The sequence below is a fragment of the Luteolibacter sp. Y139 genome, from assembly GCF_038066715.1.
Classification (GTDB): Bacteria; Verrucomicrobiota; Verrucomicrobiia; order Verrucomicrobiales; family Akkermansiaceae; genus Haloferula; species Haloferula soli.
Genome location: NZ_JBBUKT010000001.1, coordinates 1,031,060 through 1,087,175, shown reverse-complemented (window position 1 = coordinate 1,087,175; position 56,116 = coordinate 1,031,060). Strand labels below are relative to the sequence as shown.

Here is a 56,116-nt window from a genome sequence, read left to right as displayed (position 1 = left end):
ATGAGGATCTCGTGACGGATCCGGCTGCGGAGCTGACGCGCCTCGGTGCTTATCTTGGCTGGGAGAATCTCGCCGCTGTGCTGGGGGAAGATCTGGTCACCTCGACGGGTGGCACCCTGGGCGATCCGACGGGAGTGAAGCGCTACAACAAGATTTCGCCGGACAGCCGCGACGCGTGGAAGAAGGAGCTCTCGAACTGGTATCGCCGCGCCTGGGCGCGGGAATACGTTTCGGGCGAACGGGCGCGGCGGATGAAGCTGCTCGGCTACGAGCTGCCGGACGGCATTGCCCATGGCGGGTCGCTCGGGCTGTGGGCGGGCATCGCGGATTGGTTTGAGGCGCGGCGGCGGATTTCACGGCGCCTGCGGAGGCCGACGTGGCTGCCGCGGTTTTTGAAGAAGTTCCGCAAGGAGCGGGGATACGAGGTGTCGTTCCGGTAATTGGATTGTTGTCACCAACGCGCCCACGGAATGTGAGGTTTTGGTCGCAATGAAAAAGGGAGCGCGGACGGATCCGCACTCCCTTGAATCTTCCGGGCGGGATGAATCCCGCGCTCCCGGTGGCTTACGGTTCGCTCGGGATGGAGTAGTAGATCTGCTCCAGCGACATCACGGTGTAGGCGGTGACGAGGATGGGATTCGACTCCATCCAGCGGGCGTTTTCGTTCGTCCACGAGCCATCCGCACCCTGCTTGCTGAGGATGGCGTTGGCGAGATCGTTGCGCCAGTCGGCCTTCTTGCCGTCGGCGAGTTCCAGCTTGTCGATGTTCGCGGCGGACAGGGCCTTCGACATGGTCTGATAGTAATAATAGAGGCCCTGCGAGCCCATGCCGGGGTTCTCGGTGAGGGTGTAGTTCTTGCCGAGCCACTCCTTCACGGCCTTCACGCGCGGATCATCCGGGCCGAGCTTGGCGTAGATGAGCGAGAGCAGGCCGGCGTAGGTGATCGATCCATGGGAGCGAAGAGCGGTGCGGCCGTCGGGCAGCTTGTCTTCGCCGGCCTTCGACTCGGTCGGGGCGTAGCGGAAGCCGCCCTTGTTCTGGTCCGACTGGGCGCTTTCCGGCAAGGCGGTCGGGCTGTCGATGGCCTGGCAACGCGACAGGAAAACCAGCGCGGCCTTCCAGTCGAGATCGGGCTGGTCGCCGTGCTTGCCGTCTTCGACGACTTTCTTTGAAAGCGCGAGCGCTTCGATCGCGAGATAGGTGTTCGAGAGGTCGGTGTGGTCGTTCTTCGAACCGTAGCCGATGCCGCCGTCGTTCAGGTTGTCGGTCTCCTTCTTCTGGCCGATGTCCCACTGCTGGTCGATCAGGTGCTTGCGGCCCTTCACGATTGCAGGCTCGAATTCCTCGAGGCCGCCCGCGGTCAGCGCGGTCACAGAGGTGGCGGTATTATAGACCGAGAGGCCCTTGTTGTAGATGCCGCCGTCTTCCTTCTGCTGCTTGAGCAGCCACTGGAAGCCCTTGGCGATATTCGGCGGCAGCTCGGTCTGCGACGGGCGACCCGGGTCACGGGCGCCGGCGGTCAGGGCGAGCGCGGTGAAAGCGGGCAGATCCGCCTGGTCCCAGTGGCCGTCTTCCTGCTGCTGCTTGGCGAGGAAGGCATTGCCGCGGGCGATGGCCTGCTTGATTTCGACCTGCAGGGACAGGTAAGGGTTACTCTTCTTCTCCTGCGCTGGCGCGAGCGCGATGGTGGAGGCGAAGGCGAGACAAACGGCGGACTTCATTTTTTGGCGGCAGGTTTCTGCTGTTGGGGTGTGATGATGACGGTGACTTTGGTGCCCTCCGGTGGCACGCGCTTGGGAAAGGGCAACCACACCTCGTCGGAATTGTTGTCCTTGCCGGAGAAATTGATCAGCGCGGCATTGCTGAGGTAGATCGCGATGTAGTCGCCGGTGACGTCCGGGACGAACTTGCCATCGCGGACGCGGGAGCCGCCATAGACCCATGGATCGGCAGCGGGCATTTGCTCACCGGTGGTGCCGTGGGCGATCCAGTCGTTGATGCTGGCGGTGCGCTTCTTGCCGGCGTCTTCCCATTCGACGCTGATCTTGAGACGGGCTCCGGCTTTCACGTCGTCCGCCACTTTCGGGAACTCGTTCGACATGGTGCCGTCCTTCTCGATGATCGCGTAGAGTTCTTCCGAGGCAGGATAGCGCAGCAGCTTGAAGGCGAGATTGATGGGGGTGGCGGACACGTCCGTGACCAGCAGCGACTCGTGGACCTTGCCATTGGTGTGGACCAGCGCGAACTCCAGCAGTTCACCGCCGGCCATATTCACGGCGGCGGGAAAGCGGATTTCGCGGGTCTTCTTGTTCAGGATCACCTCACCGATCTGCACGCGATCGGCGTCCAGTTCCTTGATCGCCGGCTCGGCGGGAGCGACCGGTTGGTCGGGGGCGGGCAGGGTGCCCGGCTCGACAGGGGACACGGGCTCGGCGGACTCGTCAGGGCCGAATGCGCCGCCTTTCTTGCCGGGCTCCGCCGGTGCCGGATCGGCACAGAGCAGCGGGCTCGCGGCGAGCATCAGAAGGAGGGAACGGATCATCTGGCGAAGCTTCCCCGGAGAAACGGGTGCGTCCAGTGTTCTCTTAGGGCCGATCCGTCGCCTGCAGCGATTTTCCGAACTCCGACCAACCCAGTCGCGTGATCCGCGCCGACAGGGCGGGAACCGGATCATCGGTATCGGAGAGGGGGTCGGGCGGATTGAAGTCGGTGCTCGCTGCGATCTGCGAAGCCGCCAAGCGGTAAATCCCGCGCAGGATTTCGCGCCGCAGTTCGGTCGGATCTTCCGGCAGCGCGAGTTCGACCATGCCGGTCGATTTCACGGTATCGCCATCCGTCAGGATTTGCAGGGAAAGGGGAGGCGGCGGAGGCGGTGGTGGAGCAGGCGGTGCCGGTGGCTCGGCAGGTTCGGCGGCTTTGTCCTTTTCCTTGCCCTTCGGCTTGGGTTTTGGCTTCGGCTTGGGCTTCGGTTTTTCCTTCTTCTTCTGGTCCGGAGTGTCCGGCAAATCCACGCGGGGGACGAATTTCACCAGACCCGCGGACGAGCTCGCGGCGATCCGTGAGGCCTCCTCCAGCAGGGCGTCCAGCGCAGGATGGGGAGTTCCCTGGCCCACGACCGCCTCCAGCACCAGTGGCTTGGCAAGGGGATCGGCGGCCCACGGCGCCACCGACGGACGCAGACGCTGGATGCCGGCGAGGGCCGCGGCGCGCTGGGAATCGTCCGGCTTGCACGAGTCGATTACCCGTTCCCACGCCAGCAAGGCGCGGGCATTTCCGCCCTGCTCCTCCAAATACACTGCCAGCTGGATCAGCGCCTGGGCGCCCTTGTCGGTGTTCTCACGGAAGGCATCGAGCGCAGCCGGGGCATGGGGATCGCCGGGGTCGATCACCGGCGGCGGCTTGATCGGAGACTGCACGTCGCGCTGTTGTACCTCCTCGGCCGTATTCGAAGGCTTGTCGCGCTTCGGTTTGGAAAGCGCGGCCGCGGTGTCGGCGCGAATCCGGCGGAGCTGGAAATCGCTCGGCGGCTTGGTGAAATCCATGTCCTTCGTCCATGCCCACCACGGCACGGCGATCACCCCGATGGTCAGGGGAATCACGGCAAGGATGGGGACGCGGCGCACGAGAGGGAGCATTGGTCATCCGCCCGCCACCGCCAAGGGGCAAGTGTTCCACTCTCTATCCCGGAATGAAAAAAACGCGCCGCGGATGAACCGTGGCGCGTTTTGGAAAGGGGAATCCCGAGATGGATCAAGCCTTGTCGGCGGCCTTGACCTGCATGGCCTTCTTGCCGACGCGGTTGCGGAGGTAGTGAAGCTTGGCGCGGCGGACCTTGCCCTTGCTGACCACTTCGATCTTGGAGATACGCGGGGTGTGGAGCGGGAACACACGCTCGACGCCTTCGCCGTAGGAAATCTTACGGACGGTGAAGGAGGCATTCACGCTGGTGCCGCGGCGGGCGATCACGATGCCTGCGAAGATCTGGACGCGCTCCTTGCCGCCTTCGACGACCCGGGTGTGGACCTTCACGGTGTCACCCACGTTGAAGTCGGCGATGTCGGTCTTAAGCTGCTCCTGCTCGATCTTTTTGATGATGTCCATGGCGGTCCTCCTTACTTGAAAATGGCTGTTCCCGGCACCCGGAGGCGCGAGGGGCGGGAGAACTAGGGGAACGGTCCGGCGATTGCAACCGCGAAATTTGCGAATTTCCGGCCCTTTTTCCCAAGTTCATTGCTCGTTTTTGAAGGCAAGCAGGGCTCCGCCCTCGGGGTTGCGTCCGGCGACCTTGCGGTAGAAGCAGTCATTCCGGCCGGTGTGGCAGCAGCCGCCGCCGGTTTGCTCGACGTAAACGACGAGGGCGTCCTGGTCGCAATCGGTGCGGATTTCGACGACTTTCTGGATCTGTCCGGAGGTCTTGCCCTTGTGCCAGATTTCCTTCCGGCTACGGGACCAGTAGACGGCTTCGCCGAGCTCCAAGGTGAGCGCCAGCGACTCGGCATTCATGTAGGCGAGCATCAGCGGCTCCTTGGTGGTGGCGTCGATCGCCATCGCCGGGACCAGGCCATCGGCATCGAACTTCGGGGTGAACACCAGGCCTTCTTCGAGCGCCTTCTTGTCACCGGGCGGCGGGAACGAGTTCATGCGGGCGGCTGTAAACGCGACGGGGCGAGGGGGCAAGAGCGGGTTGCGGGGCGGGCGGGTTTCGGAATAGCCTGCCTGAAATGACCCGCCGGAGATCCAAGTCCGAGGCCAGACGGACCACCGTTTTCCGGGAGGGACGGATCGCGAAGCTGCTGGAACGGGGCTGGATCAAGCAGGCTTCCGAGATTCCCGCCGACGCGATTCCGGTCGATCCCGACTTGGTGAACTTCGGCGGTTCTTGGTGTCGTCCGCCGTCGTTCTTCAGGGCCCTGTCCTTCCTCTGCAAGGACTGTGGGGTGCTCTGCACGTGGTCGGCGGAGAGCCAGCGTTGGTACTATGAGGTGGTAAAGGCTCCCTACTACTCGACGGCGGTCCGTTGCCGGGGATGTCGCTACAAGGAACGCGAGCGAGTGCGGGAAGCGAGGCGGCGGGCGGGGCACGACCCCGAGGGGAAATAGGGAGGCAGGACCCGTTGCCACGCTTTGCGATGGCCTCCGGGGGGATTTCCGGCCATAGCCGCGCCCCGCATTTCCGCCGACATGGAAACTCTCACTGTCATCAAGGCTGGCACCGGCGTCCTGACTCGCGCGAGCGATGGGACGCTCGATGGTGCCTCGCTGGTCCGTCTCGTCACCGCCATCGCCGGGCTCGTGGAGAGCGGGCACCGCTGTCTGCTGGTCAGTTCCGGTGCGGTCGGCGCGGGTGTTTCCGCTTTCGGGCTCGGCGGCTATCCGAGCGATTTGACCACCAAGCAGGCCTGTGCGGCCGTCGGTCAGGCGCGGCTGATGCATACCTACGGGTCGCTGTTCCAGAATTTCAATCTGGCGGTCGCCCAAGTCCTGCTCACGGCTGCGGACCTCCAGACGCCGGAGCGCCGGCAATATGTCTCGGACACGCTGCACCGCTTGCTCGCGGAGCCGAACATCGTGCCGATCATCAACGAAAACGACTCGGTGGCCGTGGAAGAACTCCGGGTGGGTGACAATGACATGCTTTCCTCGCAGGTCGCCGCGCTGCTCGGCGCGAAGACGCTGGTGCTGCTCACTTCGGTGGACGGACTGCTTTCGCCGGAGACGAATGAACTCGTCGAGGATGTGCCGGACGTGAATGCGGTGCTCGGTTTCGCAAAGGACGAGCGGGGCCGCTTTTCGATCGGTGGAATGGCCTCGAAACTGCAGGCGGTGAAGAATTCCGTCGATGCCGGGATCACCGTTCACATCGCCCACGGCCGCAAGCCGGAGCGGCTCGCTGCCATCCTCGCCGGGGAAAAGGGCGTTTCGACCCGTTTCGCAGCGAACGCCCAGTAATAAGCCTTTAGTGCCAACGACGGCACGATTCCCGCCTTTCAAATTTTGCATTCCGGGCCCACCTGCCTTTAGTCCGACCCCATGACCGACGCCGAAGTCTTCTCCGCCGTGGAAACGCTGGCCCGCAACGCGCGCGCGGCCTCGTACAAGCTTTCCCAACTCACGACGGAGCAGAAGAACGAGATTCTCAAGGCGATGGCCGCCGAATTGCGCGCGCGCACGGCCGAGATTGTCGCCGCCAACGCCCTCGATCTTGCCGCGGGCGAAGCGAAGGGGCTCGCGAAGCCGATGCTGGAGCGCCTGAAGCTGGACGCCGCGAAGGTGGAAGCGATCGCGCATGGCATCGACCAGGTCATCGCCTTGCCCGATCCCGTCGGTCAGGTGATGGAGAAATACACCCGTCCGAATGGCATGCACCTCCAGCAGGTGCGCGTGCCGATCGGCACCATCGGGATCATTTATGAGAGCCGCCCGAACGTGACGAGCGATGCGGCGGTGCTGTGCTTCAAGACCGGTAACGCCACCATCCTGCGCGGTGGTTCCGAGGCGATCCATAGCAACCGCGCCATCGCCGATGCCTTGCAAGCCGGTGGCGAGAATGCGGGCCTGCCCGCGCATGCGATCCAGCTCATTCCTTTCACCGACCGCTCCAGCGTCAGTGCGTTGTGCCAGATGGACAAGTGGCTGGATCTGATCATCCCGCGGGGTGGCAAAGGGTTGATCGAGACCGTGGTCTCGCAGGCGCGGATGCCGGTCATCAAGCACTATGACGGCATCTGCCACCTCTTCGTGGACAAGGCTGCCGACCTCGACATGGCGGTGAAGCTCACCGTCAACTCTAAGGTCCAGAAGACTGGCGTGTGCAACGCGCTGGAGACTTTGCTGGTTCATTCTGCCGTTGCGCAGAGCCACTTGCCCACGATTGCGGAGGAGCTGGTGGAAAAGGGCGTCGAACTCCGCGGCTGCGAGCGCACCCGCCAGATCATCGATGCCGTGCCCGCGACGGAAGAAGACTGGGGTACCGAGTATCTCGATCTGATCCTGTCCGTGAAGATTGTCGATTCACTGGAAGAGGCGATCGAGCACATCAATACCCATGGCTCGCATCATACCGAGACCATCGTGACGGGCGATGATGCGGCGGCGACCGCCTTCCTGTCCGGCTGCGACTCGGCCTGTGTCTTCCACAATGTCTCGACCCGACTCGCGGATGGTGAGGAGTTCGGCTTCGGTGCGGAGATTGGGATTTCCACCGACAAGCTCCACGCGCGCGGGCCGATGGGTCTGCGCGAGCTGACGAGCTATCAGTACCGGGTGCGGGGTAACGGGCAGCGGAAGCTGTAAGGGCTTGGTTGCTGGCAGGCGAGAGTGGTGGCTACGCTTCGCGGCAGTCAAAAGATGATTAATCCCTATCAGCCGCCGGAATCCGAGCCAAGCGAAGGCAATGGTACCGGACCTCCAGACGGCGAGCGTTCGAAAGCCGGCAACTCTGCCCCGGCCGTTGGTTGCGGAGTAGGGGGGTGCCTTATCCCTCTATTGTTGTTCATCGCCGCTGCAATCTCTGGGGATACGGGCGGTCCGTTAATTTGGCCGTTTGCCTCCGTGTTGTTTGGAGGGATTGGGATGGTCATTGGAATCGCCTACCGTTTCGCAAAAAGGGATGTTGAATCGCGCCGACATCGTCGTCGTTAGCAAACGGGTCATTTTCCCAAGATAGCCTGCGAATCATCCCTTGGGGAAATTGTCCCGCAATCGAGCTGGGGCGTTCTTGCACAGTGGCATCGGCCCGCTAGCGTCGCGCCGTGTCCGCGCCCACGTCTTCCCGCACCTCCTTCGCGGTCATACATGGCTTGTGGACGGTGTTCTTTTTCTTGGGGATGTCGCCGGGCTACTACACGCCGGCGCTGTCGAATATCCTTAAGTCGCGGGGGCTGGGCAGCGAGTGGGTGGCGTATGCGTTCATGGCGGCGCCGCTGGCCGCGCTGATCTCGCCGCTGATCGTGGGGTCGGTGGCGGACAACCGCTATCCGGCGCAGAAGGTCTTTGCGGTGATCGGCATGGTCAGCGGGGTGTTGCTTGCTGCGGCTTTCGCGGCGCTGGAGAGGTTCAATTCACCTTGCCTTTTCCTCGGCCTGTTCGCGTCCGCATCGATCGTGGCGGCGCCGATGTGGAGTATGCTGGCAAGCATCTCGATGGTGCACTTGCGCTCCGGTGAACGGGAATTCCCGGTGGTGCGGCTGGGCGGCACGCTGGGGTGGATGGCGGCGGGGGTGCTGACCAGTTTCGTGTTCCACTTCGAGGGTTCGCCGGGGGCCGGATATGCAGCGGCGGTGACGCGTTTCGCCGGGGCCGCGATCGCGTTTTCGCTGCCGAACACGCCGCCGATGGGGAACTCGCGCTCGCTCCGAACGCTGCTGGGGCTGGATGCCTTCAGCCTGCTAAAGGAGCGCGATCACCTAGTTTTCTTCTCCGTCACCACGCTGCTCAGCATCCCGCTGGCGGTGTTTTTCATGCACACGCCGATGCATCTGATCGCGCTCGGCAATGACAAGCCGTCCGCAACGATGACGATCGGCCAGATCAGCGAGATCGTGGCAATGTTGCTGATGTCGGTGGTGATGACGCGCTTCCGGGTGAAGACGGTGCTGATGGTGGCGCTGGGGCTTTCGGCGCTACGCTATGCGCTCTTCGCGATCTCGGGGGAAACGGGGAACTCGGGATGGCTGATCGGGGGCATCGCGCTGCACGGGCTGTGCTACACGCTTTACTTCATCACCGGGCAGCTGTTTCTGGACCGGCGGGTGGATCCCTCGATGCGGACGCAGGCGCAGGGCCTGCTGACGCTGGCGAGCAATGGCGTGGGCTCGGTGGTTGGGACCCTGTTCGGGAAGTATCTCTACGACTTCACCGTGGAGCACCAGCACGGCGGCTGGGCGAGCTACTGGTGGGTGCAGACGGCGCTGATCGCGATCTGTTTGCCGGTGCTGGCGATCTTTTATCAGGGGGTGGCGGCGAAGAAGGATGCGACTTGATCGCTTTCTGAATGTAGGCGCATTCGTGAGAATGCGAAGTGGTCCGGCAGGGTCCGATTATTCGATGGATTCCGCGGTATCACCCCACTCCGTTGGAGGCTACGAGGGGCAGGCTACCGCGCCTCCGTTTTGAAGATTACGGCAGCTTCCACTCGGCCTTCTTTGCCTGGTATTCGGCTTCCGGCAGGAGCACGTAGACGGGCTGTTTGTCGGGATCGATCCAGGCGATCAGCTCGCGGAGCTTCTTTTCCGGCATGGTGGTGCAGCCTGCGGTCGGCTTGGAGCCCTCGCCGCGCCAGATGTGGAAGAAGATGGCGCTGCCGTGGCCGGGGGAAATCTTCGGCTCGGCATTGTGGGCGATGAAGAGCTTGAGCGAATGCGGGTAGTCATCCTGCTTCATCTGCTGCTTCTTTTCCCAAGCGGTGGCGGGCTCGTGATCGAGCACCAGGTGCTTGTTGTAGCTCGGGGACGCGGGGTCCTCGACCCACATGTCGCGGGTGGTGACCTGGCGGTAGTAGAGCTTGGGATTTTTCTGGATGCTGGGATGAATGCCCCAGGCGCCGCCGATGCGGAAGACGCCTGCGGGAGCGCGCCAGTCGCCTTCGGTTTTGATTCGTCCGCCGGAGGGAACCGGGCTGATGCCGAGGCCCCAGACGAGGCCATCGCGGCCAAGCCGGCCTTGCCAGGGACCGCCGGTCTTCACCCACTTGCCGCTCTGCTTTTCGTAGGTATTCAGCGTGACGGTGGAGGTGTTCCAGTCCTTCGCGGTGCCGACGACGCACTGGGACGATTTCGCGGGCAGCTCGAAGGCGGAAAGCGGCAGGACCGAGACGATGAGGGCGAGGACGGCGCGAAGCATAGGCGGAAGATGCGCGGTTTTTCCGCCGGGGCAAGACGAGTCCGGCATTGGGATTCGGCGGGAAACCGGTTGGGCGGTGCAGATTCGGCGGGTCACGGTGCCGGGGATTGTCTGCGGGAGGAAAGTCCGCGACCCTGAGGACATGGGAAAATGCTCAGTGCTCTTGGGTTTCTCCGCGGTCGCTCTGCTGCTTTCCGCCAGAGCGGACGAACCTCTTCCGGACGGACTCTATGCGGAGGTGACCACGCCACGCGGGGTGGTTGTGGCCGAGCTTCATTTCAAGCGGGTGCCGATGACCGTCGCGAACTATGTGGGCCTTGCGGAAGGAGCGCTCGGCCCGAAGAAGGGCACGCCATTTTTCGACGGGCTCACCTTTCACCGGGTGGTCGAGGATTTCGTCGCCCAAGGCGGAGACCCGACCGCGACCGGCGATGGCGATGCGGGCTACCTGTTCCCGGACGAGATCACTCCGGCCCTGAGCCACGACCGCGCCGGGGTGGTGCAGATGGCGAATGACGGGCCCGACACGAATGGCTCCCAGTGGTGCTTCATGCTGCGGGAGGTGCACCGGCTGGACTTCCTGCACAGCGTCTTCGGCCACGTGGTGCGGGGCTTGGAGGTTCTTCCCAAGATCGAGCAAGGCGACACGATGAAGGTGAAGATCCTCCGCGTGGGCGGGGAGGCGGATGCATTCCGCGTGAGCGAGGAGTCGTTTGGCAAAATGACCGCGGCGGCGAAGCGCTACAACGGACCGCGGGAGCCGGGCCCTGATGCTCCGTTTGATGATCCCGACAAGATCCTGCCGACCGATTGGGACCGGGCGAAGGCGTTCAACTTCAAGCTCGCCAACTTCGAGCGCTTCACCGGCCTGAAGCTCCGTGCGCGAGTGCTGGCAAAGACGCCGACGGGAGGCGTGGATGGGTATTTGTTAGAAACGGCAACACGTCTCGGCGTCGAAAAAGACGGGGTGCTCGCGGTTTATTGTGCGGACTCCGACCGCTGGCACCTCAAGGTGGGAGAGGCATTTCAGCCGGTGCTTGCCGACGAGGCTGCGTTCATGGCTGAAGCCGGGAAGCGGACGGAGGCAGCGGTGGAATATGCGAGGCGCCATCTTCCCGACGGACCGCAGGCTCTTGCCGCGAATCAGAGGATCAAGCTGTCGGTGGATTCGGTGATCGATGGTTTGATCAGGAGGATGGAGCCTCCGGAGCATTGAGGACGGTTCATTTCACGAGTTGATCCAGCACCATGAAGGCGCTGCCTGCGCCATCGGCATCCACCGAGTGGGCGTCCGCCGGGTCGGCGAGGTTGGCGTGCGGTAGGAGGAACTCGCGCTGGGTGGTGAGTTTCACGGTTTCCACGTGTGAGGATGACCACGCTTGCAGGTCGGTGAAATTCACATCCGCGGTGAGGTCCTGGCGGCCGGGATTCTGATAGATCGCCGGGCCTTCCAGACGCTGCTGCCGGAAATACGCCCGGACCGTGCCGCGTGGCCGGCGGTGGTAGAGCGTTTCCACCGGGGTGCCGTAGTCGATGGTGAGTATGCGGCCGGTCTGCCACTTCGGCAGCCAGCGGTGGAGCCAATCGTGATAGGCCTCCGTGACCTCGACGATTTGTCCGGGTGAAAGCGGAAGTCCGAAGGCGGAGGACTCCGGCAGTTCATCGCAACGTTGCCAGCTTTCCTGTGGATCGAGAAACAGCTCGCTCCAGCCGCTTTCCTCGCGACGGAAGCGGCGCACGGGGAAGGCGTCGGCGAATTCGTTTGAGTAGATGCATGCCTTGCCACCGCAGGCATCGAGCGCGGATTCGATCGTATCGTGCCAAGTCACCCGCTTGCCGAGTCTCACGGCTTGCTTTTCACGGAGCGGGACGGAGCGCTCGACCAAGTGCAGGCGTGGTTTGCTCCACCATGGGAAGGCTTTCATCACGGATTCAGCGAGGACTCCTTCGCCGGGGCCGAGCTCGATCAAGTCGCGGCAGCCGCTTTCCTTCAGTGCCGACTTCGCCCATGCGGCCACTGCTTTCCCGAGTGCGGGTGTCAGCATCGGCGTGGTGGTGAAGTCGCCGCCCTTGCCGACGCCGCGAATACGACGCGCGTAGTAGCCGCGCTCCGGATCGTGGAGGGCGAGTTCCATGAAGCGGTCGAAGCGCAGCGGTAACTGTGCGTTCCATGGCCATTCACCCGGCTTCATCGGCAGATAGCTTGACGGGATGACGGCGACTTATCATGGAATAGGAACATGAAACTCATCGGACTTGCGGGCATTCTGGCTCTGTCGTCGCTCGCTTGCCAGCACAAGGAGGAAACCGCTGCCGCCAAGCCGGCTGGATCGGCCCCCGCGGAATCCGGGGCACCTGCCGTTTCCGCTGTCGAAGAGGAGAAGGGCGCCGCGGCGGCGAGCAAGCCGGGCAAGGTCAGCGAGCGCCCTGAAGTCGCCGAGAAGAAGCCGCCGGTGGCCGAGCCCGTGGCTGTGAAGCCTGGCTTTGTGAAGAGTCCTTTCAATGGCAAGTTAATCGACGTGGGCGGGATTCCGGCTGGCAGTCTGGTCGCAGACCCGACATTTCCGGCTTCCGCGAAGAAGTATTTCCGTGTTCCAGACATGGGCCCCGAGCAGGAGGAAGTTGCTCGTCTGAAGACGGCCGAGGAAGCAGTGAGGCGGAATGGCCCGGTGGCCAAGCCGGTCCCGGGCAAGCAAGGGTTCTTTTTCAGCCCTTATGACAATAAGATCATCGATGCCACTGGCATCAATCCCGGCGATGTCATCAAGGATCCCGGCTCGCCTGAAGGAGAGACTCGCTTCTTCAAGCTTCCTGACGAGCCCAACGAGGTGAAGGAGGAGCCATAATAGGGTCAGTGGCAGACGGCTTGACGGGATGACGGTGGACTCTAACGGAATAGGGACATGAAACTCATCGGACTCGCGGGAATCTTGGCCTTGTCTTCGCTCGCTTGCCAGCGCGAGGAAGCAGCGATTCCACCGAAGCCTCCCGCTTCGGCGTCTGCGGAGTCCACTTCGTCTCCCGTTGCCGAAGAGAAAGGCGAAGCTCCGACGGGCAAGGCGACGAAGTCCAGCAAGCGTCCTGCGGTCGCCGAGAAGAAGTTCCCCGTGGCCGAGCCGGTGGCTGACAAGCCCGGCTTCGTGAAGAGTCCTTTCAGTGGGAGCATCATCGATGTGCGGGGCATTCCTGCGGGCGCGATGGTGGCGGATCCCATGTATCCGGCGGAGGAGAAGAAGCACTTCCAAGTGCCCAAGATGTCGCCCGAGGATGCAGCCAAGGCCAATGAAGAGATGGCCCTGCGAGAACTTGCCGAGGAAGACGCAAAGCTGAACGCTCCGGTGGCTGAGTTCATTCCGGGCAAGCCGGGATTCATCGCCAGCCCCCATGTCAAGCCGGGTGCCAACGACGGTGCTTACGACAAAGTCATTATCGATGCGACGGGTCTGGAGCCCGGTTCGGTGATCGAGGATCCCACTTCAACGCCGGATGAACCGCGCTTCATCAAGGTCCCCGGTGAGGCTCCGGCCGACACCCGTTGACATTGATTTTACGGACAGGTTCCGGGATGTGCCTTGACGTGGAAGCGGAGTGCTTCGTCTGATGGCATCGTGAGAAGGATCGACTCCAACGTCTTGCCCGCACTCTTGCTGGGGCTGGCTTTGCTTCTGCTGGTCCACAAGGATCGAGTGGATTCCACGGAAGGATTCCCTTCGGCGAAGAGGGGTGGTCATTGGGGCCGGACGAATGGCGATGTGGTGGACTCAGCGCCGGCGAAGCCTACCAAGGTAAGCCAACGGCCGGAACGGCCCAAGCAACCCGAGGCGGACTCGGGGTTTCCCTTGGCGAAGCCGGTTCCGAATCAACCCGGATTTGTTTTCCATCCGGCGACCGGACAGGTCGTGGATGTGAGGGGGATTCCCGCGGGTTTGGCGGTGCAAACATCGGAGGGAATGTTCCAAATCCCGAAGATGGGTTACGTGATTACATCCGAGGCCTTCCAAAAGGCCGTGTGGGGCACCCCGGTAGGTTTGCCAGGAGAAGGGGGGACCGTGTTCATGCAAAACCAAGATGTTCGGGTCGTCTCATGTTTTCCGGGGAGTTGGGAGACGCGATGGGACGATGGCACTCCGTATGTGCCCCAGGGCACAGGACGAGAAAAGCCGGAGAGTTCGATGGAATGATCCGCCATCTGTCGGCCGATGCGGGTCATAGGGCCATCTTGAGAATCGTCAGCCCGCAATTCCGGCAATGATGTCCCGGTGCACGGGGCGTGGTCATGGTGATGCGGAACGAGCCTCCCATGAGAGCCCTGCCAGGGGCGATGAACCGTCGCAGTGCGGAGGTTCCTTCCGGCGTCCAGTAGATCCTGCCGGTGGCCTCGCCAACTTCCATCCCATGGCCGCATTCGGGGCAGGAGCGACTGCCGGCGGTCGGGTCAACTCCGGAGGCTGGAGGGCGATAGGGATCCGGCTCGGTCATCTTCCGGCCATGAGTTCCGCGGTGATGCCTTTCAGATACTCGGTTTCAGGGAGGGCGAGCAGCACGGGGTGATCCGGGCGCTGGCCGTGGTTCATCACGAGCCGCAGTGACTTCTTCGCGTCCACGGCGGCATCGACGAGGTTTTGTTGGAAGAGCTCGCGGCTGGCGTGGTGGGAGCAGCAGAAGGTCGAGAGGATCCCGCCTTTTTCCAGCAGCTTGAGCGAGCGCAGGTGGATCTCCTTATAGCCGCGCATGGCGTCCATGAGAGTCTTCTTGTTCCGGGTGAAGCTCGGGGGATCGAGAATGATGAGGTCATACTCGGGCTGCGCGTGCTTGAGGAAATCGAAGACGTTGTGGGCGATGACTTCGATCTCGAGGCCGTTGAGCTCGGCATTGCGGCGGGCGGCGGCGCAGGCGGATTCGGAGATGTCCACGGCGGTGACCTTGGCGGCACCGGCCTTGGCGCAGGCGAGCGCGAAGCCGCCTTGGTTGGTGAAGCAATCGAGGACGCGCTTGCCTTTCGCAAACTTCGCGACTTCGGCGTGGGATTGGAGCTGGTCGAGGTAGAGGCCGGTCTTCTGGCCGTCGAAGACATCGATCTCGAACTTCAAGCCATTCGCCTCGACGACGAAGGGGCCCGGAGTCGCGCCGTGAAGCATGGTGATTTCTTCATCGATGCCTTCCGCTTTCAGCACAGGGGAGTCATTGCGGAGGATGATCGATTCCGGTGAAATGAGTTCCTTCAGCGCGGCCACGATCAGTTCGACGCGCTGGCGCATGGCCAGCGTGAGCGTCTGCACCACGACGTGCGGGCCGTAGCGATCGATGATGAGACCGGGCAGGCCATCCGACTCGCTCCATACGAGGCGGGCCAGCGTTTCATCGACGCCGGAGTTTTTCCGCTGCTCGATCGATTGGCCGATGCGGCGCAGGAAGAAGTCCGCATCAAGGTCCTGCCGGCGTCGCGAGAAGCGCCGCGCGACGATCTGCGAGGCGGGATTGTAGATCGCCATGCCGATCGGACGGTCGCGGAAATCCTTCAGCGTGACCACGTCGCCGGGCTGGGGATCGCCGAAGGTCTTTTTGACCTCCGTGGCGTAGACCCATTCGTGGCCGTGGAAAATGCGGGCGCGTGGAGCGATGATCAGACCGGGCATGGCAAGGGCCAAGCCATGCGCCGGACGGCCCGCCGGAGCAAGCACGGAGCGAAATCCGCTTCAGCCGCGGAGCCGGAATTCCTCCACTGGCACGCCGCCGACGAGGTGCTCGGATACGATCCTCTCCAGCACCTCCGGCGTGCAGGAGTGATACCAGACGCCATCCGGATACACGACCGCCACCGGCCCGCGGATGCAAACGCGCAGGCAATCCGCCTTGGTCCGTAGGATCAGCGGGCCGTTTTGCGAGAGTTCCGCGAGCCGCTTCTTGAGGAATTCCCACGAAACGAGGCCCTGTGCCGGATCGCAGCACTTCGGCTTGCTCGCGTCGGCACAGAGGAAGAGGTGTTTTTCCCCGCGGCCCACTCCTGCGGCTCTCGCTGCTGCTTCCAGTTCCGGATCCATCCGCGCCGATCCATCCCGATGGCGGGGCCTGAGTCCAGCCTGCGGGAGATTGGAATTGATTTCGGCGGGTGGTGGGGTAGTTCGGAGAAGTCATGTTTATGGCATCGGTTCATTCCTGAGTTGGCTGGCAGCCGCGCCTTTTGAGCGCGCGATGTAGCCGTGCCGCCTTTTCCGGGCGGCGTGCTTGTCCGTTTCCAACTCTCCGTTTCCATGCCTTCATCCCACTCCCGGTCGGGAGGGGACCTTGCCATCGTCACCGGCATCATCGCCGGTCAGCCGTGGACTGCGTCCCGTTTCCGAAATCCTTGTTTTCTCAAACATGGCCGTGCCTTCGGCCGCATGTTCCATACGCCTCGCAAGATCACGGTGCCCTTGCGTGATCCTTGCCGACGGCTTGTCGAAGTTCTCGTCGAGCGAAGTCACTTGCTCGATCAAGTTCACCCGCTGTCCGCGGAAATTGTGCCGATGCTTTCGCGAGTGGCGGCCTACGCGGGCGAGTGGCGGCGTGAACCCGAGTCGTGGCGTCCCGCTGCCCGGCTATCGCCAGAGGAGATGTGGTCGGATCTGCTCCGGCATCTCTTCGTGGAGTGGCCGGTTCCCAGGTTCTTTGATTCGGCGTGGCGAACGCGTGGCGATCTCCGGACGTTCGAGCGGGATTGGTTCTGCCATCTCGCCCGCGGTGGTAGCTGGCGTAAGGCGGAAGGTTTCCCGGCGTCGATCAGCGGGCGCGCGGTCCATTTCGCGATGCAGGCCCCGGAGACATTGACGATCCCGCAAGCACTGCGCTGGGGGCAGCTCGCTTCGCTCAGCGCCCCGGATGCTCTGATCACCGAGGTGCTCGCTCATAACAGTGTCCTCGAATTCGGTTACGGCGACTTGTGGTCGCGGCTGTTTGCCAAGGTGGCTTCGGCGCGAGAATTCGATGCGCGGGAATTTGGTGTGATCTCGGATGTGATTGTGGAGCTGCTTCATCACCATCACGTCAACCGTGCCTGCTTGCTGGTCGATCTCCCTCTCAGCGAGCTGAGGCTGCATGCCTTCAGACGGTGGCGATCGTTGTTGGATGCGGCCCTGAAGGAAGGAGTTCGCTTTCGCGACACGGATCTCACTCGCTCCGGCCTGCGAGCTGAGCTTCGTCACCTCAGCGAGGCGACTTGGGCGCCGATGCCGGACGTCAGTTCCTATGAGGTGGTTTGCGCGGAGGGCTTCGAAGATCCCTCGGTGTGGACGTTCCGCGAGAAGCTTTGCCACGCGCAGCTCATTGCGGAAGGCGAGGCGCTAAGGCACTGCGTGTCGGGCTATTGGCGCCGTTGCCGGAGTGGAAGATCGGCGATCTTTTCGCTGCGGCAGCTTCATCCTGCCATCGTTCCCGTTCGTCACGAGGCGCGACTTACCATCGAAGTCGAACGCGCCACGCGCCGAATCGTCCAGGTCCGCGGCAAGTGGAACCGCTGGCCGGGGGAGTTTGAATACCGCCTGCTCAAGCGCTGGGCGAACGCGCAGGCGCTGACACTTGCCGTGTGATGGCCATGAGTCCGGCGTCTCTGCTCAACTCCAGTATTTGGCGGGGAAGACGACCGCCACTCCGGTCTCGGGATCCACGCAGACCGGCACGATCTTTTCCTCGAGCCGGCAACCCCACAGGTGATGGCGCGGGAAATAGACCGAGGAAATGCGGCAGGTTTCCGGGCCCCAGCCTTCGGGAATGGGCCAGCCGAAGACGCGCTCGTCGCGCCGTGCGAGATAGTCGCCGATGCGGTCGGCACGCTCGTCGCGCGAGCCGTCGCGGCGGAGGGTTTCCAGCCGGTCCGCCAGGTGGAGGAGCTCGTCTTCCGCCATGCGGCCGGTGAAGTCGTAGACGACTTCGCCGGGAGCGTCCGGTCCGCGGGGTTCGTAGAGGGAGGGATTTGCCTGGATCACTGCGGCGAGAACAAGCCGGCCACGGGTGAGCACACGGCGGTGGTTCTCGAAGAAATGGCGGAGGTCATCTTCTTCCGCCCATTCCGGCCGCACGACCCGCAGGTAGATGAGCTTGTCCCGCAGCGGGAATTTCCGCGGCGTGGCGAGCCAGGCATCAGGCAACGAGGGCACGCTGTGACTCTTCGGGAAAGTGGGGGCGGGTCAATGCTGGCTTTGCGGTGGGGCAGTTAGTTGCTAGTGGATGATCATGCGCTTCCGCTTGTTCCGCTCACGCGCCTTTTGGCTCGGCGTGCCGGGGCTGGTGTTTTTGCTTTGGGCGTGGGTGGATTCGATGCGTTATGCCACTCTCATTTCGGGGAGCGGAAGGGTGGAGGTGAAGGTGTGGAATGTTTGGGGAACTGCCAGTTTTGCGGTTTGGCGGGATCCCATTGCTACGGGATTGCTCGAATTTGACGTGGATCGCAAGGTGATACGCGATGAGGAAACCAAGCAGAAAGCAAAGCACCTCGCGGAATTGGGTCTTGCTTGGCTGATTGCCGATAGACCGGGTTTTTCCGCCTCAATGCGGCATTCGATGGTTTTGCCGAGCTATCTGCTTTTATGGCTCGCCTTGGTCGCGGGACAGTGGTGGCGATTCAAACGTGCCCTGTTGGATTCGGAGCTTTCGGATGCAGGGTGAGGTACGCCGCCTATGCTGGCACAGGCAACCTTCCAGAATCGCTTCCGGTTGTTAGAACGAATCGCACCACTGTGCATCCGGGAAGCTGGGAATGATCCCAGCAGTCCGAGGGCCTGCGGCTATTATCGGGCGGGGCCGTTTACTGGGCGACGAGCGCGAACTTCAGTTCGGCTTCCGAGGCGACTTCGTTTCCGACCATGCAGCGGCAGCGGGTTTGGCCGATGGAGCCGCGGATCTTGATGACTTCGGCTTCGATGTGAAGGGTGTCGCCGGGAAGCACGGGGCGGCGCCACTTCACGTTGTCCGCGCTCATGAAGTAGCCGATCTTCCCTTGATTCTCCGGCTTGCGGAGCATGAGGACGGAGGAAACCTGAGCCATGGCTTCGAGCTGAAGCACGCCGGGCATGATGGGATGGCCAGGGAAGTGTCCGATGAAGTAGGGCTCGTTGATGGTGACGTTCTTCACGCCGGTGCACTTCGAGTCGCCGACCATGTCGATGATGCGGTCCACCATCAGGAACGGGTAGCGATGAGGCAGGATCTTGAGGACGTCGTTGATATCGAGGACGGTCTCGCCGCGTGGCAGGGCGAAGGGCGCGGCGAGGGAGCGCATGCGGCCGTATTCGCGCTTCAGCGTGGCAGCGAGTTTCGAGTTCGGGCCGTGGCCCGGCTTCACGGCGATGACGTGGCCGAGGATGCGCTTGCCGGAAAGGATCAGATCGCCGATGACATCGAGCGCCTTGTGGCGGGCGAATTCATTGGGGAAACGAAGGGCTTCCTTGCTCATCACCTCGTTGCCGCGGACGACGACGGCGTTCTCAAGCGAGCCGCCCTTGATGAGGCCTTTTTCTAACAGCGGCTTGACGTCCTCGTAGTAAACGAAGGTGCGGGCCGGAGCGATTTCCTTCTCGTAGAGTTCCGGGGTGACTTCGCTGGAGAAGTATTGGGTGAAGCGGCCGTCGGGGCCGACATTGGTGACGGAGACGCGGAAAGTCTTGCTGGGGACGATGGTGATCAACGAGCCGTCGCCGGTTTCCTGGTGGATGGGCTCGCGGATTTCCCAGATCTTGCGGGGCGCATCCTGGGCGGCGAGGCCGGCCTTCTTGATGAGCTCGACGAAGGGGCGGGAGGAGCCATCGCCGATTGGCGGCTCATTGGCGTCCATTTCGATGATGGCATTGTCCACGCCCATGCCGGTGAGGGCGGAGAGGACGTGCTCGACGGTGTGAACCTTGACCGAACCCTCGGCAAGGGTGGTGGCGCGCTCGACGGTCTGCACCTTGTCCGCGTCGGCATCGATGAACGGCTGATCCGGCAGATCGACGCGGCGGAACTTAAAGCCGTGATCCACGGGCGCAGGCTTGAGGGTGAGGGTGACTTTGGCTCCGGTATGAAGGGAGGTACCCTCGAGAGTGGCGGTGGAAGCGAGGGTGTGCTGCGCGTCGGCGGACATCGGCGTAGGGGAAAGGGTCGATTGGAGATTGTCGATTGAAGATTGAAACGGAATGTCATCCGCGTGCGGGCGGTGTGCGATTTCCGGGTGATCGATGAGTCGGACGACTGGATCGTCGTCGACAAACCGGCGCCGTTGGCCGTGCACCCGGCGAACGGGAAGGTGGAGGCGACCTTGCTGGGCGGGCTGGAGGAGCTGCTGAGGTATGAAATCGCCAATGGGGCGCGGCTTTCGATCCTAACGCGGCTGGACCGGGAGACCAGCGGGCTGGTGCTGGTGGCGAAGCATGCGGCCGCGGCACGGCATTTTTCGCGGCAATTCGAGCGGCGGGAGATTGGGAAGGAATACCTGGCGGTGGTTCACGGCTGGCCGGAGTGGGAGGAGACGCGGGTGGAGGCTGCTATTATAAGAGCAGGTGGGGAAATCTGGCTGCGGCAGGCGGTGGATCCGGCGGGGCGGGACTGCGTGACGGCCTTCCGGGTGGAGCGGCGGTTTTCGAATGCGCTCGGCGAGTTCGGCGAGTTCGGCGTGGTCCGGTGTTTTCCGGAGACCGGGCGGATGCACCAGATCCGCGTGCATCTGGAGCATCTCGGCCATCCGCTGGTGGGGGACAAGATCTACGGGACGGACGGGCGGCCGTACTTGGAGCAGATGGCGGACGGGCTTTCTGACGAGTCGGTGTCGCGGCTGATCTTGCCGCGACATGCGCTGCATGCGTGCAAGCTGGTGGCGGAGTGGGGCGGCATGAGGGAATGGCGATCGGAGCTGCCGGGGGATTTGACTCGCTTCTGCGGGGAGTGAAGGCTCGGGCATGGCGAGCTTGCAGGAGATCGTGGCGTTTCTCGACGCGGAGCTGAGGATTTCCGAGATCCCGGACTATTCCGGGGCGGTGAATGGCTTGCAGCTTGAGAATGGCGGCGCGGTTACGAAGGTCGCCGCGGCGGTGGATGCGTCGCTGCCGGTGGTAGAGGCGGCGGTGGCAGCGGGTGCGGATCTGTTAGTGGTGCACCACGGGATGTTCTGGCAGGGGATGCAGCCGCTGACGCGGGCCTTCTATAGAAAGATCAAGGCGGCGATGGATGGAGGGCTGGCGATCTATTCGGCTCACCTGCCGCTGGATGTGCATCCTGAGCTGGGGAATAACGTTCTGATGCTCAAAGCCTTGGGATTTGAGGTGAGCGGCACTTTCTTTGACTGGAAAGGGGTAAGGCTGGGGTTGGTTGCGGAGACGGATATTTCTCGTGAGTCGTTGATTTTAAAGGTGTCCGAAGTGGTTGGAGGTTCCGTTCATGTGTGTCCGGGCGGGCCGGAGACTGTGCGGAAGATAGGTTTGGTGACTGGCGGGGCGGGCTCGGAAGTTGCAATTTGCCCGAAGTCGGGAGTTGATACATTCATCACCGGCGAAGGGCCGCATTGGAGTTATCCGTTGGCGGAGGAGCTGGGGGTGAACCTCCTCTACGCGGGGCACTACGCGACCGAGACCTTCGGGGTGAAGGCGCTGGCTGGGCGGCTGGCGCGGGATTTCGCGCTGGAGCAGGTGTTCATTGACCGCCCGACCGGGCTTTGAGGGTGATGGAACGGCTGACGGCAGGGTTCTTTGAGCGGCACTCCGTGGTGGACTGCGCTCGTGCGCTGATCGGCGCGAAGTTTCTCTGGAATGGCTGTGAGGGCCGGATTGTGGAGACCGAGGCCTATGCGGCGGAGGGCGATGAAGCCTGCCATACCTTTTTCCGGCAGGGTGCACGGGCCTTTGTCGCGTCACATCCCGCGGGGACCGCTTACGTTTATCTCAACTACGGGGTCCACTGGCTCTTCAATGTGCTCGTCCACGGGCCACAGGGATCGGGATTCGTGCTGCTCCGCGCCCTGGAGCCCTTGGCGGGCATCGAGCGGATGATGGAGCGCCGGGGTAAATCGAAGGTGCATGAGCTGTGCTCCGGCCCTGGCAAACTGACGCGAGCGCTGGGGATCGATGGCGATGCTCATGGAACCCCCTTTCTTGACGGCGAAAGCACGGGGATGGTTACAGGGGTCTCCGCGAGCGTCGTCAGCAGCTTCCGGATTGGAATATCAAGGGCTCAGGACCTTCCATGGCGGTTCCATGAGGACGCAAACATCCACGTCAGCCGGTAAATCCGGCTGGAAAGGGGAGGCAGAAGAGGGAGGTGGTACGGGTGATGGGAATCGAACCCACGCCTCAAGCTTGGGAAGCTCATGTTCTACCATTGAACTACACCCGCTCGCTGGCGGCCGGTGGGTAGCGTGAACGAGTGCGCGATGCAACCCAAATCCTAGTGTCCAACGGCTTACGTAATCGAGTGCTGAAGGCCGTAAAACCAAGAGAATTCCGGCAAAAAGAGCTTGCCGCCCCTTCTCGCGGGCTGTTAGCTTCGCGTCGACTTCGCGGGTATAGCTTAGTGGTAAAGCTCTAGCCTTCCAAGCTAGCTATGTGGGTTCGATTCCCACTACCCGCTCTTTTTCACCCGGTCCCGACATTCCGATTCGAATTTCTGACATGAAAACCACGTTCCGATTCGCGCTTGTGGCGGCGGCTTTGGGCATCGTTCCTGCCGTTGCGACGGCTGAAACCGACTGCCTGAACCTTGCTGCTTCCGTCAAAATTGCCGTCGCTGAAAAGCCGGCAGAGGTGCTCCAAGTGGTGGAGAAGGAAGTTTCCGCGAATCCGGACTGTGCCTGCGAAGTCGTCAAGGCCGCCATCCAAGAGTCGAAGGCTGACGCCAAGACCGTGGCTGCCATCGTCGAGACGGCCGCTTCGGTCGCTCCCGAGAAGATGCGCCTGATCTCCCAGTGCGCCGTGGCTGTCGCCCCGGAAGCACTCGCCGATGTTCAAGCGGTTCTTAGCCGCCTCGATCCGAACCGCGGCGAGTCCGGCCACAGCTCAAAGGACTCCAAGGACGCCAAGGGTGTTGCGGTCGACGTGAAGCCAGCTTGGAATCCGCTCGATTTCCCGGGCCAAGGCCCTGTCGGCCCAACTCCTGGTGGACCACCTCCGGGACTTCCGATCCCTCCGGGACCGCCGATCAACATTCCGCCGATCATCACCCCGCCCATCGGTTCTGACATCGATAACGACGACGATCAGGGTGAAGACAATCCGTCGCTCCTGTTTTTCATCCGTGGCCACCGCAACTGATCGTTGCTCCGCAAATTTCCCATCCCCTGCAGCCTGTTTTTCATGAAACGCAGCCTCATTTACACCCTTGCCGTTGCGTCCTCCCTCGGAGCGGCCCGCGCCGACCTCTACTACATTCCCGACGAGGCTCAGGAGAGCCTTCCACTGAAGTGGACCGCCGGGGTCAATGTCGTCTGGGATGACAACGTCAACCCGACTGCGCCCGCTTATTTGTTCGTCGACACGAACGCCGACGCCGTGCCTGACACCTTGGTCCCGTATGCGGGTCACCAAGACGAGGCGCTGAGCATCAACCCTTTCGTCGGGGTTTCGTTCGTTTCGATTACTCCGCAGACCACTTGGGATGTCTATGCGCGTCTCGGCCTGATCTACTACTTCGATGAGCCGGCGTCCGCGGGTTCGGATGACATGTATACGCAGTCCCGCGCTGGCGTGAACTTCACGCACCGCTTCAGTGAGCGCCTGCGCTTCTCGAGCCGCAACTTCATCTCCTATGAGCTGGAGCCGGACTACGCCTACGGCGTCGCCACCACCCGCCAACTGGGTGAGTATCTCTACTGGGAGACCGACAACTCCGTCGGTTACCGCTGGACCGAGCGTTTCGCCACCTACACCGGCATCACCCTCACCGGCCTCAACTACGACGGCGATGTCAACAACCAGGACCGCTTCACTTGGGCTGCTTACAACCAGTTCCGCTATCAGCTGACGCCGCAGACCGTCCTGACCGCTGAATACAAGTATGCCCAGACCGATGGCGATGATCTCGCTTCGGACTACACGGACCACTACCTCCTTGTTGGTGCTGAACATCGCTTCAGCCCGAACACGATCGCGATCGTCAATGCGGGTGCCCAGATTCACGAATCGGACGCGGTTGGTGCTGACAACAACGTCAGCCCTTACTTGGAAGTGACGGCACGTTCCCAGGTGAACGAGCAGTTCTCGATCCGCGGCTTCGCACGCTACAGCGTGGAGGGTTATGACACCGTGCGGTCCCTTCCTTCGGGACTTGCCGCGCCGGCCAACCTCGCGACCTACGAATTCACCGATCGCCAGACGTTCCGCTTGGGTATCTCGGGTGAATACACCGTGTCGCAGATGCTGAGCATCTTCGGCGGCACCGACTACATCCCGGCAAGCTTCGGCGACGGCCGCCTCGTGGCTGGTCCTGCTGGTTCCCCGGTGGCTTCCGGCGATCTGGACGAAGACATTTGGAACGCCTACGTCGGTCTTTCGGTCAAGTTCACCGACATCCTCTACGGAACGGTGTCGTATAACTACACCAATTCCAACTCCGACTTCCCTGACCAGAGCTACGACCGCAACCGCGTGAGCGTCGGTCTGCATGCCGAGTTCTGATCCCGGTAGAGGAGCTTTTCCAGGAAACACTCTCCAACAAACAAGGATCCTTCACGTTCAAAGACTCCCGCAATGGCCAGCCATTGCGGGAGTTTTTCGTTTGAACGGGAAGCCGTCAGCATCAATAAACCATTCAGCAATCGTTCGAAATGAACCAATCAACCAACCCATCGGAGGCTTCCCTCCATGCCATCGACTATTGGCAGGTCGTCAAAAACCGCTACGGGGTCATCCTTTTGACCTTCCTGTTGGTATTCATGACCGCGCTGGTCATCACCTACGTGATGCCGAAGAAGTACGAGAGCACTGCTGTCGTGCAGGTTCGTCAAAAGGGGACTGGGATTCAGGTGATTCCGGGCATGGCCGACGCCAGCCGGTATCAAGAGTCGTCCTCGGCGATGTTCTTCCCGACCGAGTTCGCCGTGATCAAAGCCCAGAAGACACTGGACGCCGCGATCGAGAACCTCGACCTCGTCAATCGTTGGAATACCGACCTTGAGACGGTGCGACGCACGCTCAAGGGAATCGTCGATGCCCAGGACATTCGTGGTACCTCGCTCATTGAGATCAAGGTCCGCTACAACGATCCGAAGGACGCGCAGAAGATCGCCAAGGAAGTGGCCGAGGCTTACCGTGAGCGCCGCAAGAAGCTCCAGGGTGACTATTCCAATCAGGCGCTCGACGAACTCCGCAAGGCGGTGATCGCCCAAGAAGACGCGGTGGAAGACAAGCGCAAGCTGCTTTCGCAGATCATCCGCACCGAAGGCATCATCTACTGGGGCGATCCCAGTGTTTCCGGTGGTCCCCGCGGGTTCACCAAGGCTGACGACGCCGAATCGGCGGCAAAGGCTTATGTCGACCTGGAGCAGGAAAAGATCCAGTTGGAGAGCCAGATCGAGACCTTGTTGAGATATGATGGTCCTCAGCTGATGAACTATGCTTCCGGTCTGAGCCTGCCGGATAATATCATCCCCGTGCTGCTGCCCCAATATCAGGAGCAGAAGCGCCAATACGAGGCGATGAAGAGCCAAGGCCGCGGAGAAAGGCACCCGATGATGCTTTCGCAGGCCTCCAATCTCCAGAGCATGGAGAAGGACCTGGTGGAAGCCGTGGCGAACCTCCGCGAAACCCTCAAGGCCAAGCTTTCCTTGGCCCAAGAGCAGCTGGCCCGCCTCAAGACCCGCATGGACGTGAAGGAGGACGACGCCGTCAAGCAGGGCATCGCCAACCAGAACTTCGTGGACGCGAAGAATGACTTCGAAACCGCCCAGCGACTGCTGGAGCAGCTGAAGGTGAAGGAGATCTCGGAAACGATGCAGACCAAGATCACAGAAGATCCGATCATCCTGCATGAGGAGCCGATGATCTCGAACGTGCCGGTGAGCCCGAATGTGACCCTGAACCTCGCCCTCGGCGCGGTGGTCGGAATGATCTTCGGTATCGGTGTCGCCTTCTTCCTCGAATACCTCGACACCTCCGTGAAGTCGCTGGAAGACGTGGAGCGCTATCTTCAAGTGCCGGTGCTGGCCGTCATCCCGAAGGACGTGGGTGTCCTCTACAAGCAGAGCGGCATGAGCCCGGATGCCGAGGCCTACCGGATCCTGCGCACGAACATCGAGTTCAACCGCAAGAACCCGGAAGACAACGCCATCACCGTCGTGTCCGGTGGTGCCGGCGAAGGCAAGTCGACCACGCTGGTCAACCTCGCCTACATCTGCGCGCAGGGTGGCTACACCACGCTGATGATCGACGCCGACTTGCGTCGCCCGCGTTTGCACACCTTCTTCGACATCAACAACTCGGTCGGCCTGACGAACTACCTGACCACCGAGCTGATGCTGGAAGACGTGATTCTCCAGACGCCGGTGGACAATCTCTACTTCATGCCGTCCGGCATCCTGCCCGCGGACGCCGCGGGTATTCTCAACAGCCGCCGCATGTCCGAGCTGATTCAGGACGTGAAGCAGCGGTTCGACTTGGTGCTAGTGGACTCGCCGCCGATCCTCGGCGTGAGCGACGCTTCCGTGCTCGCGAGCGAAGTGGACCTCACCATGATCGTGGTCCAGCACCGCAAGCTGCCGCGCAACATGCTGATGCGCGTGAAGCAGGCTGTCGAAAACGTGGGCGGTCACGTCATCGGCGTGGTGCTGAACAACGTGGATGTCCGCAGCGACAGCCAGTATCAATATTACACGAGCTACTACACCTACTATGCACCGGCCGAGTCGCAGCCGATGCCATCACCGGTGTCGAGCCAGCCGTCGCAGTCCCCGCAGCCGCGGGCAGCGTCCAAGAAGACCACTTCGGCGGACGATTCGAAACAAGACCTGTATTGACAGCATGAACTACTCACCGAAAGTCGGCCTTATGAAGCGCTTGTTCCTGATACTGATGCTCCTGTGCCTCTCGATGCCGGGACTGATGGCGCAGACCACGATCAGTGCGGGTCGCGCGATCCAGATTCAGGTCAAGGGCGTGCCAGCCGACGATTCGACCCTGATCAGCGGAGCCTATACCGTTTCCGACGGCGGGACGATCCGGCTGCCGCTTTTGTCGAGCCCGATCCGTGCCGCGGGCCTGAGTCCGACTTCGTTGGCCCAGAACATCGAAGCCTCTTACCGGGCAGAGAAGATCTTCACCACCCCGGCGGTGAACGTGGTCGCGACCAGCTTGGAAGGGATTGAAGAGCTGATCGTCACGGTTGGCAACCAGGTCCAGAGCCCTGGACCGGTGAAGTACTACCGCGGCATGACTATCTGGGAAGCGGTGCAGTCCGCCAAGGGTGCCACGCCGTTCGGTGCCCTTAACCGGGTCCGCCTCACTCGCGGCAAGCAGGTGAAGGAATACAACATGAAGAATCCCGAGCACATGAAGATCCAGCTCGAACCGAAGGACACCATCGAGGTTCCGCAGAAGAACGTCCTCGGAAACTAGTGTTCGGAAACCGTGCGATGAGCCCGGTAAACACCATTTGTCTGACTCTCGCCGGAAGCATCCTTTGGATGCTTCCGGCGTCGGTTTTTGGTGATGACGGTTTTCCTGCCGCGGCGCTGGGATCCTTGGCGAGCGAGGATTACAAGGACCGCGTGCAAGGCGAGCGCGCCCTGATCGCCTGGGGGCAAGGGAAGCCGGAGCAGGCCGAGGAGCGCCTGCTCAAGGAGCATGACGCCGCCACCGACCCGGAAGTGAAGCTCCGGCTCCGGGAGGCGCTCAAGGAGGTGGTGGCTTCGGAGCACCAGCGGAAGGACGGCCAGGGCTACGTGGGCATCCAGATGGCGGAGCAGAACGTGGCGCTTCCCGGGAACGGCGAGCAGCGTGGCGGCGTGCTGGTCACCCGGGTGAATCCGGACACCCCGGCGATGAAGGCGGGTCTACAGGCGAATGACGTGATCATCGGCCTGGACAATCTCAAGTGGCCTCCGGGCGTGGGCTTGGCTGCGCCGGGCATGGGTGTCGCAGGCTTGGAGGGGACTGCCACCGCAGGTTTCTCGACGGCAATCCGCGGTCACAAGCCGGGGGACAAGGTGGACTTGGAGGTTCTCCGGGGAGGGGAGGTGAAGAAGCTGGAGATGATCCTGACCGTCCGCCCGATGGGGCTGGACCAGGTGCCCCGATCCTTGCTTCTCCCGGGTGCTCCCTTGGAGGAGGTGGCAGAGGAGCTGAGGTCGCTGGAAAAAAAGGCAAAGGATGAGTATTTTGAGCGCTGGCTGGCCAGTAAGAGAGCTGCCGCCAAGAAGCCCTGATGTTCTTTTCGCCGGTTTTTAAAAAATCGACATTTTAGACCTTCGTGCGACGCTCTCCCACTTGTTCAGCCCAGACTTGGTTCTATCCATGAGCATACTTCGTATCCGCAGAGCCGCCATGGCGGCCGCACTCGCCGCCACTACCCTCACCGCCTGCGCACAACAGGCCAATTTCGATGAAGTCGGACGGCAGATGGCGATCATGCTGCAGAACAGCCACTTTGCCCGGCTGCCCTTCAACAACCTGAGCCAGCGGTTCCTGGACGATTTCATCTCCGACCTCGACTCCCAGAAGGCGTATTTCACGCAGGCTGACATCGACCGTTTCAACCGCCAGTACGCCAAGGACCTGTCCGCCATGCTGCTGCAGGAGAACAGCATGGCCGCGGCCAAGGACATCTACGACACTTTCAGGCAGCGCGTGGAGGCCCGTGTGGCCGAGGCCAAGCGCCTGCTGGCTGACAACCATTTCGATTTCACCCAGCAGGACAGCATCGAGCGCAGCCGCAAGGATGCTGCCTGGCCGAAGGATGAGGCCGAGGCCAATGCCAACTGGGGCAAGCAGATCAAGGAGGCGGTCCTTTCGGAGACCCTTCGCCGCGACATGATCGCGCAGCTCGCGGAGAAGCAGGGCAAGCCGAACCCGCTGAAGAACGAGAAAGATCCGAAGGACAAGATCGCCCTGCGTTACGAACGTTTCCTCCACAGCGTGGTGAAGGACGTGGATGATGAGGATGTGGCGGCCATGTTCCTCAGCTCGGTGGCCCGCTCGTTCGACCCGCACACCGATTACATGAGCACCCGTGAGATGGACCGGTTCCGCGACGGGATGAAGAACGAGCTCGTCGGCATCGGCGCTCTCCTTCAAGGCGAAGAAGACGGCGCGACCAAGATCATGGGCATCGTGGTCGGAGGCCCGGCTGACAAGCTCGGTTCACTCAAGCTGAATGACCGTGTGGTGGCCGTCGATCCAGATGGTGACGGACCCAAGGAGATGGTCGACATCATGTTCATGAAGATCGACAAGGTGGTCGATCTGATCCGCGGCCAGAAGGGCACGCCGGTGCAGCTGAAGGTGGAGCCAGCCGGCGGCGCGCCGGGCGAAACCAACCTTATCGCGATCGTCCGCGACATGGTCGAGCTCAAGGACGAGCAAGCCAGCGCCGAGATCATCGACATGAAAACTCCCGACGGGGAGAAGGCCCGTGTCGGCGTGATCACTTTGCCTTCATTCTATGCCGACTTCGATGAGGGCAAGACCCGCTGCTCGGTGGACGTGGAGCGTTTGCTGGAGCGTCTCAAGGCGGAGAACATCAACGGGCTGGTGCTCGACCTCCGCAACAACGGTGGTGGAGCGCTGGAGGAAGTCCGCCGCATGACCGGTTTCTTCACTCGCCGCGGTCCCGTGGTGCAGGTGAAGAACACCTTCGGCGAGATTCAGGTGAAGGAGTCCGATGCGAAGGAGTCGATCTATGACGGCCCGATGGTGGTGCTGACCGACAAGAGCAGTGCCTCCGCCAGTGAGATCCTGGCCGGAGCGCTTCAGGACGACAACCGCGCGGTGATCGTCGGCGAGTCGTCCACCTTCGGCAAGGGCACCGTCCAGCAGCCGATGGACATCGGCCGCATGCTGCCTTTCTTCAAGGCCCGCAACAAGGCCGGCACCCTGAAGGTGACCATCCAGAAGTTCTACCGTCCTTCCGGCAACTCGACCCAGAACAAGGGCGTGGTGCCGAACGTGATCCTGCCGAGCCTGACCGACGCGCTTGAAGTCGGGGAGTCGTTCCTGGACCACCCGCTGGAGTATGATCGCATCCGCGTGGCTCCCGATTTCTCGCCGATGAAGAAGGAGGATCTTTTCCTGCCGCGTCTGGCCGAGCTCAGCACCGAGCGGGTCAAGGGCTCGAAGGACTTCTCCTACGTCATCGAGGACGTGACCAAGACGAAGGCGCGCATCCGCGACAACAAGGTTTCTCTGAATCTCGCCGACCGTAAGAAGGAACTCGATGACATCGAGGCTCTGCAGCACGATCGTAACAGCGAGCGCAAGGCCCGCTTTGCCGAGATCGAGAAGAAGGACAAGGAGACGTTCACCTTCTTCAAGCTGACGCTCGATGATGTGGAAAAGGGCGGTGACCTGCGGCCCTTCGACCCAGCCAAGGACAACGAGGAGTACATGAAGCGTGCGAAGGACGAGACTGCAGAGCTCGACGACACGCCGAAGTGGCCTAGTGGCATGGATCCCTACAAGCGCGAGGGCCTGTCGGTCCTTGGCGACCTTGTGAAAATCACCCGCAATGCCCGGTTGGCCGGGATGCTGGATCGTTGATGGGCGACTTGGCCGGACGCTTGGCCGCGCTGCGCGGACGCATTGATGACGCCTGCCGCCGCGCCGGTCGAGAGACTGGCGAGGTGGCGTTGCTGGCGGTGTCGAAAACCTTTCCCGCCGAGGCGGTGCAGGAGGCCTATGAGGCTGGCCAGCGCTGCTTCGGCGAAAGCCGCCAGCAGGAGGCCGCGCCGAAGATCGAGGTGCTGCCCACCGATATCGAGTGGCACTTCATCGGTGGCCTCCAGCGCAACAAGGCGCGGAAGGTGGTCGCGGCGTTTCCGGTCATCCACAGCGTCGATTCGCTGCGCTTGGCGGAATACCTCGACCGCGTGGCGGGGGAGGAAGGCAAGCGGCCGAAGATCTATCTGGAGGTGAATATTGCCGGCGAGGCGAGCAAGGGTGGGTTTTCGGCCAAGGAGCTGCTGGCCTCCGCAGGGGCACTGGCCGGATTCCGCGACGTGGAAATCACCGGGCTGATGGCCATCCCGCCGGATGATGCCGAGGCTGCCCGCCGGTGGTTCGCCGCGACGCGTGAATTGCGGGATCGCTTGCGAGTTGAATCCGGTCTCGCGCTGACCGGGCTGAGCATGGGAATGAGCGCGGATTTCGAGGATGCCGTGCTTGAGGGCTCCACCGTGGTGCGTGTGGGCTCGGCGCTTTTTGGTTACCGTTCTTACCCCGCATGAGCCTGCTGCAAAACGTCATCGTGATTGGCAATGAACTCGCCCTTGCTTTCGACAATGGCGAGGAGCTCTACCTGCCGCTGGATCTGCTGCGGCGCGCTTGCCCGTGTGCGGCCTGCCAGGGTGAGCCGGATGCACTGGGCCGGGTGCTGCGGCCAGTGCAGCAGATCGGCCCGCGCGGCTTCGAGTTACTGAAGAGTGAGGTGGTCGGCGGCTATGCGATCCAGCTTTTCTGGGCTGACGGGCATTCGACGGGGCTTTATACCTTCGACTACCTCCGCCGCCTGACCCTGCTTCCGTGAATGAGAATCCCTACGCCCCGCCTGTCGCCGGTTCGGAACCGGACGATCTCCAGCGGCCGGCGTTGCGGGAGATCGTGCTGGGTTGGGAGAAGCTGCGGCTCTGGTACAATGCGATCCTGCTGGTGCCCGGACTGGGGGTGATGGCGAGCTGGGTCGGGAAGCAGGGGATGCCGTTTTTTCTGGCGCTGGTGATGGCGGCGCTGGTCGCCATGGGGGCGAATTTCTGTTTTCTGCTCGGCCCGGCGGCCGAGCTCTACCTGCGCGGGCTTTTCCGGCAGGGTCGCCCGCTGGGGCGGGGGCGGCTGCTGATTTTCGGGGCCGGGCTGGTGATTTCGCTCGGTGTTTTTGCCGTGGCGCTGGCCGGGGTTTGGCTGGTCTGAGGGCGGTCCTGAAATTTTTTCGGGAAATTTCCAAGGAAGTCCCGGGGTGCCCGTCATGCATTCCAGCACCGATTCAGGAGCTTCCGTTTTCCCCTCCAAGGCCCCTACACTCCCGCCGTCGGTACGCACACACCGGCGGCGGGAGTTTCCCTCTCCACAGCATTCCCTTCCCATGCCTGCCCTGACCTCCGAGACCTCCGACGCCTGGTTGTTGGAAACCCTCGAGCGCTACGAAAAGCCGCTTCTGAAATACGCCCTGGGGCAATGCGGTGACCGCGAGATGGCGCGGGATGCGGTGCAGGACACGTTTCTCAGCTTGGCCACCGAAGTCACAAAGGCGCGCCCGCAGAATCTCTCCGCGTGGCTGTTCAGCGTTTGCCGGAATCGCCTGATCGATGTCCGCCGCAAGCAATTCCGGCTCGTTCCGCTGGAGGATGATCACTTGGAACGAGACTTCGACGGCATCCCCGCGCCGTCCGAGCGGATCGAGACGGAGGAGAAGAATTCCGCGCTGCTGCGGATGGTGGAATCACTGCCAGAGCGTGAGCGGGAGCTGGTGCGGCTGAAATTCCAAGCCGGCCTGAGCTATCGCGAAATCAGCGAGGTCACCGGCATCACCGAAGGCCACGTGGGCTACCTGCTTCACCACGCGGTGAAGGACCTGCGCGAACAGTGGCTCAAGGAAGGGCACGAACGATGAGGACGCCCGACGACGAATTCGAAAAGCTGCTTGCCGAGGCATTTGGCCCTGGTGGAGGCGAGCTATCGCCGTCGCGGCCGGCTGACGAAGGCGTGTCCGCGATGGACGCGCCGGAAGATGAATTTGAGCGGATGCTTTGCGAGGCGCTGGATCCCGGCGAGATCGAGCTCTCGTCGGCGCAGCGGAGCAAGCTGCTGGCCGCGTTTGCTGCTGTGGATTCCAATCCGGTCGTCACCGAAGCGGCGGAGCTTGAGGAATTCACGGCGCTGCTTGCCGAGGCGCTCGATCCCGGTGAGATCGCCTTCGAGGACGAGGAGCGGCGCGAGCTGATCCGCCAGATGACCGGGGCGGCGGCGGGTGACAATTTGACGGCATGGGCGCTGGGCGAGATGCCATCGGCCCAGCGCGAACAGCTGGAGCGCCGAATGGAGGTGAATACCTCGCTGCGCGAGGAGGCTCTTTCCTATCGCCGTTTCTGCAACCGGATGACGGAGACGCTGCCCGCCTCGGCCCGGCCGGGCTGGTGGGATCGCACGCGGATTCGCCATGTGGTCTTCGGTGCGCCGCGCCGCATCGCGTGGGTCGCTGCTGCGGCGATGGTCGCCTTGCTTTTGACGCTGACGCTGCTGCCGAAGTCTCAGGAGCGGGCTTCGAGCGTGGCCAAGCAGAATCATACGATTGCTCCCCGGATCGAGCAGGCTCCGGCTCCGATGACGCCGGTTGAAAAGGTAGATCCGCAGCCGGTGGAAGAACCGCAGCCGATGGTTGCTGAAGTCATTCCAACTCCCACGCCGATTCCTGCGCATGTGGCACCTGTGCTGGTGCCGGTCTCCAAGCGTCCTGATCTTCTGCCGTGGGAAATCCCTGCGATGGCGGACGAGCCGGCGTATGCGTTTGCGGGCCCGGTGTTGCCACCGGTCGCGGCGGCACCGGTGGAAGTTCCCGTGAGCAGCCGCTTGGCCGAGCTGCCTGAAGTTGCCACCAATGTCGGAATCGAGTCGTCGATGGCGGAGATCGCGACGTCCGATGAGGGCTTGTCCGCTCCCTTCATGAACGACGGCGGCCCGGGTGAAATGATGCTGGCGATGAATGACGATGGCCGGCGCATCATCGGCAGTGGGGATTCCGAGGTTTCGCCCGGCGGTAGCCAGCCGGTTATCCAGCCGGAGTTCGGCAGCGTGTCGCTCGCCAATCTCCAGCCATACATTCTTCCCAGCCTGCTCGGTGGAGCGACCTCGGGCCGCCCGGAGATCAGGGAGGGGCAGGGGAACCACACGATTTCCGCGGATTTCCGACTGCTCGATCTGGGCCTGTCCACGGGCAATAGCGTCGACGCCGAATCGTGGAGCGCGAGTGCTGCCATGACCTGGCAGCTCACTCCTGAATGGCAGGCAGCGCTTTCGATCGGCGGGATCGACTCGAAGCTCGAGGTGGATGGCTTTGGCGACGTGGATGTGACGGGCGCGGCGTTTGGCGGTTCGCTGGATTGGAAGAAGGACGGCTACCATGCCGCGCTCGCCTATGAGATCGGGTTCTTCGATCAGGAGCTTCTTCGTCATGGGGCCGGAACGTTCCACCAAGCCGACCAGGATGCCACGGTGCAGCGGTTGTCGTTTTGGTTCACCCGTGAGTTTGAGGCCGGTGCGTGGAAGCATGGTCCGGTGCTTGGGCTCGATGGCTCCTTCGGTAGTCTCGCGGCCTATCAGGAAGTGGGCGGTGTGGCGATGGCGGGCCGGGATTTCAAGTCGCTGACGACACTGCTCGGCTGGCAAGCGTGGGGGCGCTTCGATACTTCGGCGGGGCCGATGTTCCCGAACTTTGTCGCGGGCTGGCGCCATCGCCCGATCGTGCCGGATTCGGCGATCTACCAGACCTCGGTGGGCCAGGGCTTCGCCGTCGATCCGGATGTGCCGGAGCGGGATTCGTTGCTCTTGGAAGGCGGCCTGCGCTGGCTGCCTGGCGATGGTGGTGTGTTCATCGATCTGACCGGCAGTGGCGAATGGCGCAATGGCGGCGAGTCGGACAAACGCCTGCAGCTTGAGGTCGGGATCAGCTTCTAACAGGGCCGGGGTTCTGGTCCTGTGATGGAGCTTTACGGATGCGGCATCCGGTCGAGTTCGAGATGATAGCGCTTGGCTTCGAGGATAGCGCGGCGCGTCACTAGGCCGACCAGCTTTGGCGCTGGCGAGCGGTCCACCACGGGAATCCGGCCGATGCCGTGGCGGATCATCCGATCCGCGGCTTCGGCCAGTGAGTCTTCGGCGTGGATCGTCACGGGATGCTGGATGCCCGCTTCAAGTACGGTGGTCTGCGGTGACTCCAGCGCGGCGAAGAGATCCGCGCGCGTGATCAGCCCGAGCAGGGCTTGGTCCGGACCCGTGATCGGGATCAGGCGCACGTCATGCCAAGGCGTGCCCGGGGTCGCGAGGCGCAGGGCGATTTCCGCCACCGTCTCTTCCGGACCGACTTTGAGTGGCTCGGCTTCCATGGCCTTGCCCACCGGGATCGATTCGAGGAAATCCGGTTCGTAGTCGCTGGGCACGCGCACGCCGCGGCGAGCCAGCTTCTCGGTCATGATCGTTTCCCGCATCAGCACGCGGGAGACCAGCACCGCGGCACCGCAGCCGAGAAGCAGTGGGCCCAGCGAGCCGGCGGCATGACTCGCCTCGTAGGCGAACACGACCGAGGCGAGGAAAGCGCGTGAGGCGCCGGCGAAGGTCGCCGCCATGCCAATCAGCACGCCCAGCCCGATCGGGAAATCTGCATAGAGCGGGATGCCGTGCAAGGCGTGGGCACACAGCGCGCCGACCGCGCCGCCCACGGTCATGAGCGGGGCCAGCGTTCCGCCGGAAGTGCCGCTGCTCAGGGCCACCCACCAAGACAGGAACTTGAGCGTGGCCAGGGTGAGGATCGCCTTCACCGCGAGGCTGCCTTCCAACAGCTCGCGCAGGTTATCGTAGCCCACGCCCAAGGTCCGCGGCTCGATCCAGCCGATCACGCCGACGACCAGCCCACCGATGGCGGGCCACCACATCCAGTGGACTGGCAATTTCTCGAAGGCGTCTTCCAGTGCGTAGACGGCCTTGGTCACGATGACGGCGAGCAGCCCGCAGATGCCACCAATGAGGAAGGCACCGCTCGAAAGCGGCAGGTCCGGCGCACGGTCGAAAGCCAGCGGGAACATTGGCAACGGCTCATGGAAACAGGAGCGCAGGGCCATCGCCGTGCCCGCCGCGAGTGCCACCGGCAGGAAGCTCCGCCCGCGGTATTCGAAGAGCAGCAACTCCACCGCCAGCAGCACCGCTGCCAGCGGCGTGCCGAAGATGGCGGTCATCCCCGCGGCAGCTCCGGCGGCCAGCAAGATCTTGCGCTGCACCGGGCTGCTGGGCAGCCACTGGCCTACCAGAGAACCCACCGCTCCGCCGGTGGCGATGATCGGGCCCTCCGCGCCGAAGGGGCCGCCGGTGCCGATGGAAATCGCTGCCGACAGTGGCTTGAGAATCGCCACCCGCGCCGGGATGCGGCTGGCCGCGGTGCCGATTGCCTGCATTGCCTCCGGGATGCCATGGCCGCGGATCGCGGGGCTACCCCAGCGGGCCATCACACCGATGATCAGTCCGCCGATGACCGGCACCAGGATGCCCCAGGCTCCCCACGTCGAAAAATTCGGCACCGCCTCCGCAGTGGAGACATGGCCGTGGAAGGCGAGATTCGTGCACAGCCGGATCAGCGCGATCAAGCCGACTGCGATCAGGGTGACCCCAATTCCCAGCAGCACGGAGAGCAAGGGAATCCGGCTGCGTTGCCAGATGGAAAGACGAGCACTCATGGGATCTGGCAGAGCGCGGAAAGATGGCGGATCAATTCGGGGCCGAGCTGTTGCAGCTCGGTCCGGTGACTGCGGGAAAGGCGGTCCAGGCGCGCCTCGCCCTCCGGCAGAAGCTCCAGAATGATCGCCCGGCGGTCAGTCTCCGACGGGCGCTTCGCCACCAGACCGGCTTTTTCCAAGCGCTGCGCCAGCTCGACTGCCGTGTGGTGCTTCAGGCACAGCCGCTCCGCTAGGATTCCTACGGTCGTCGTGCCGGGCTCCCGCCCGCGGATTGCGAGGAGGGCTTGGTGTTGCTGAGGCGTGAGGCCTTCGGTCGCGGCGGACTTTTCGCTGAAATTCAGGAAGTTCCGCAGGATGTAGCGGAAATCGGCGAGGCGGGTGTAGTCGGAGTCGGCCATCGGGACGGCCTCGGGAATGCGGGTCACGGCGGGCAATTATATCGTGATGCGATATATGGCAACAATTACCGTTGGAAGAATTTCCAAGGAATTCCGTGGAGCCCCGTCATGCAGGATGCCGCTTCACTCCTCTCATGAAATTCTCCCTCGCTCTGTGCTCTGTAGTCTTCGCCAGCAGCCTGCTTCCGCTTTCCGCCCAAGAGGGGAAGGTTGAAGCCGTCGAGCCGGCCGATTCTGATCCCTCCAAGCCAGTTGCCTTGCCTGATGATGAGTCCGATGATGGTGCCGCGGATGAGGAGGATGATGAAGGCACGGACGTCGGGCTTCCCGAAGATCCGGAGTCGACCGACGGGATCTACACCTTCGGTGGCAGTGGCCCTGAGGAGGATGGTGACATTGATCCAGTGATCTATCAGAGCGGCGTGCCTGCCGGGCCGAAGGTTTCGGCCAAGGAAAAGCGCGCGAATCTCCAAGCCGACATCGTCGATGGTTGTATCGTCACTTACGGCGCATGGGATGGCGATGGGAATGGTGCTCTCGACTTGGAGGAATTCTCCGCCCACTGGCCGGGGCCAGTGAGATCGCATGCCCGCGCTTTCAAGCGCATCGACAAGGATCGCAATGGGCTGATTACGGCCAGCGAGTTTTCGCTGAAGAAAACATCCCCGGCGGTGATGCCCAAGGCCATGGGTATTCTTGAAGCTGCGGAGTATCGGTCGTCCTTCAATGCGCTCGATTTCGACGGCAATGGCTATCTGACCTTCGGTGAGTTCACGGCCGTCCTGCGTCCGATCGGTCCTGGTATCCTTGAAGCGATCTTCGCCGAGGCGGACCGCAATGGTGATGGAAAGATCAGCTTCGCCGAATACACGCACCGTCCGGTGAATGTAGCAGGGGTGGAGTGAGGAGAAGAAGACGCGCTACGGGGCTATTGTCCGGAAAGCCTCTCCATTCCTGTTGCGGAAACCAGTGCGTCAGCTTCGCCGAGAAGAATCCGTGCGATGGCCCAGTTTGACCAATAGAGCCGTTGGTTTGCTTCGAGATCGAGGGGGCCAGCCTCCCATGTCCGGACATCTTCCCTTACCTTCTCCAATCCCTCAAGTGCTTCGGTCCTCCTGCCATACCGCAGGTCGATCAACGCGAGGATGGCGGTGCACACCGCATCCCGGGTTTGGCTGCCTTTCACCGCCAAAGCCTTCATTGACCAGCTCCGTGCGTCTTCGAGCCGCCCCTGTCGATAGGCATAGAGTGCGAGCGTGAATTGCCGCCAAGCGACCAGATGGGTATCGTGCTCCTTGTTTGGTCCGGCCACGGTTCCTTCGGTGATCGCTGCGACGGAAGCGAGGCTTTGGAGCGTTTCGGCATCCGTTGGCTCCAGCAGGGTGATTTTGAACAGATGCTCGGCCACGGTGGAATTGGTCGATTCGCGGAAGCGGCGCAGGGCAAGCTTGCGAAGTTCCGCATATTGCCGGGGATCTCCCCATTCCTTGAGTGCGGTGGCTGCCGGCAACCACTCGCGGGAATTGGCATCGGTGTCCTTCATGTCCACGTTGGCGAGGACGTGAACCAGCGCATCGAAGCGATCCGCCGCAGGCTTCCACCGGGTGTTTTTCAAGTTCAAGTTTGCAACGGCTACCAGCGTGTTCACCGATTCCAAGGACGGCGGAAACTGATCCACGGAAAGCCCGGACACCAACTGGTCGGCTTCGTTCACTTCTCCGTACCGGATCAAGACCGCAGCCTGGGTGACGATGTCGGCGGACTGTGCTAGCCGGTAGAGCCGGGATTCGTTGGCCCGTGCGAGTTCGACTTGAGCCCTCGATTCTTCCGCGGCGGTGCGCGCTTTCTCGGCATCGCGCCGGGCGTCACTTTCACGAAGGAACAGCCAGGTGGCTACGCCCAAGCCTCCTAACAATCCGATGAGCGCGACCGCGCCCGCGGCGAAGAGAGCACGGTTTCGCCTTACCAGTTTTGAAAAAAGATACCAGCGGCTTGGAGGGCGGGCGACGACCGCTTCCTCCTGAAGGTAGCGTTGCACATCCATCGCGAAGCCGCTGGCCATCTCATAGCGACGGCTGCGGTCCTTCTCGATTGCCTTCATCACGATCCAGTCAAGGTCACCTTCCAAGATGGCGGGGAGGCGGTGGGGATCGATCGCCCTGTGGAGCGCGATCTTTGCCAATCGCTCCTTTGGCATGGTTCGCAATTTCGCGGAAGGCACTCCCACTTCCTGATCCCGGATCAGCGAGCGAATTTGTTCCACGCCGCGGTCCTTGAATTCCTCGTGCTCGAACGGAGGAAAGCCACGCAGCAACTCGCAGAGTACGGCTCCGAGGCTGTAGATGTCACTGCGTGTATCGATGTCGCCCTCACCATCGGCCTGCTCGGGACTCATGTAAGCGGGAGTGCCCATGAATTGACCGGAGCGAGTGATGGTGGCCTCTGCTTCACTGCTGGCGATGGTCGCTTTCGCGATGCCGAAATCGATCACCTTCGGCACGGCTCGGCCGTCGTGGTCTCGCACCAGGATGTTAGAGGGCTTGATGTCGCGGTGGATGACGCCCTTCTGGTGGGCATGCTGGATCGCCTCGCAGACTTGTACGAATAGCTCCAGGCGATGGCGCAGTCCCAAGCGCTTCCGGTCGCAATACTCGGTGATCTTCTCTCCATCCACCAACTCCATCGCGAAGTACGGCCGTCCCGATCCCGTGACACCGGCATCGAGAACGCGGGCGATATTCGGGTGGTCCATCAATGCCAGCGCCTCCCGCTCCATATTGAAGCGGGCAATCACGTTTTCCGTATCCATGCCGATGCGGACCACCTTCAGCGCCACCTTGCGCTTCACGGGCTCCATCTGCTCTGCGAGGTATACGACCCCGCAACCGCCTGCGCCGAGCCGGTCGATCAGACGGTAGGGGCCGATGCGGGCGCCGACGCCGCTCTCCTCTTCGCCATCGGGCCGAACCGTTTGATCCATCGTTGGCTCGAACTCGAAGAACTCCTCCGAGTTCCCTTCAAGCTCCAGCAGCTCTTCGATCAATTCGCGCAGTGCGGTGTTTCCATTGCAGGAGAACTCCAGGAAGGCACGTCGGTCGGCGGGCGATGCGATGCTCGACGCGGCAACGAATAGCAACCTGTCAATTTGTGCTGCCATCGGTGTCTCCTATTCCAAGTTCAGCGTGATCATCCGGAAGATCTTGGCCCTTGCGAATGCCCAGTAGCGCTCGACGGTGCGCTCGGTCACGCCATCCATCGCGGCGATCTCCTTGTTGGTGAGACCAGCGAAAAATTTCAGCGTGATGATGCGGACGCTTTCGGGATCCTCCTCTTCCAGACGCGTCAACATTTCGTCCACGAGCAAGACGCGGTCGTCGATGGAAGCGGCTTCGATGTCCAAGCCTTCCAAGGTGAGAGTCTCGGGATAGTTACCGCGCTTCTGGCTGGCCTTCGCGCGGGCCCGGTCGACGAGGATGTGACGCATGGCCAGTGACGCCGCGCGGAGGAAGTGGCGGCGGTTGTCCCACACGCGTTCGTCATTTCCCGCCACCGCGAGCCACGCTTCGTGAACCAGTGCCGTCGCCTGGAGCGTGTGTTCGCCGCTTTCATCGGACAGACGCTTGGCTGCCAGTTCCCTCAATTCATCGTAGACCAGAGGCAGCAGCTCCGATGAAACCCGGCCGCTGGGCAGGTGGGTGGCTTCCAGGATCTTGCGAATTTCGTCCACTGCCGGGAGTGCGCCAGCTTGAGTTGAGGCGCGCTTGGAATGATGCGTTCCGGCCTGCGTTTGTCGCTCCCTATTCCCGTCAATGGCGTTGCTCGACCACCCGGGTGGAGGGCTTTTCCTGGCCTGACGGATTCGTGCCATTTACGAGAGGCACCTTGGCTGACTGAGAGAATCGCGGTATTTCATGGCGGCTTCAGTCCGCGAGTGAACGGAGAACTTCCGGTAGATGCTCTTGAGGTGAACCGCGACGGTCCACACCGTGATATCGAGTTCATCGGCGATCTCCTTGTTGCTCAAACCCCTGCAAATGCACTGCAGCACATGGCGTTCGCGACGGGTGATCTCGGAAGGGCTCATCTGGTTGCGAAGCAGATTGTGGAAGTCCGTTACCAGCCCTTGAGCGACTTCCGCGCTGACCGCTGCGCCGCCATTGCACACCGTCTGGATCGCGCGTGCGACATCGGCAGGAGTGGCAGATTTGAGAACGTAGCCGGAAGCTCCTGCCTTGATGGCGGCGAGGATCGTGTTCGAATCGTATGACGATGTGACCGCGAGAATCTGGATCAAAGGGAAGCGCACTTTGATCCGCGAAGTGGCAACCAGCCCGTGGACTTCCGGGAAATCGATATCCATCAGGACCACTTGGGGAGGACTTTCCTCCAGACTCTCGAAGGCATCGATGCCGTTTCGCCAGAAGCCGGTGCATCGCAAGTTGGCATCGTCGGAAATGCCTTTCAGCAACCCTTGGCTGCTGGAGAAGCATTTCCCGATCACCGCCACCGCGACCGGTTGAGCGCAGGGTGAGTAGGTGGCACTGGCGTGCACATATTCGGATTGGGCAATCACGATCGTGGAGTGGGTGGAGATCGCTGACCGGATGGAGAAGCGATCAAGCCTCCTGTCCTAGGGCGGTAATTCCTTCCAAAACCCGACACGGAAACTGCCGGCAGCGAGTGGAGCATCACTGCATGCAAATTTTTTGACCGGGAGGTGTCGGGTCCTGAAGAGAAATTCCGCCCTATCCGATTGGCGGGACCGCATCTCGCGCCGCCAAAAGCCCAACCCCTCGAACCCAAAGCGACTCATCAGGAGCTCGCCGCGGAGCATTGTGCCCGTGGCGCTCCGGAAAATCGAAACCCAACGCAGGCCCACAGAGTTATGAAGCATTACCCTCGGACGACTTCACTTTCCCCCTCCAATCCTTTCTCACGCCCATCTTCCTGGTTGCGCAGCGCGTCGACCCGGCTCGCCATTATCCATGCGGGTGTGGTGGCCTTCGCCCCCTCATTCGCCGCGGCGACCAATCTCTACTGGGATAACAACGGAGCCACAGCCGGTACTACCGCCACCCCGACGGGTACGTGGGGTACTTCCAATTTTTGGAATACGGACGCTGCGGGTGGAGCAGGTACGCTCTCGACGGTGACCACCGCCGCAGATGATGTCTTCTTCTCCGCCGGCACCGCTGCGACGGGCGCCTACACGGTGACGGTTTCCGGAGCAAGGGCCGCCCACAGCGTCACTGTGGAAGAGGGAAGCCTGAGCTTTGCCGGGGCCAACACGCCATCACTGACTCTCGGAACGGGCGGGATCCTCGTCGATGGCACTGGCAAGCTCGGCGGAGTCGCGACGCTTACTTCGTGGCTGCTGGCGGGAAACCAAACATGGACCACCAATAGCACGGGAACCGTTCCTGTGTTCAATCCAAGTGCCTCGACGACTCTGGCGGGCGTTCCCAACACCGGCAATATCGTGCTGACCCTGTCAGGGACCAATGGCACCGTCGATTCCGTCTTGTATCGCGGCGTGATCTCGAATGGCACGGGCAACACACTGGCGCTCATCAAGAATGGCACGGGGACGTGGAGATTCGAGGGAGCAAACACTTACACCGGTGGATTTACCCTCAATAGCGGAGTGATGGACTTTGCCATCGGCTCTGCCGGAGCCGCCAATGCCGTCACCAGTGGTCCATTCGGAACGGGCACCCTCACGATCAACGGCGGATCGCTGAAGTCACGCGGTGCTGGAAGGACGATATTCAACCCGATCGTCCTTGGCGGAGATTTCTCGATCATCGGAAACAATCCGACGACGCTTGCCGGTTCGATGGACCTGGGTGGAGTGGTCCGTACGATCTCGCTGGTGGACCCGGCAGCGACTCACATCGTCTCAGGGGTGATTTCAAATGGTGCTCTCACCAAAGCGGGGCCAAACCCCTTGTCGCTCACGGCAGCCAATACCTATGCCGGTGCCACGACGGTAAGCACGGGGACTCTGATCATTGGCGGCACTGGAGCGATCAATTCGAGCAGCGGAATTTCCGTGTCCGGTTCGAATGCGAAACTCCTTCAAACCGGCACGGTTCCATTGACGCCTGCCATCACGGTGACCGAGGGGATTGTCGATGGCACCGGGACGGTGGGTGAGGTGAATTTCGCCAACTCTCCCTTTGCTGCGCTTGCCAATGGCAACAACGGCTCCGGGACATTCACGACCGGGAACTTGAATTTTGCGGGGGCGGCGACCATCACTGCCAATATCTCCGGCACGGCAGTGGGGATTGCTGCTGGCGCGCTGACCACCTCGGGAACGGATGGCGCGATCGTCGTCAACGTCAACCGGACAGGCGCATGGAACAACGGTCCGAACAACCTGATCAGCTTCACTTCATTTCCGTCCGCTGACGTGGGCGACTTTGCCGTGGGTGTGGTGAACGGTCCGGTCTTGGGCGCACGACAATCCATTGGCGGTCTCGTTCTCAACGGGAACAACCTCGCGCTCCAGATCAACGGGAACCCGATCCGGTGGACCGGTCTGCAAAACGGCCAGTGGACCATCAACAACGTGGGAGGGTCCCTGAATTGGAAACTCACGTCCGACAATTCGCCGACCGACTTCATCGAAGGGGACGATGTAGTCTTTGACGATGCGCCTGGCGCTGCCCAGTCGGTGCAGATCGACGATGGCGATGTGCGCCCTTCCACGACGACATTCAACAACTCGAGCGCGGTCAATTACACGATATCGAGCAATGGTGGCTTTGGCATCGCGGGCGGACCTCTGACCAAGAACGGGACGGGAACCCTCACGCTGGCTTCCACCAATTTTTACGCGGACGGGACCGTGCTGAATGATGGGCGGCTCAATCTCAACAGTTCGCTAGCGATCGGCTCGGGGCCCTTCACGATCAATGGCGGCGTGATTGGGAACACCAGCGGTGCCCCGGTTGCCTTGTCCTCCACCAACCAGCAGAACTTGAATGTGGACCTCAGCTTCGTGGGCCCGAGCGATCTTGATCTGGGATCCGGGGCCTTGAGGGTAGGCGGCGCCGGGACGAACCGCTCCATTACGGTCGACTCCGGGACGTTGACCATGGGAGAGCTGAAGGCTCCGGCTCACGGCGTGACGAAATTGGGGGCGGGAACCTTGATCCTTTCCAGCCTTGGTCCGAATGCGGAAGCGAGTGTCGTTGCGGGCACGCTGAATGTGGCTGCCGGAACCGTGCAGATGGCCAGGACGGGGATTGCCGGTGGCGATCTTACCACCGGGGGAATCACCGGCACGGGGACCATTACGAACGGCTCGCTTGAGGAGCGCTGGCTGTATGTGGTCAGCGCGGTTACCGGGGCGTTTGATGGAACGCTGGCGGATGGACCTGCGGGAGCCCTCGGCTTTAACAAGCAGGGTGTGGGTACGTTCACCCTCACCGGACCGCATTCCTACTCGGGGAGGACCACGGTCGGAGGTGGCACTCTGGTCATGCACTCGACCAATTCCTTGAGCGGGGACGTCGACGTTGCCAGCGGCATTTTGAGAGCCGAAGCAAACGGTGCACTGGGTGTGGGTCTGGTGACCATCCGCAACCTGGCGTCCGGCCTGCAATTGCAAGGTGGGATCACGCTGCCGAATCCATTCCTGACCAGCAATGATGGCAGCGGTGCTTCCGGCTATGCGATCGCGAGCCTCAGCGGCAACAACACGCTCACAGGTGACATCACGATGACGGATGGTGCCAGCTTCACGACCGTCCAATCGGACAGTGGCGCGCTCACCTTGACTGGCACGGTGACCAACAACATCGCCGGCGGGCGGACACTGATCCTTGAAGGTGCATCAACGGATGCCAACAAGGTCACTGGGGTGATTCAGGATGGGACCGGGATCACCAGCCTCAACAAGCGTGATGCGGGAAGCTGGACGCTGGAAGGAACCAATACCTATACGGGTGGCACCACGGTCACCTTGGGAACACTGACGCTTACCAAGGCTTACCTTTCGGATACCTCGGCGGTGACGATTGCCAACGGTGCCACCTTGCAGCTGGCTCATGCCCTGACCGACCGGGTCGGTTCGCTCACGATCAATGGTGTGGTCAAGGGCAACGGTGTGTATGACGCTACGACCGATCCGGGCTTCATCAGCGGCACCGGCAAGATCAGGGTCGGTCCTGAGCCGGGATACGCGTCCTGGACGAGTGGCTTCCCGTTCACGGTGGGTGTGAACGATGCACCGGAGCAAGATGCCGATGGCGATGGGATCAGCAACGTGCTTGAATACGTGCTGGGTGGGGTTCCAGTGGGAGCAGGTGCTTCTGATACCTCGATCCTTCCCCAGCAGAGCCTGACGGCTACCGATCTCGTTCTGACGTTCCGTCGCTCCGATCTGTCCGAGACCGATGCGATCGTGAAGGTCCAGTGGTCGACCACCTTGGGCGGCTGGAATGATTTCGCCACCATCGGTGCGGTGGACGCGCTTCCTGCGGTGGATATCACGGAAGACTCGCCGACGGCGGCGCTGGATACCGTGGTGGTGCGAATTCCACGCAGCAACGCTGGAGGCGGAAAGCTCTTCGGCCGGGTGGTCGCGACCAAGCCCTGATCGCGTTTCGATGCGCGGGTCGTCCGAGAGACGGCCCGCGCTCTTTCGTCTTACGCCGTCACCGCGCCGCGGTCGTCGTTGAGACCGCTCTTCTCGAGGAAGTAGTCATAGCCGCCGGTGTAGCGGGTGAGGACGCTGCCGGTGTCCGCTGCGTTGCGGGTGATGTGCAAGGTGGTCTCGGCGAGGTGGCGGATGAAGTGCACGTCGTGGGAGATGAAGACGAGCGTGCCTTCGTAGGCCTTGAGCGCGTTGACCAGCGAGTCGATCGAGAGGATGTCCAAGTGAGTCGTGGGCTCGTCCATCAGGAGAAGGTTCGGCGGATCGACGAGGAACTTCACGAGGTTGAGGCGAGACTTCTCACCACCGGAGAGGACGGAGCAGCGCTTCTCGACATCGGTGCGGCGGAAGAGGAAGGAGCCGAGAATGGCGCGGGCGTCTTCTTCGCGGAGCGTGGTGCAGCTCGCCATGACTTCCTCGAGGACGGTGTTGTCCTCATTGAGCGTTTCCGAGCGGTGCTGCGAGTAGTAGCCGAGCTTGGTGGCGTAGCCGACATCGCGCTTGCCGCCGTTGATGGGAAGGACGCCGGCGAGGATCTTTAGCAGCGTGGACTTACCGGCACCGTTCGGACCGACGAGGACGATCTTGTCGCCGCGCTCGATGGTGAGATCGAGGTCCTTGTAGATTTGCTTTTCACCGTAGGCTTGGGCGACCTTCTGGAGGTCGATGACCTTCTGGTTGGAACGAGGCGGCTGCGGGAAGGCGAACTTGAAGGGCTTGCGCGGGGCGCGGGGCTTCTCGATGCGGTCGAGCTTTTCGAGGAACTTGATGCGCGATTGAACTTGAGCAGCCTTTGAGCCGACCTGGCGGAACCGGTCGATGAAATCCTGGTGGCCTTCGATTTCCTTGTTCTGGTTGCGGTAGGCCTGGACCTTCTGCTCGTAGCGCGCCTCGCGTTGTTCGAGGTAGCTGGAGTAGTTGCCGGTGTAGGAGATTAGCTCGGCGGCATCGGGATCGATCTCGACGACGCTCTCGATGATGGCGTCCATGAAGTCGCGATCGTGAGAGATCATGAGGATCGCGCCGGGGTAGTTCATCAGGTAGCGCTGGAACCAAAGGAGCGAGAGCAGGTCGAGGTGGTTGGTGGGCTCGTCCAGCATCAGGAGATCGGGCTCCATGACCAGCAGGCGGGCGAGGTAGGCGCGCATGATCCAGCCGCCGGAGAATTCGCGGGCGGTCTTGTGGAAGTCGGCTTCCTTGTAGCCGAGGCCATGGAGAACCTTTTTCGCCTTCGGTTCCAGCTGGTAGCCGTTGAGGTGATTGAACTGATCCTGGGCGTGGGCGTAGTCGGGATGATCCGTGGTGCCCTTCGCCTCATGCTCGCGCAGCGCGCGGAGGTAGCCGACCATTTCCGGGGTGATGCCCATGGCGATCTCCAGCACGGTTTCGTCACCCGGGTCGCCGGCTTCCTGGGCGAGGTAGCCGGTGATCGCGTAGTCGTCGCGCTCAATGGAGCCGCCGTCCAGCTCCTCTTGGCCGAGGATCATGCGGAAAAGGGTCGATTTGCCGGCACCGTTCGGTCCGACCAGCGCGATGCGTTCGCCCCAGTTGATCGAGAACTCGGCATCGCGGAAAAGCGTGCGGCCGCCGAGGGTCTTGGTGAGCTTGTGAATCGTGAGCACGGCGCGGATGTAAGGGACGCCGCCGCCGGGGGCAAGGCGCGATCACTGGAAGGCGTCGCTCACCATGTAGTCCTTCCACGCCTTGTTCAGGGCTCCCGGCGAGTCGAAGCCGAGGCCTTTTGCAAAGGTTTCGGGGTCGGGGCATTTTTTGTCCTTGGCCGTGGTTTCGAGGATTTTTCCGAAGCCCTCGGAGCGGGCGGGGTTGCTGTAGATGAAGTGCATGAGGCCCAAGCCGAAGCCGAGGTCGCGTGGCTCGGCTTCGTCGCTGTCGACCTCCAGAAACGCGCCGATATCGGGTTGCTGGCCGTCCTTGAGGAGCTTTTTGGTGGCTCCGGCCCAGTTCCGGCCGTTTTTGAAGCCTTCCAGCTCCGTGCCGCCGAAGAAGACGTCGGACTCGATTTTCCCGCAGATCTGCTCTTCCCGGTGATAGGCAAACGCCAGTTTCAGGGAAGCGATCGAGCATTTGCCGTTGTTGCTCGGATTGCCGATGAACTGGCGGAAGATGTCCGCGGTGAAGAAATGGATGCGGGACGGCCAGGTCTTCCGGTTGTGCTCGGCCTTTTTCGAATCCAGCCGGTAGACGCGTCCGAGGGTGGTGATGCCTTTTTCCTGGGCGAGATCCTTGTCGATATTAAACGCCACGATCACGGAGGTATCGAGGTTATAGCTGGAAGAGACGCTTGAGCTGGCGTTGGCGTGGTCCTCGTGCCATTTGGCAAAGGCCTTCGCCTCCTTTTCTTCCAAGAGCAGGACCGGCATCTTTTTCCCTTCGAAGGAGGCAGCGAGACCCGGCAGGTCCGTCGCCATGTCGGCGAACAGGCGCTCCACCGGCTCGGCGTAAGCGAGCAGCATGGCGGGCCGGACCTTGGCCCCGCCGGCGATGATGAAATGCTCCGACTCCAGGGTGACGGGATAGAGCTGGGTGCCGAGCTGAAATCCTTCCGGCCGAGGCTTCCATGCTGTGACATCAATAGGCGCGGTGGCGAAGCGGGCACCGGTCGAACCCTTTTTCGCGGGTACCGCCGTGGTCAGGTGCTTGCGATCATCCTCGCTCAGAGACGTCTTCGGGAGAGCGACTTCCTTGCCATCGCCCTTGCGGATCCAGACGGTGGCATCGTCCTGCTTCACGAAGATTCCATCGAGCTTGCGGCCCTTGAGATCGGTCCAGGTGCGGCTTTCCTGGGCGGAAGCGCAGCCAAGGGTGAGGGCGGCGATGGCGGCCATCAGGCGCAGAGGAGGAAGCATTGCACGGGATGTTGCAGATCCATGGCTTTGACACAACACGCGAGTTGTCGCTTTCCTGACAGCCGCAGACGGGCTAACTCCATAGCATGACGATTTCCCGCCGCGGATTTCTTGGGGCCATCGCTTCGGCCTGCGCTGGCTGTGCGTCTTCGACTTCCGGACCGGCCGAATCGATTCGCTTGGATCGGGCCGATGCGATGGCGAAACAAAATGGCTGCCGCGGGTGGGCGGCGTGGCGCGGGCATTCGCGGGTGGAAGGCTGGCAGACTTCGTATGAAGGGCCGATCCTCAGCATCACGAAAGCGCTCGCGGGCCTCGCGGTGACCCGTGCTGCCTCCGAGGGTTGGCTGGATCCGACTGAGCATGTGGCCGACACCATCCGCGAATGGCGGGGCGATGCTCGCAAGCAGCGGATCACCTTGCAGATGCTGCTTCAGCAGACCGCCGGCCTCGAGGCGGGTGTCGCGGCGTTGTATCGCAATCCTGCGGACAAGGGGCGCAATGCGGTGGCGCTGCGAGCGATTGATGAACCCGGCAGTTTTTTCCGCTACGGTCCTGCGTGTTCAGAAGTGCTGGCGGAATTGATGCAGCGGAAGCTTTCCGCCCGTGGCGAGAGCCTAGAGAGATACCTGCACCGATCCGTGATGGTGCCGATCGGTCTCGGCAGCAAGAACTGGCGATCGGACAAGAAGGGGCGGTTCTTCCTCTCGACCGGGGCGGAGTTGAGTGTGGATGAACTCGGGAAGCTCGGGCGAACGATCGGGGGACTACTGCGAGGGGAAAGCCCCGATGGGTTTGATTCCTCGCATTACGCTCGTGTGACCCGCGCTTCCGCTGCGAATCCGATGTTTGGCGGCGGACTGTGGCGGAACGCCGGTGGCCGGGAAATCGAGGTGGAAGATGCGCTGGATCCGCCGGCTTCGACGGCGTTCTGGCAGGGGGCTGGTCTATCGCGGAGCCAGCCGCGGGACTTCTACGCGTTGATCGGTTCGTCGGGGCGACGGGTTTACATCTGGCCGCGGGAGCAGGTGGTCATTGCTCGGCATGGCGTCGCGAGGTCGTGGCGCGACGGGCCTTTTCTTCGGGCGCTGTAAATCCCGTAGCTCGGATCACTTCTTCACCGCGACGAGCAGGTTCGCGTTGTAGTCGCGGATCTGGTAGCCGGAGCCGAAGGGGACGGCGGGGCCGCCGCCGGTGGCGTCGTAGGCGGCTTTCAGGTCGGGCTGCATGTGCTTGGCGAAGAGCTCGATGGGTGCCTCGTAGTTTCCGAAGAGGTGAATGTTCCACTTGTTCGCGTCGAAGTTGCGGTAGGGGATGCCGGAGTCGTCCTCCACGACGGCGTGGCAGTTGCCGAGGACCCAGTCGCGGATGCCGGAGAAGCCGGAATCATGCATGAGATAGGAGGCGGCCTTGAAGTAGGCCACGCCGCCGCCGTAGCTGGAGAGCCAGCTTTTATAGGACGAGTTAAAGCCTCCGTTGGAAAGGTCGCCGGAGACGTAGATCGCGCTGCGGTTTCCTCCGCCCGGCAGGCGGTAGCGGATCTCCACGCCATTGCGGCCACCGGCGTTGATCGACTGGACGCTTTGCACGTTTGCGTCCATGAGGGACAGGGTGGCTAACAGGATCGGCGTGACGCCCGGCATCGGGCCGCCGGCGAGGTCGCCCCGCATGTCTTTCGTGATGAAGTAGCCGTGCTTGAGCTGGGTATCCATCGCCCTGCCGAGGCGATTCAGCGAACCGAGCACCGCGCTGGCGTCCTGATTTTCGAGAGAGGGCAGGTTGCCGGCTGGTTCCAGACCGATCAGCACGTAGTTCGAGGCATTCGGGAAGAGTGCCGCGGCGTGCAGTAGGTCAGGGCCACCGAAGGGATAGAGCAGGACCTTCGGATCGCCGGTGAGGGGGCGGACGTTTGCCGACGACCAGTCGCGCTGGTTGCCGGTCCGGCCTTGGGCGAAGACCCGCCAGTTTCGGCCCATCTGCAGCGCGTGCTCCTTATATTCCGCGGTCTGTTGGAGGCGTGAGAGGGCCGCGCCGTGCTCCACGGGGCGTCCGGCCAGGAAACGCGCGACGTCATCCGGAGACGCCTCGCCTTGCGCCTCGCTGAAGGTCTGCTGATTCGGGTCGTAGACCTGTTGCGCTGTCTGCCCGTGCGAGGGCTTCGAGGGGCCACAGGAGGCGGCAAGGCAGGCCAAGGGAAGGAGGAGCAGTTTTTTCATCTTCGGAGCATTTTGAGCGGAAACCAAACAAGCGCAAAGAAAACTGCGAGTCCCGCGCCGCCGAGTGTCAGCAGCGGCTCTTTCACTGCGGAGAATCCCACGATGAATACGGACATCGCCAGAAACAACAGTGGGGGGAGCGGATAGAGCGGGACTTTCACGGGGCGGGGCAGGTCCGGATGACGGTGGCGGAGCACCATGCAGCCCGCCACCACCAGCGAGGTGGAAAGGGTGAGTCCCACCTGGGTCACGTCCATCAGGTGCCGCAGCTTTCCCGAAAACACGAAGACCAGCAGCAAGGCGACCGTGATTTGGAATCCCAGCGCGAGCCGCGGCACCTCGCCGCGCGGCGCGAAGAATGAGAGCGATTGCATGTGGCGACCCATCGCGGCCAGCACCCGCGGGCCTGCCCATAGCAACGCGCTGGCGGAGGCGAAGAGGCCTACAGCGAAGAGGCCGGAGATGACCCGTGCCGCCTGGGTTCCGAACAGGGAAGTGGAGGCGATGTGGCCGACCGCTTCCTGGCCCTTGAGCTTTTCTACCGGGGCGGCGTGGAGGAAGGAGGCGTTCAAGCCGACGTAGAGAATCGTAACCAGAACGGTGCCCCACAGCAGTGCTCGCTTCACGGTGCGCTGGGGATCATTCCATTCCTCCAGCCCGTATACCGCCGCATTCCAGCCGGTGTAGGAATAGGTCACGTAGAGCAGGGAGATGGCGAAGGCGGGCGTGATCACCGCTGCCGAATCCGCTTTCAAGTCCACCGTCCAGCGGATGTCCCCTTCGCCGGGAAGCGTCCACGCCGCAACGATGAAGGTGACGATCAGGATCAGCTTCAGCCCGGTTGCTGCCACCTGCACCCTCGCGCTGGTCTGCGTGCTCACCGAGTGGGCTGCGGCGCCCAAGAGGATGACCAGCGCCGCGGCGTGATGAACTTCCAGGCCGCCCCACGCCTTGTGAAGGTATTCACCGAAAGCGAGGGCGGTGATCGCCGTGGGTGCCGCGAAGCCGGCGAAGGCCGAGAGCATGCCCGCCATGAAGCCGAGGCTCGGATGATAGATCGACCGCAGGAAGTGATACTCACCGCCCGACTTCGGCAGCAGCGCTGCGACCTCCGCGTAACAAAAGGCCCCGCACAGGGCGAGCAATCCGCCGAGCAGCCACAGCAGGATGATTTGAGGGCCGGAACTGAGGTCGACGAGCTGGAAGCCCAGCGAAGTGAAGACTCCGGTGCCGACCATGCTTGCCACCACCAGTGCGGTGGCGGCGAAGGAGCCGGCGTGTTTTCCCGAGGTCACGCCGTAGCTTGCCCCAGAATCCGTTAGGGCGGAAATGCTTTTCCGTTCCCCGGGTTAGATCATCCCGAGCTTCATCTTCCCTTCCTCGGAGATCATGTCCTGATTCCAAGCGGGGTCCCAGACGAGTTCCACCTTGGCGTCGTCGATGCCTTCGATGGTCATGATCTTGGATTGCGCATCCGCGGCGATGACCGGGCCCATGCCGCAGCCGGGGGCGGTCAGGGTCATCTTCACGGTGACGGTCTTGCTGCCGTCCAGTTCCTCGATGGCGCAGTCGTAAACGAGGCCGAGATTGACGATGTCGACCGGGATTTCGGGGTCGTAGACGCTCTTGAGCTGGGCCCAGACCTGCTCCTCGACCGGGGCATCCTTCAGGCGCTCGGCTTGGGCGACCTTCTCCTTTTCCTTCTCGAGATCCACGCCGAGGGCATCGGCATCCTTCGAGGAAATCCGGGCCAGACCGGCGGAGGTGGCCACGGTGTAGGTGCCGCCGAGGCGCTGGGTGATGAAAACGGGAGTGCCGGCCGGCAGCGTGATCGCGTCACCGCTGGGGATCTGGATGGCTTCGACTTCGCGGGCCAGGGAGATTTCCTCGTGCATGTTGAGGGGAGTGTAGGCGCGCAGCCGGGCGGTGCAAGCGGGGAGGGGGTAAGCGCCTGCACCGTTGTTAGCGGTGGCTTGCGATGGAGGTAGGCGACCTGACTGCCGAGGGCGGCGGTTCTCCCTCGACCACCTTGATAATAAATGGGATTTAAGCGTCTTCAGGGTGCCTGCATGAACAAACGCCGCGACTCGTATCTGGATGTTTTCCGCGGGATCGTGGCGCTGTGGATCGTGGTGATCCATGTGGCGTTTCACAATAGCTTCGGGCAGCCAGAGTGGTTGCGGTCGTTTACGCTGCTGCTGGATGTGCCGGCGTTTTTCTTCCTGAGCGGGATGACGCGGGCGGTGGTGGGGAAGGAAATGCTCATCGGTGCGGTGATCCGGCTTTCGACGACGTTCGCGTTTTGTGTGCTGCTCCTGATGCTGTTCAACGGCTCGCCGTGGGAGAGGAAGGTGCTGGTGCCGGCGAAGTATCTTCTTTTCAGCAGCGAGAAGATCGAGGGACTGGAGAGCTTCGTGTGGAGCTACTGGTTTGTGCCGTGCTATCTGGTGGTGCTGCTTTTCGCCGAGGCACTGGTGGCGAGGGTTTCGCGCTTCAAGTATCTGGTGGGGATCGGGCTGTTCCTGCCGATTCCGTTCATGTTCCTGGCGAGGGAGACGAGCGGGTTCCCGGTGCTCGGGGTGGATAGCCGGGATGTGTTCTTCTATCTGCCGCTGTTCCTGTTCGGGTATTTCATCCGGGAGAAGGTGATTTTCACGGGCCTTCAGAAGAGGGCGGCGATCGGGTGCTTGATCGCCGGTGCGGTGGGATGGGGTTTGTGCGCCTTGTTTCTGGGGGAGGATGCGTTCCAGCTGCAGGCGAAGAAATTCCCGGCCCAGCTTCCCTATGTTTGCGCGTCGATGATCTCGGTGAGTGCGATCATCTTCTTCTACCGGGATCTTTCGGGGCGGTTCCGGTTGCTGGAGCACGTGGGACGGAATGCGATTTACTACTATTGCGGGCAGGCCTTCGCGACTTCGCTGATGCGGGACCACGTGACTCCGTACGTGAATCTGGCGGCTGAGAATTGGGTCGGCCGGTTTGTGATCCTCGTCCCGATCGGTCTTTTGATCACGGTGGGTTTTTCGGAGGTGCTGAGATACTTGCTGGATCAGGTCGTGGCGTTGATCCGGAGAGCCCATCCCGAGGCCCGGTGAGTCCGCCATCGTTGCCTTGCCCCGGCGGGGGAAAGCGGCCAGCTTTCTCCGCATGAGCCGGAGAGAGAGGCGCAAGGCCGCCGTGGCGAAGGGGAAGACGGGCAACCGCTGGTTGATCCGGGGCTCGGTGATCGCGTTTTGCGGGGCCGTGGTCCTGTTAGGCGGCGGCTATATCGGCCTGCGCAGCTGGCTGCATGGCGAAAGCTTCCGCCACATGCTGGCGACCGAAGCGGGGAAGGCGATCGGCGTGACTTGTGAGTTCAGTCCGTTCCGCTGGAGCGGCACCAGCATGGATACCGATTCTTTCACCGCGACGGGAGAGGGGATCGTGAAGTCGATCGATTCGGAAGGCCTGCGCGTGGATGTGGGTCTGGGCGGCTGGTGGCAGGGCGTGTGGCGGATCGACGAGGCACGGGCCCGGAAGATCGAGGTAGTGGTGGATGCCACTGCCGCGGACCGGGTGAAGAAGTCGCCGGAGGTCGTGGTCCCGCCTGAGGCGAAGGCGAAGAAGTGGTACGACAGCATGGTGCCTCATGAGGTGGATGTGCAGATGGTGGATGTGGGGAACTCGGCGTTGAAAGTGATTACCAAGAGCGGTCCGGTGAGCATCAACGGCACCTCGTGGAAGGTCACACCGGACGCGGCGAAGGGCAGCTACCGCGCGGAGGGCCTGGACGGTACGGTGAAGCTGCCGTGGAAGTGGGCTCCGCCGATGGCGCTCGGGAAGGCACGGCTCCGCTACCACAACGATTCCGTTTCGCTCTCTGCCGCGGATTTCCGGGTCTATCAGAGCGGTCGGCTCGATCTGAACGGCGAGATGTCGGTGAAGGGTGACGGCTACGCTTTCAATGGTCACCTGCGCGATGTGCTGTGCTCGGAGGTCCTGCCGGAAACCTGGAGGCAACGGGTCTCCGGAAAGGTGGAGTCCGAGTTCACGGTGGAGAATGGACCGAACGGTCCGATCGTGAAGGGCAGCCTGAACCACACCGACGGCGTGCTCACTGCGCTGCCGCTCTTGGACGCGCTGGCCGCTTATGCCGATACCACCCGCTTCCGCCGGCTGGCGCTGAACGAGGGCAAGGTGGACTACGAGTGGGAAGACGGTGCGCTGAACTTGCAGAAGATCATCATCGGCAGCGAAGGGCTGGTGCGCTTGGAAGGCTCGCTGAAGATCGGCAAGCAGGAGCAGCTCGACGGTCACTTCCGCCTTGGTCTGGTGCCCGGTGTGCTCGCGCGGATTCCGGGGGCCGAGACGATCGTATTTTCTCCGGGTGAGCGTGGCTTGCTGTGGACGACGCTGCGCATCACCGGCACGCTGGATCATCCCGAGGAGGATCTAACAGAGCGCCTGATCGAGGCCGCGGGGATGCGGATGATCGAGATCATTCCAGAGACCGGCGAGAAGGTGCTGAAGTTCACCAAGGAGGTGCTCAACAAGGATTTGCAAAGCCACATCAAGGAGGGAGCGAGCGGTGTGATCGAGCAGGGACGCGAGGTGATCGACCAAGGACGCGAGGCGATCGACGACGCGAAGGGTGTGCTCAAGGAGGTGGATGGAATCTTCGACGTGTTGCGCGGAAAGGAGAAGAAGGATGAGTGAGGATGAACCGCTGGAAATGGTGGTGGAGCGCGCGGCCGCCCAGTCGGCCCAGTCGCTGCTTCTGGTGCGGATCTGTGTGACGGTAACGGCGCTGATCTTGCTAGTCGTCGGGTTGATCGTGTGCTCCTCCGCGGCGAAGTTTGGAGCGATGTTTGCCGAACTAGGAGCTGATGCCGAGCTTCCGATGATCACCACGATTGCAGCCCGTCACAACGGGTCACTTGCCTTGGCACTACTGGCGTTGGCGGGGGTCACGACGTTTTTCATCTGGGGGAAAGGAAAAGCGGCAGCGTGGATGGGAGGCCTGGGATTGCTGCTGATGGGCATCTTCGTGCCGATCACGATATTCGCCCTGTATCTTCCGCTGGTGAAGATCATTTCGGAGATGGGGAACGTGTGAGGATGCCTTCCGGGAGGACGTTAAATCCTCTTCTCTGCGCCCCTGCCGGGGCGGGTGTTTCATCGATTCGCATCCGGTGGCTCACGCCACCGGCTAAGTTCCGAGGTCCCTCCGGGACGCGTGAATCAAAGATGACCTTGTTTCTCCATTGTTCGAAGCGGTCCTTCAGTAATCGGCCACCGGAGAGTTCGGCAGGGTGACACCGGCTTCCGGGACTTGGGCTGCGAGATCTGCGATTTCCTGGGAGACGGAATCCCATTTCTCCCGCGACCACTTCAATGGGCCGTGGAGTTTCTTGCGGAACTTGGCCAGGCGTTTTTCCGCATCGGCGATGATGTGGAGGGGGATCTTGGCGAGCCGGTTCGCGGCGTCCTCTGCGCGCTCGGTGCGGTGGCAGATCATGGCTAGGTCATTGCCGGCCTCGATGGCGGCGACGACGTCGGTATTGTCAGGATAGCGG

General features: G+C 62.3%; 53 protein-coding genes and 2 tRNA genes (2 of these 55 cut by a window edge). 31 read left to right on the top strand and 24 right to left on the bottom strand.

Annotated features, from left to right (window positions below):
* Window positions 1–440 carry the 3' end of a sulfotransferase family protein gene (locus WKV53_RS04545; protein WP_341403165.1) on the top strand. Its footprint begins 526 nt before the window's first position, so 440 of the gene's 966 nt are visible here — the last part of the coding sequence; its start codon lies off the left edge, out of view; its stop codon occupies window positions 438–440.
* A gap of 124 nt (window positions 441–564) precedes the next feature.
* Here WKV53_RS04545 and WKV53_RS04540 read toward each other — a convergent pair whose 3' ends face one another.
* The 5 genes from WKV53_RS04540 to hisI all read right to left on the bottom strand — a co-directional run bounded on the left by WKV53_RS04540 (window position 565) and on the right by hisI (window position 4,642).
* Window positions 565–1,722, bottom strand: coding sequence for a prenyltransferase/squalene oxidase repeat-containing protein (locus WKV53_RS04540; RefSeq protein WP_341403164.1), 1,158 nt, complete (start codon window positions 1,720–1,722; stop codon window positions 565–567).
* Window positions 1,719–2,543, bottom strand: coding sequence for a YdjY domain-containing protein (locus WKV53_RS04535; RefSeq protein WP_341403163.1), 825 nt, complete (start codon window positions 2,541–2,543; stop codon window positions 1,719–1,721). Before WKV53_RS04535 ends, WKV53_RS04540 begins: the two co-directional genes overlap by 4 nt.
* Before the next feature lie 43 nt (window positions 2,544–2,586).
* On the bottom strand, window positions 2,587–3,624 hold the full coding sequence (locus WKV53_RS04530; RefSeq protein WP_341403162.1) for a hypothetical protein: 1,038 nt from the start codon (window positions 3,622–3,624) through the stop codon (window positions 2,587–2,589).
* Window positions 3,625–3,751: 127 nt separating this feature from the next.
* Entirely contained in the window at window positions 3,752–4,102 is a 351-nt protein-coding gene (gene rplS / locus WKV53_RS04525; RefSeq protein ID WP_341403161.1) for a 50S ribosomal protein L19, read from the bottom strand.
* A 126-nt stretch (window positions 4,103–4,228) separates the two neighbouring features.
* Entirely contained in the window at window positions 4,229–4,642 is a 414-nt protein-coding gene (hisI, locus tag WKV53_RS04520) for a phosphoribosyl-AMP cyclohydrolase (protein ID WP_341403160.1), read from the bottom strand.
* Between the two features lie 80 nt (window positions 4,643–4,722).
* Between hisI and WKV53_RS04515 the strand changes: the two genes are divergently transcribed.
* The 4 genes from WKV53_RS04515 (at window position 4,723) to WKV53_RS04500 (ending at window position 8,981) form a co-directional block, all read left to right on the top strand.
* Complete coding sequence (locus WKV53_RS04515; RefSeq protein WP_341403159.1) at window positions 4,723–5,100, top strand: zinc-ribbon domain containing protein; 378 nt, start codon at window positions 4,723–4,725, stop codon at window positions 5,098–5,100.
* A gap of 81 nt (window positions 5,101–5,181) precedes the next feature.
* Window positions 5,182–5,949, top strand: coding sequence for a glutamate 5-kinase (gene proB, locus WKV53_RS04510; protein WP_341403158.1), 768 nt, complete (start codon window positions 5,182–5,184; stop codon window positions 5,947–5,949).
* 81 nt (window positions 5,950–6,030) lie between these two features.
* Window positions 6,031–7,293 carry a glutamate-5-semialdehyde dehydrogenase gene (locus tag WKV53_RS04505; RefSeq protein ID WP_341403157.1) on the top strand — a complete coding sequence of 421 codons (1,263 nt, stop codon included), beginning with the start codon at window positions 6,031–6,033 and terminating at the stop codon, window positions 7,291–7,293.
* 458 nt (window positions 7,294–7,751) lie between these two features.
* The gene (locus tag WKV53_RS04500; RefSeq protein WP_341403156.1) at window positions 7,752–8,981 is read left to right on the top strand and encodes an MFS transporter; all 1,230 of its coding nucleotides are present in this window, start codon (window positions 7,752–7,754) and stop codon (window positions 8,979–8,981) included.
* 136 nt (window positions 8,982–9,117) lie between these two features.
* On the opposite strand, the gene WKV53_RS04495 is transcribed toward WKV53_RS04500, so the two are convergent.
* Window positions 9,118–9,840, bottom strand: a complete 723-nt coding sequence (locus tag WKV53_RS04495; protein WP_341403155.1) for a L,D-transpeptidase family protein — start codon at window positions 9,838–9,840, stop codon at window positions 9,118–9,120.
* Window positions 9,841–9,982: 142 nt separating this feature from the next.
* Between WKV53_RS04495 and WKV53_RS04490 the strand changes: the two genes are divergently transcribed.
* Window positions 9,983–11,056, top strand: a complete 1,074-nt coding sequence (locus WKV53_RS04490) for a peptidylprolyl isomerase (RefSeq protein ID WP_341403154.1) — start codon at window positions 9,983–9,985, stop codon at window positions 11,054–11,056.
* Between the two features lie 7 nt (window positions 11,057–11,063).
* Here WKV53_RS04490 and WKV53_RS04485 read toward each other — a convergent pair whose 3' ends face one another.
* Window positions 11,064–12,032: an SAM-dependent methyltransferase gene (locus WKV53_RS04485; protein ID WP_341403153.1), complete on the bottom strand. Its 969-nt coding sequence runs from the start codon at window positions 12,030–12,032 to the stop codon at window positions 11,064–11,066.
* Between the two features lie 48 nt (window positions 12,033–12,080).
* Here WKV53_RS04485 and WKV53_RS04480 point away from each other — a divergent pair, with 48 nt between their 5' ends.
* Window positions 12,081–12,686: a hypothetical protein gene (locus tag WKV53_RS04480; protein ID WP_341403152.1), complete on the top strand. Its 606-nt coding sequence runs from the start codon at window positions 12,081–12,083 to the stop codon at window positions 12,684–12,686.
* 57 nt (window positions 12,687–12,743) lie between these two features.
* Entirely contained in the window at window positions 12,744–13,379 is a 636-nt protein-coding gene (locus WKV53_RS04475) for a hypothetical protein (protein WP_341403151.1), read from the top strand.
* A gap of 667 nt (window positions 13,380–14,046) precedes the next feature.
* On the opposite strand, the gene WKV53_RS28670 is transcribed toward WKV53_RS04475, so the two are convergent.
* From WKV53_RS28670 to WKV53_RS04465, 3 genes are read right to left on the bottom strand one after another with little or no spacing between them, the layout of a single operon-like run.
* Window positions 14,047–14,319, bottom strand: a complete 273-nt coding sequence (locus WKV53_RS28670; RefSeq protein WP_375341821.1) for a PF20097 family protein — start codon at window positions 14,317–14,319, stop codon at window positions 14,047–14,049.
* Window positions 14,316–15,476: a class I SAM-dependent rRNA methyltransferase gene (locus WKV53_RS04470; protein WP_341403150.1), complete on the bottom strand. Its 1,161-nt coding sequence runs from the start codon at window positions 15,474–15,476 to the stop codon at window positions 14,316–14,318. Before WKV53_RS04470 ends, WKV53_RS28670 begins: the two co-directional genes overlap by 4 nt.
* Before the next feature lie 60 nt (window positions 15,477–15,536).
* The gene (locus WKV53_RS04465) at window positions 15,537–15,881 is read right to left on the bottom strand and encodes a (2Fe-2S) ferredoxin domain-containing protein (RefSeq protein ID WP_341403149.1); all 345 of its coding nucleotides are present in this window, start codon (window positions 15,879–15,881) and stop codon (window positions 15,537–15,539) included.
* Between the two features lie 210 nt (window positions 15,882–16,091).
* Here WKV53_RS04465 and WKV53_RS04460 point away from each other — a divergent pair, with 210 nt between their 5' ends.
* Window positions 16,092–17,405, top strand: a complete 1,314-nt coding sequence (locus tag WKV53_RS04460; protein WP_341403148.1) for a PcfJ domain-containing protein — start codon at window positions 16,092–16,094, stop codon at window positions 17,403–17,405.
* A gap of 24 nt (window positions 17,406–17,429) precedes the next feature.
* Here WKV53_RS04460 and WKV53_RS04455 read toward each other — a convergent pair whose 3' ends face one another.
* Complete coding sequence (locus WKV53_RS04455) at window positions 17,430–17,972, bottom strand: hypothetical protein (RefSeq protein WP_341403147.1); 543 nt, start codon at window positions 17,970–17,972, stop codon at window positions 17,430–17,432.
* A 76-nt stretch (window positions 17,973–18,048) separates the two neighbouring features.
* On the opposite strand from WKV53_RS04455, the gene WKV53_RS04450 reads away from it, so the two are divergent.
* Entirely contained in the window at window positions 18,049–18,480 is a 432-nt protein-coding gene (locus tag WKV53_RS04450; protein ID WP_341403146.1) for a hypothetical protein, read from the top strand.
* 139 nt (window positions 18,481–18,619) lie between these two features.
* On the opposite strand, the gene WKV53_RS04445 is transcribed toward WKV53_RS04450, so the two are convergent.
* A complete protein-coding gene (locus WKV53_RS04445) occupies window positions 18,620–19,933 on the bottom strand; it encodes a bifunctional UDP-3-O-[3-hydroxymyristoyl] N-acetylglucosamine deacetylase/3-hydroxyacyl-ACP dehydratase (RefSeq protein ID WP_341403145.1) in 1,314 nt (437 codons plus the stop codon).
* Between the two features lie 42 nt (window positions 19,934–19,975).
* On the opposite strand from WKV53_RS04445, the gene WKV53_RS04440 reads away from it, so the two are divergent.
* Genes WKV53_RS04440 through WKV53_RS04430 form a run of 3 tightly spaced genes read left to right on the top strand, consistent with a single transcriptional unit; the run spans window position 19,976 to window position 22,066 of the window.
* Window positions 19,976–20,734: an RluA family pseudouridine synthase gene (locus WKV53_RS04440; RefSeq protein WP_341403144.1), complete on the top strand. Its 759-nt coding sequence runs from the start codon at window positions 19,976–19,978 to the stop codon at window positions 20,732–20,734.
* A 10-nt stretch (window positions 20,735–20,744) separates the two neighbouring features.
* On the top strand, window positions 20,745–21,500 hold the full coding sequence (locus WKV53_RS04435; RefSeq protein ID WP_341403143.1) for a Nif3-like dinuclear metal center hexameric protein: 756 nt from the start codon (window positions 20,745–20,747) through the stop codon (window positions 21,498–21,500).
* Between the two features lie 5 nt (window positions 21,501–21,505).
* Window positions 21,506–22,066 (top strand): DNA-3-methyladenine glycosylase, encoded by a 561-nt coding sequence (locus WKV53_RS04430; RefSeq protein ID WP_341403142.1) that lies wholly within the window; start codon window positions 21,506–21,508, stop codon window positions 22,064–22,066.
* A gap of 33 nt (window positions 22,067–22,099) precedes the next feature.
* Here the strand turns inward: WKV53_RS04430 and WKV53_RS04425 are convergent.
* Window positions 22,100–22,173: transfer RNA gene (locus tag WKV53_RS04425), tRNA-Gly, on the bottom strand.
* A 163-nt stretch (window positions 22,174–22,336) separates the two neighbouring features.
* Between WKV53_RS04425 and WKV53_RS04420 the strand changes: the two genes are divergently transcribed.
* The 12 genes from WKV53_RS04420 (at window position 22,337) to WKV53_RS04365 (ending at window position 34,646) form a co-directional block, all read left to right on the top strand.
* Window positions 22,337–22,407: transfer RNA gene (locus tag WKV53_RS04420), tRNA-Gly, on the top strand.
* 41 nt (window positions 22,408–22,448) lie between these two features.
* On the top strand, window positions 22,449–23,087 hold the full coding sequence (locus WKV53_RS04415) for a hypothetical protein (RefSeq protein WP_341403141.1): 639 nt from the start codon (window positions 22,449–22,451) through the stop codon (window positions 23,085–23,087).
* Between the two features lie 42 nt (window positions 23,088–23,129).
* The gene (locus WKV53_RS04410) at window positions 23,130–24,449 is read left to right on the top strand and encodes a hypothetical protein (RefSeq protein ID WP_341403140.1); all 1,320 of its coding nucleotides are present in this window, start codon (window positions 23,130–23,132) and stop codon (window positions 24,447–24,449) included.
* Window positions 24,450–24,598: 149 nt separating this feature from the next.
* Window positions 24,599–26,785 (top strand): GumC family protein, encoded by a 2,187-nt coding sequence (locus WKV53_RS04405; RefSeq protein WP_341403139.1) that lies wholly within the window; start codon window positions 24,599–24,601, stop codon window positions 26,783–26,785.
* Between the two features lie 4 nt (window positions 26,786–26,789).
* Entirely contained in the window at window positions 26,790–27,383 is a 594-nt protein-coding gene (locus WKV53_RS04400) for a polysaccharide biosynthesis/export family protein (protein WP_341403138.1), read from the top strand.
* Between the two features lie 68 nt (window positions 27,384–27,451).
* Window positions 27,452–28,192, top strand: a complete 741-nt coding sequence (locus WKV53_RS04395) for a PDZ domain-containing protein (RefSeq protein ID WP_341403137.1) — start codon at window positions 27,452–27,454, stop codon at window positions 28,190–28,192.
* Window positions 28,193–28,280: 88 nt separating this feature from the next.
* Window positions 28,281–30,521: a carboxy terminal-processing peptidase gene (locus WKV53_RS04390; RefSeq protein WP_341403136.1), complete on the top strand. Its 2,241-nt coding sequence runs from the start codon at window positions 28,281–28,283 to the stop codon at window positions 30,519–30,521.
* Window positions 30,521–31,207: a YggS family pyridoxal phosphate-dependent enzyme gene (locus WKV53_RS04385; RefSeq protein ID WP_341403135.1), complete on the top strand. Its 687-nt coding sequence runs from the start codon at window positions 30,521–30,523 to the stop codon at window positions 31,205–31,207. The genes WKV53_RS04390 and WKV53_RS04385 overlap by 1 nt, the downstream gene beginning before the upstream one ends.
* Window positions 31,204–31,506, top strand: coding sequence for a gamma-butyrobetaine hydroxylase-like domain-containing protein (locus tag WKV53_RS04380; RefSeq protein WP_341403134.1), 303 nt, complete (start codon window positions 31,204–31,206; stop codon window positions 31,504–31,506). The genes WKV53_RS04385 and WKV53_RS04380 overlap by 4 nt, the downstream gene beginning before the upstream one ends.
* Window positions 31,503–31,886 (top strand): hypothetical protein, encoded by a 384-nt coding sequence (locus tag WKV53_RS04375; protein WP_341403133.1) that lies wholly within the window; start codon window positions 31,503–31,505, stop codon window positions 31,884–31,886. The genes WKV53_RS04380 and WKV53_RS04375 overlap by 4 nt, the downstream gene beginning before the upstream one ends.
* Before the next feature lie 172 nt (window positions 31,887–32,058).
* Window positions 32,059–32,586 carry an RNA polymerase sigma factor gene (locus tag WKV53_RS04370; protein ID WP_341403132.1) on the top strand — a complete coding sequence of 176 codons (528 nt, stop codon included), beginning with the start codon at window positions 32,059–32,061 and terminating at the stop codon, window positions 32,584–32,586.
* The gene (locus tag WKV53_RS04365; RefSeq protein WP_341403131.1) at window positions 32,583–34,646 is read left to right on the top strand and encodes an autotransporter outer membrane beta-barrel domain-containing protein; all 2,064 of its coding nucleotides are present in this window, start codon (window positions 32,583–32,585) and stop codon (window positions 34,644–34,646) included. The genes WKV53_RS04370 and WKV53_RS04365 overlap by 4 nt, the downstream gene beginning before the upstream one ends.
* 32 nt (window positions 34,647–34,678) lie before the next feature.
* Here WKV53_RS04365 and WKV53_RS04360 read toward each other — a convergent pair whose 3' ends face one another.
* Both WKV53_RS04360 and WKV53_RS04355 read right to left on the bottom strand, forming a co-directional pair.
* Complete coding sequence (locus tag WKV53_RS04360; RefSeq protein WP_341403130.1) at window positions 34,679–36,415, bottom strand: chloride channel protein; 1,737 nt, start codon at window positions 36,413–36,415, stop codon at window positions 34,679–34,681.
* The gene (locus WKV53_RS04355; RefSeq protein WP_341403129.1) at window positions 36,412–36,840 is read right to left on the bottom strand and encodes a MarR family winged helix-turn-helix transcriptional regulator; all 429 of its coding nucleotides are present in this window, start codon (window positions 36,838–36,840) and stop codon (window positions 36,412–36,414) included. The genes WKV53_RS04360 and WKV53_RS04355 overlap by 4 nt, the downstream gene beginning before the upstream one ends.
* Window positions 36,841–36,947: 107 nt before the next feature.
* Between WKV53_RS04355 and WKV53_RS04350 the strand changes: the two genes are divergently transcribed.
* On the top strand, window positions 36,948–37,718 hold the full coding sequence (locus WKV53_RS04350; protein WP_341403128.1) for an EF-hand domain-containing protein: 771 nt from the start codon (window positions 36,948–36,950) through the stop codon (window positions 37,716–37,718).
* 23 nt (window positions 37,719–37,741) lie between these two features.
* Here the strand turns inward: WKV53_RS04350 and WKV53_RS04345 are convergent, their stop codons facing one another.
* From WKV53_RS04345 to WKV53_RS04335, 3 genes are all read right to left on the bottom strand, one after another.
* A complete protein-coding gene (locus WKV53_RS04345) occupies window positions 37,742–39,970 on the bottom strand; it encodes a serine/threonine protein kinase (protein ID WP_341403127.1) in 2,229 nt (742 codons plus the stop codon).
* A 9-nt stretch (window positions 39,971–39,979) separates the two neighbouring features.
* Window positions 39,980–40,540, bottom strand: a complete 561-nt coding sequence (locus WKV53_RS04340) for an ECF-type sigma factor (protein ID WP_341403126.1) — start codon at window positions 40,538–40,540, stop codon at window positions 39,980–39,982.
* A gap of 141 nt (window positions 40,541–40,681) precedes the next feature.
* A complete protein-coding gene (locus WKV53_RS04335) occupies window positions 40,682–41,386 on the bottom strand; it encodes a LuxR C-terminal-related transcriptional regulator (protein ID WP_341403125.1) in 705 nt (234 codons plus the stop codon).
* 378 nt (window positions 41,387–41,764) lie between these two features.
* Between WKV53_RS04335 and WKV53_RS04330 the strand changes: the two genes are divergently transcribed.
* On the top strand, window positions 41,765–45,421 hold the full coding sequence (locus WKV53_RS04330) for a beta strand repeat-containing protein (RefSeq protein WP_341403124.1): 3,657 nt from the start codon (window positions 41,765–41,767) through the stop codon (window positions 45,419–45,421).
* Between the two features lie 50 nt (window positions 45,422–45,471).
* Here the strand turns inward: WKV53_RS04330 and abc-f are convergent, their stop codons facing one another.
* Together abc-f and WKV53_RS04320 are read right to left on the bottom strand one after the other, a co-directional pair.
* On the bottom strand, window positions 45,472–47,100 hold the full coding sequence (abc-f, locus tag WKV53_RS04325) for a ribosomal protection-like ABC-F family protein (protein ID WP_341403123.1): 1,629 nt from the start codon (window positions 47,098–47,100) through the stop codon (window positions 45,472–45,474).
* A 42-nt stretch (window positions 47,101–47,142) separates the two neighbouring features.
* Window positions 47,143–48,345 carry a hypothetical protein gene (locus tag WKV53_RS04320; protein WP_341403122.1) on the bottom strand — a complete coding sequence of 401 codons (1,203 nt, stop codon included), beginning with the start codon at window positions 48,343–48,345 and terminating at the stop codon, window positions 47,143–47,145.
* Between the two features lie 197 nt (window positions 48,346–48,542).
* Here WKV53_RS04320 and WKV53_RS04315 point away from each other — a divergent pair, with 197 nt between their 5' ends.
* The gene (locus tag WKV53_RS04315) at window positions 48,543–49,439 is read left to right on the top strand and encodes a serine hydrolase (RefSeq protein ID WP_341403121.1); all 897 of its coding nucleotides are present in this window, start codon (window positions 48,543–48,545) and stop codon (window positions 49,437–49,439) included.
* A gap of 15 nt (window positions 49,440–49,454) precedes the next feature.
* Here the strand turns inward: WKV53_RS04315 and WKV53_RS04310 are convergent, their stop codons facing one another.
* The 3 genes from WKV53_RS04310 to sufT are packed head-to-tail and all read right to left on the bottom strand — an operon-like array spanning window position 49,455 to window position 52,456.
* Window positions 49,455–50,561, bottom strand: coding sequence for a hypothetical protein (locus tag WKV53_RS04310; RefSeq protein ID WP_341403120.1), 1,107 nt, complete (start codon window positions 50,559–50,561; stop codon window positions 49,455–49,457).
* Window positions 50,558–51,856 carry an APC family permease gene (locus WKV53_RS04305; protein WP_341403119.1) on the bottom strand — a complete coding sequence of 433 codons (1,299 nt, stop codon included), beginning with the start codon at window positions 51,854–51,856 and terminating at the stop codon, window positions 50,558–50,560. The genes WKV53_RS04310 and WKV53_RS04305 overlap by 4 nt, the downstream gene beginning before the upstream one ends.
* A 54-nt stretch (window positions 51,857–51,910) precedes the next feature.
* A complete protein-coding gene (gene sufT, locus WKV53_RS04300) occupies window positions 51,911–52,456 on the bottom strand; it encodes a putative Fe-S cluster assembly protein SufT (protein ID WP_341403118.1) in 546 nt (181 codons plus the stop codon).
* 174 nt (window positions 52,457–52,630) lie between these two features.
* Between sufT and WKV53_RS04295 the strand changes: the two genes are divergently transcribed.
* From WKV53_RS04295 to WKV53_RS04285, 3 genes are read left to right on the top strand one after another with little or no spacing between them, the layout of a single operon-like run.
* Window positions 52,631–53,656: an acyltransferase family protein gene (locus WKV53_RS04295; protein ID WP_341403117.1), complete on the top strand. Its 1,026-nt coding sequence runs from the start codon at window positions 52,631–52,633 to the stop codon at window positions 53,654–53,656.
* A 52-nt stretch (window positions 53,657–53,708) separates the two neighbouring features.
* Window positions 53,709–55,256 carry a hypothetical protein gene (locus WKV53_RS04290; protein WP_341403116.1) on the top strand — a complete coding sequence of 516 codons (1,548 nt, stop codon included), beginning with the start codon at window positions 53,709–53,711 and terminating at the stop codon, window positions 55,254–55,256.
* Window positions 55,249–55,656, top strand: a complete 408-nt coding sequence (locus WKV53_RS04285) for a hypothetical protein (protein ID WP_341403115.1) — start codon at window positions 55,249–55,251, stop codon at window positions 55,654–55,656. The genes WKV53_RS04290 and WKV53_RS04285 overlap by 8 nt, the downstream gene beginning before the upstream one ends.
* A gap of 165 nt (window positions 55,657–55,821) precedes the next feature.
* On the opposite strand, the gene nagZ is transcribed toward WKV53_RS04285, so the two are convergent.
* Window positions 55,822–56,116 carry the end of a beta-N-acetylhexosaminidase gene (nagZ, locus tag WKV53_RS04280; protein ID WP_341403114.1) on the bottom strand. 773 nt of this gene lie beyond the right edge of the window, so only the last 295 of its 1,068 coding nucleotides appear in the window; the start codon falls outside the window, past its right edge; it ends in the stop codon at window positions 55,822–55,824.

Bases quoted from the DNA above. Each gene is read 5' to 3' on its own strand.
- rplS (WP_341403161.1), bottom strand. From the start codon at position 4,102: ATGGACATCATCAAAAAGATCGAGCAGGAGCAGCTTAAGACCGACATC.
- WKV53_RS04285 (WP_341403115.1), top strand. From the start codon at position 55,249: ATGAGTGAGGATGAACCGCTGGAAATGGTGGTGGAGCGCGCGGCCGCC.
- WKV53_RS04505 (WP_341403157.1), top strand. From the start codon at position 6,031: ATGACCGACGCCGAAGTCTTCTCCGCCGTGGAAACGCTGGCCCGCAAC.
- hisI (WP_341403160.1), bottom strand. From the start codon at position 4,642: ATGAACTCGTTCCCGCCGCCCGGTGACAAGAAGGCGCTCGAAGAAGGC.
- WKV53_RS04535 (WP_341403163.1), bottom strand. From the start codon at position 2,543: ATGATCCGTTCCCTCCTTCTGATGCTCGCCGCGAGCCCGCTGCTCTGT.
- WKV53_RS04320 (WP_341403122.1), bottom strand. From the start codon at position 48,345: ATGCTTCCTCCTCTGCGCCTGATGGCCGCCATCGCCGCCCTCACCCTT.
- WKV53_RS04400 (WP_341403138.1), top strand. From the start codon at position 26,790: ATGAACTACTCACCGAAAGTCGGCCTTATGAAGCGCTTGTTCCTGATA.
- WKV53_RS04415 (WP_341403141.1), top strand. From the start codon at position 22,449: ATGAAAACCACGTTCCGATTCGCGCTTGTGGCGGCGGCTTTGGGCATC.
- WKV53_RS04475 (WP_341403151.1), top strand. From the start codon at position 12,744: ATGAAACTCATCGGACTCGCGGGAATCTTGGCCTTGTCTTCGCTCGCT.
- WKV53_RS04460 (WP_341403148.1), top strand. From the start codon at position 16,092: ATGCCTTCATCCCACTCCCGGTCGGGAGGGGACCTTGCCATCGTCACC.
- WKV53_RS04390 (WP_341403136.1), top strand. From the start codon at position 28,281: ATGAGCATACTTCGTATCCGCAGAGCCGCCATGGCGGCCGCACTCGCC.
- WKV53_RS04295 (WP_341403117.1), top strand. From the start codon at position 52,631: ATGAACAAACGCCGCGACTCGTATCTGGATGTTTTCCGCGGGATCGTG.
- WKV53_RS04470 (WP_341403150.1), bottom strand. From the start codon at position 15,476: ATGCCCGGTCTGATCATCGCTCCACGCGCCCGCATTTTCCACGGCCAC.
- WKV53_RS04485 (WP_341403153.1), bottom strand. From the start codon at position 12,032: ATGAAGCCGGGTGAATGGCCATGGAACGCACAGTTACCGCTGCGCTTC.
- WKV53_RS04350 (WP_341403128.1), top strand. From the start codon at position 36,948: ATGAAATTCTCCCTCGCTCTGTGCTCTGTAGTCTTCGCCAGCAGCCTG.
- sufT (WP_341403118.1), bottom strand. From the start codon at position 52,456: ATGCACGAGGAAATCTCCCTGGCCCGCGAAGTCGAAGCCATCCAGATC.
- WKV53_RS04480 (WP_341403152.1), top strand. From the start codon at position 12,081: ATGAAACTCATCGGACTTGCGGGCATTCTGGCTCTGTCGTCGCTCGCT.
- WKV53_RS04540 (WP_341403164.1), bottom strand. From the start codon at position 1,722: ATGAAGTCCGCCGTTTGTCTCGCCTTCGCCTCCACCATCGCGCTCGCG.
- WKV53_RS04495 (WP_341403155.1), bottom strand. From the start codon at position 9,840: ATGCTTCGCGCCGTCCTCGCCCTCATCGTCTCGGTCCTGCCGCTTTCC.
- WKV53_RS04410 (WP_341403140.1), top strand. From the start codon at position 23,130: ATGAAACGCAGCCTCATTTACACCCTTGCCGTTGCGTCCTCCCTCGGA.
- proB (WP_341403158.1), top strand. From the start codon at position 5,182: ATGGAAACTCTCACTGTCATCAAGGCTGGCACCGGCGTCCTGACTCGC.
- WKV53_RS04360 (WP_341403130.1), bottom strand. From the start codon at position 36,415: ATGAGTGCTCGTCTTTCCATCTGGCAACGCAGCCGGATTCCCTTGCTC.
- WKV53_RS04290 (WP_341403116.1), top strand. From the start codon at position 53,709: ATGAGCCGGAGAGAGAGGCGCAAGGCCGCCGTGGCGAAGGGGAAGACG.
- WKV53_RS04395 (WP_341403137.1), top strand. From the start codon at position 27,452: ATGCTTCCGGCGTCGGTTTTTGGTGATGACGGTTTTCCTGCCGCGGCG.
- WKV53_RS04445 (WP_341403145.1), bottom strand. From the start codon at position 19,933: ATGTCCGCCGACGCGCAGCACACCCTCGCTTCCACCGCCACTCTCGAG.
- WKV53_RS04385 (WP_341403135.1), top strand. From the start codon at position 30,521: ATGGGCGACTTGGCCGGACGCTTGGCCGCGCTGCGCGGACGCATTGAT.
- WKV53_RS04450 (WP_341403146.1), top strand. From the start codon at position 18,049: ATGCGCTTCCGCTTGTTCCGCTCACGCGCCTTTTGGCTCGGCGTGCCG.
- WKV53_RS04370 (WP_341403132.1), top strand. From the start codon at position 32,059: ATGCCTGCCCTGACCTCCGAGACCTCCGACGCCTGGTTGTTGGAAACC.
- WKV53_RS04365 (WP_341403131.1), top strand. From the start codon at position 32,583: ATGAGGACGCCCGACGACGAATTCGAAAAGCTGCTTGCCGAGGCATTT.
- WKV53_RS04315 (WP_341403121.1), top strand. From the start codon at position 48,543: ATGGCGAAACAAAATGGCTGCCGCGGGTGGGCGGCGTGGCGCGGGCAT.
- WKV53_RS04490 (WP_341403154.1), top strand. From the start codon at position 9,983: ATGGGAAAATGCTCAGTGCTCTTGGGTTTCTCCGCGGTCGCTCTGCTG.
- WKV53_RS04345 (WP_341403127.1), bottom strand. From the start codon at position 39,970: ATGGCAGCACAAATTGACAGGTTGCTATTCGTTGCCGCGTCGAGCATC.
- WKV53_RS04435 (WP_341403143.1), top strand. From the start codon at position 20,745: ATGGCGAGCTTGCAGGAGATCGTGGCGTTTCTCGACGCGGAGCTGAGG.
- WKV53_RS04310 (WP_341403120.1), bottom strand. From the start codon at position 50,561: ATGAAAAAACTGCTCCTCCTTCCCTTGGCCTGCCTTGCCGCCTCCTGT.
- WKV53_RS04465 (WP_341403149.1), bottom strand. From the start codon at position 15,881: ATGGATCCGGAACTGGAAGCAGCAGCGAGAGCCGCAGGAGTGGGCCGC.
- WKV53_RS04430 (WP_341403142.1), top strand. From the start codon at position 21,506: ATGGAACGGCTGACGGCAGGGTTCTTTGAGCGGCACTCCGTGGTGGAC.
- WKV53_RS04515 (WP_341403159.1), top strand. From the start codon at position 4,723: ATGACCCGCCGGAGATCCAAGTCCGAGGCCAGACGGACCACCGTTTTC.
- WKV53_RS04380 (WP_341403134.1), top strand. From the start codon at position 31,204: ATGAGCCTGCTGCAAAACGTCATCGTGATTGGCAATGAACTCGCCCTT.
- WKV53_RS28670 (WP_375341821.1), bottom strand. From the start codon at position 14,319: ATGACCGAGCCGGATCCCTATCGCCCTCCAGCCTCCGGAGTTGACCCG.
- WKV53_RS04405 (WP_341403139.1), top strand. From the start codon at position 24,599: ATGAACCAATCAACCAACCCATCGGAGGCTTCCCTCCATGCCATCGAC.